This window comes from Brevundimonas sp., from assembly GCF_035627055.1.
Classification (GTDB): Bacteria; Pseudomonadota; Alphaproteobacteria; order Caulobacterales; family Caulobacteraceae; genus Brevundimonas.
On record NZ_DASPMM010000023.1, the window covers coordinates 54,684 to 102,986 of the forward strand.

59 protein-coding genes and 1 tRNA gene (1 of these 60 cut by a window edge) are annotated in these 48,303 nt (G+C 69.5%); 19 read left to right on the forward strand and 41 right to left on the reverse strand.

What is annotated here, in order from left to right; all coding sequences use genetic code 11:
• Positions 1-22 carry the end of a GNAT family N-acetyltransferase gene (locus VEA98_RS12875; RefSeq protein ID WP_324815082.1) on the forward strand. 1,130 nt of this gene lie to the left of the window's left edge, so the window shows 22 of its 1,152 coding nt (coding positions 1,131-1,152); the start codon falls outside the window, past its left edge; it ends in the stop codon at positions 20-22.
• A gap of 1 nt (position 23) precedes the next feature.
• Here the strand turns inward: VEA98_RS12875 and VEA98_RS12880 are convergent, their stop codons facing one another.
• Positions 24-380 (reverse strand): phage holin family protein, encoded by a 357-nt coding sequence (locus tag VEA98_RS12880; RefSeq protein WP_324815084.1) that lies wholly within the window; start codon positions 378-380, stop codon positions 24-26.
• 102 nt (positions 381-482) lie between these two features.
• Here VEA98_RS12880 and VEA98_RS12885 point away from each other — a divergent pair, with 102 nt between their 5' ends.
• The 3 genes from VEA98_RS12885 (at position 483) to VEA98_RS12895 (ending at position 1,547) form a co-directional block, all read left to right on the forward strand.
• Positions 483-920 (forward strand): HIT family protein, encoded by a 438-nt coding sequence (locus VEA98_RS12885; RefSeq protein ID WP_324815087.1) that lies wholly within the window; start codon positions 483-485, stop codon positions 918-920.
• An 82-nt stretch (positions 921-1,002) separates the two neighbouring features.
• A complete protein-coding gene (locus VEA98_RS12890) occupies positions 1,003-1,413 on the forward strand; it encodes a DUF1761 domain-containing protein (RefSeq protein ID WP_324815089.1) in 411 nt (136 codons plus the stop codon).
• A gap of 58 nt (positions 1,414-1,471) precedes the next feature.
• Positions 1,472-1,547 (forward strand) — tRNA-Thr (locus tag VEA98_RS12895).
• Between the two features lie 6 nt (positions 1,548-1,553).
• Here VEA98_RS12895 and VEA98_RS12900 read toward each other — a convergent pair.
• The 4 genes from VEA98_RS12900 to VEA98_RS12915 all read right to left on the reverse strand — a co-directional run bounded on the left by VEA98_RS12900 (position 1,554) and on the right by VEA98_RS12915 (position 4,398).
• On the reverse strand, positions 1,554-1,697 hold the full coding sequence (locus VEA98_RS12900; protein WP_324815092.1) for a hypothetical protein: 144 nt from the start codon (positions 1,695-1,697) through the stop codon (positions 1,554-1,556).
• Entirely contained in the window at positions 1,691-2,188 is a 498-nt protein-coding gene (locus VEA98_RS12905; RefSeq protein ID WP_324815095.1) for a hypothetical protein, read from the reverse strand. Before VEA98_RS12905 ends, VEA98_RS12900 begins: the two co-directional genes overlap by 7 nt.
• 75 nt (positions 2,189-2,263) lie before the next feature.
• Positions 2,264-4,129 (reverse strand): ferrous iron transporter B, encoded by a 1,866-nt coding sequence (gene feoB / locus VEA98_RS12910; protein WP_324815098.1) that lies wholly within the window; start codon positions 4,127-4,129, stop codon positions 2,264-2,266.
• Positions 4,129-4,398, reverse strand: coding sequence for a FeoA family protein (locus VEA98_RS12915; protein WP_324815100.1), 270 nt, complete (start codon positions 4,396-4,398; stop codon positions 4,129-4,131). The genes feoB and VEA98_RS12915 overlap by 1 nt, the downstream gene beginning before the upstream one ends.
• A gap of 141 nt (positions 4,399-4,539) precedes the next feature.
• Between VEA98_RS12915 and VEA98_RS12920 the strand changes: the two genes are divergently transcribed.
• The gene (locus VEA98_RS12920; RefSeq protein WP_324815103.1) at positions 4,540-5,025 is read left to right on the forward strand and encodes a cytochrome c family protein; all 486 of its coding nucleotides are present in this window, start codon (positions 4,540-4,542) and stop codon (positions 5,023-5,025) included.
• A 1-nt stretch (position 5,026) separates the two neighbouring features.
• Here VEA98_RS12920 and VEA98_RS12925 read toward each other — a convergent pair whose 3' ends face one another.
• From VEA98_RS12925 to VEA98_RS12945, 5 genes are all read right to left on the reverse strand, one after another.
• Positions 5,027-8,251 carry an efflux RND transporter permease subunit gene (locus VEA98_RS12925; RefSeq protein WP_324815253.1) on the reverse strand — a complete coding sequence of 1,075 codons (3,225 nt, stop codon included), beginning with the start codon at positions 8,249-8,251 and terminating at the stop codon, positions 5,027-5,029.
• Positions 8,251-9,372: an efflux RND transporter periplasmic adaptor subunit gene (locus VEA98_RS12930; protein ID WP_324815107.1), complete on the reverse strand. Its 1,122-nt coding sequence runs from the start codon at positions 9,370-9,372 to the stop codon at positions 8,251-8,253. The genes VEA98_RS12925 and VEA98_RS12930 overlap by 1 nt, the downstream gene beginning before the upstream one ends.
• 181 nt (positions 9,373-9,553) lie before the next feature.
• Entirely contained in the window at positions 9,554-9,940 is a 387-nt protein-coding gene (locus tag VEA98_RS12935; protein ID WP_324815109.1) for a hypothetical protein, read from the reverse strand.
• 88 nt (positions 9,941-10,028) lie between these two features.
• Positions 10,029-10,805 (reverse strand): hypothetical protein, encoded by a 777-nt coding sequence (locus tag VEA98_RS12940; RefSeq protein WP_324815112.1) that lies wholly within the window; start codon positions 10,803-10,805, stop codon positions 10,029-10,031.
• Positions 10,802-11,566 carry a class II aldolase/adducin family protein gene (locus tag VEA98_RS12945; RefSeq protein WP_324815255.1) on the reverse strand — a complete coding sequence of 255 codons (765 nt, stop codon included), beginning with the start codon at positions 11,564-11,566 and terminating at the stop codon, positions 10,802-10,804. The genes VEA98_RS12940 and VEA98_RS12945 overlap by 4 nt, the downstream gene beginning before the upstream one ends.
• A gap of 143 nt (positions 11,567-11,709) precedes the next feature.
• On the opposite strand from VEA98_RS12945, the gene VEA98_RS12950 reads away from it, so the two are divergent.
• The 3 genes from VEA98_RS12950 (at position 11,710) to VEA98_RS12960 (ending at position 14,179) form a co-directional block, all read left to right on the forward strand.
• On the forward strand, positions 11,710-12,816 hold the full coding sequence (locus VEA98_RS12950; protein ID WP_324815114.1) for a DUF2336 domain-containing protein: 1,107 nt from the start codon (positions 11,710-11,712) through the stop codon (positions 12,814-12,816).
• A 46-nt stretch (positions 12,817-12,862) separates the two neighbouring features.
• The gene (locus tag VEA98_RS12955) at positions 12,863-13,636 is read left to right on the forward strand and encodes an NAD kinase (protein WP_324815117.1); all 774 of its coding nucleotides are present in this window, start codon (positions 12,863-12,865) and stop codon (positions 13,634-13,636) included.
• Between the two features lie 66 nt (positions 13,637-13,702).
• Complete coding sequence (locus VEA98_RS12960; protein ID WP_324815120.1) at positions 13,703-14,179, forward strand: Hpt domain-containing protein; 477 nt, start codon at positions 13,703-13,705, stop codon at positions 14,177-14,179.
• A 49-nt stretch (positions 14,180-14,228) separates the two neighbouring features.
• Here VEA98_RS12960 and VEA98_RS12965 read toward each other — a convergent pair whose 3' ends face one another.
• Together VEA98_RS12965 and VEA98_RS12970 are read right to left on the reverse strand one after the other, a co-directional pair.
• Positions 14,229-15,371, reverse strand: coding sequence for a DUF2336 domain-containing protein (locus VEA98_RS12965; RefSeq protein WP_324815122.1), 1,143 nt, complete (start codon positions 15,369-15,371; stop codon positions 14,229-14,231).
• Positions 15,372-15,453: 82 nt separating this feature from the next.
• Positions 15,454-16,251, reverse strand: coding sequence for a transglycosylase SLT domain-containing protein (locus tag VEA98_RS12970; RefSeq protein ID WP_324815124.1), 798 nt, complete (start codon positions 16,249-16,251; stop codon positions 15,454-15,456).
• A 190-nt stretch (positions 16,252-16,441) separates the two neighbouring features.
• Between VEA98_RS12970 and VEA98_RS12975 the strand changes: the two genes are divergently transcribed.
• Positions 16,442-17,173 carry an energy transducer TonB gene (locus tag VEA98_RS12975; protein WP_324815127.1) on the forward strand — a complete coding sequence of 244 codons (732 nt, stop codon included), beginning with the start codon at positions 16,442-16,444 and terminating at the stop codon, positions 17,171-17,173.
• On the opposite strand, the gene VEA98_RS12980 is transcribed toward VEA98_RS12975, so the two are convergent.
• Together VEA98_RS12980 and VEA98_RS12985 are read right to left on the reverse strand one after the other, a co-directional pair.
• Complete coding sequence (locus tag VEA98_RS12980; protein WP_324815130.1) at positions 17,174-18,184, reverse strand: FAD-dependent oxidoreductase; 1,011 nt, start codon at positions 18,182-18,184, stop codon at positions 17,174-17,176.
• A 78-nt stretch (positions 18,185-18,262) separates the two neighbouring features.
• On the reverse strand, positions 18,263-20,110 hold the full coding sequence (locus VEA98_RS12985; RefSeq protein WP_324815132.1) for a phosphoenolpyruvate carboxykinase (GTP): 1,848 nt from the start codon (positions 20,108-20,110) through the stop codon (positions 18,263-18,265).
• A gap of 212 nt (positions 20,111-20,322) precedes the next feature.
• On the opposite strand from VEA98_RS12985, the gene VEA98_RS12990 reads away from it, so the two are divergent.
• Both VEA98_RS12990 and VEA98_RS12995 read left to right on the forward strand, forming a co-directional pair.
• On the forward strand, positions 20,323-20,949 hold the full coding sequence (locus VEA98_RS12990; RefSeq protein ID WP_324815135.1) for a DUF938 domain-containing protein: 627 nt from the start codon (positions 20,323-20,325) through the stop codon (positions 20,947-20,949).
• Positions 20,946-21,719 (forward strand): pseudouridine synthase, encoded by a 774-nt coding sequence (locus tag VEA98_RS12995; RefSeq protein ID WP_324815139.1) that lies wholly within the window; start codon positions 20,946-20,948, stop codon positions 21,717-21,719. Before VEA98_RS12990 ends, VEA98_RS12995 begins: the two co-directional genes overlap by 4 nt.
• 245 nt (positions 21,720-21,964) lie before the next feature.
• Here the strand turns inward: VEA98_RS12995 and VEA98_RS13000 are convergent, their stop codons facing one another.
• Both VEA98_RS13000 and VEA98_RS13005 read right to left on the reverse strand, forming a co-directional pair.
• Complete coding sequence (locus VEA98_RS13000; protein WP_324815141.1) at positions 21,965-22,414, reverse strand: hypothetical protein; 450 nt, start codon at positions 22,412-22,414, stop codon at positions 21,965-21,967.
• Between the two features lie 76 nt (positions 22,415-22,490).
• Positions 22,491-23,231: a MauE/DoxX family redox-associated membrane protein gene (locus VEA98_RS13005; RefSeq protein ID WP_324815144.1), complete on the reverse strand. Its 741-nt coding sequence runs from the start codon at positions 23,229-23,231 to the stop codon at positions 22,491-22,493.
• A 74-nt stretch (positions 23,232-23,305) separates the two neighbouring features.
• Between VEA98_RS13005 and VEA98_RS13010 the strand changes: the two genes are divergently transcribed.
• Positions 23,306-23,722, forward strand: a complete 417-nt coding sequence (locus VEA98_RS13010; protein WP_324815147.1) for a MerR family DNA-binding protein — start codon at positions 23,306-23,308, stop codon at positions 23,720-23,722.
• A gap of 171 nt (positions 23,723-23,893) precedes the next feature.
• Here the strand turns inward: VEA98_RS13010 and VEA98_RS13015 are convergent, their stop codons facing one another.
• The 10 genes from VEA98_RS13015 to crcB form a co-directional block, all read right to left on the reverse strand.
• A complete protein-coding gene (locus tag VEA98_RS13015; RefSeq protein ID WP_324815150.1) occupies positions 23,894-24,562 on the reverse strand; it encodes a glutathione S-transferase family protein in 669 nt (222 codons plus the stop codon).
• Between the two features lie 5 nt (positions 24,563-24,567).
• Positions 24,568-25,224, reverse strand: coding sequence for a glutathione S-transferase family protein (locus tag VEA98_RS13020; RefSeq protein WP_324815153.1), 657 nt, complete (start codon positions 25,222-25,224; stop codon positions 24,568-24,570).
• 50 nt (positions 25,225-25,274) lie between these two features.
• Positions 25,275-25,679: an OmpA family protein gene (locus tag VEA98_RS13025; RefSeq protein ID WP_324815155.1), complete on the reverse strand. Its 405-nt coding sequence runs from the start codon at positions 25,677-25,679 to the stop codon at positions 25,275-25,277.
• Positions 25,680-26,081: 402 nt separating this feature from the next.
• A complete protein-coding gene (locus VEA98_RS13030) occupies positions 26,082-27,614 on the reverse strand; it encodes an acyl-CoA carboxylase subunit beta (protein ID WP_324815158.1) in 1,533 nt (510 codons plus the stop codon).
• A gap of 149 nt (positions 27,615-27,763) precedes the next feature.
• Positions 27,764-28,090 (reverse strand): transcriptional regulator, encoded by a 327-nt coding sequence (locus tag VEA98_RS13035; protein ID WP_324815161.1) that lies wholly within the window; start codon positions 28,088-28,090, stop codon positions 27,764-27,766.
• Positions 28,087-28,533, reverse strand: a complete 447-nt coding sequence (locus VEA98_RS13040; protein ID WP_324815163.1) for a hypothetical protein — start codon at positions 28,531-28,533, stop codon at positions 28,087-28,089. The genes VEA98_RS13035 and VEA98_RS13040 overlap by 4 nt, the downstream gene beginning before the upstream one ends.
• A 79-nt stretch (positions 28,534-28,612) precedes the next feature.
• The gene (locus VEA98_RS13045; RefSeq protein ID WP_324815165.1) at positions 28,613-29,377 is read right to left on the reverse strand and encodes an ATP12 family chaperone protein; all 765 of its coding nucleotides are present in this window, start codon (positions 29,375-29,377) and stop codon (positions 28,613-28,615) included.
• Positions 29,378-29,385: 8 nt separating this feature from the next.
• Positions 29,386-30,060: an HAD-IA family hydrolase gene (locus VEA98_RS13050; protein ID WP_324815172.1), complete on the reverse strand. Its 675-nt coding sequence runs from the start codon at positions 30,058-30,060 to the stop codon at positions 29,386-29,388.
• Positions 30,057-31,088 carry an RluA family pseudouridine synthase gene (locus VEA98_RS13055; protein WP_324815175.1) on the reverse strand — a complete coding sequence of 344 codons (1,032 nt, stop codon included), beginning with the start codon at positions 31,086-31,088 and terminating at the stop codon, positions 30,057-30,059. The genes VEA98_RS13050 and VEA98_RS13055 overlap by 4 nt, the downstream gene beginning before the upstream one ends.
• A complete protein-coding gene (gene crcB / locus VEA98_RS13060; protein WP_324815178.1) occupies positions 31,085-31,480 on the reverse strand; it encodes a fluoride efflux transporter CrcB in 396 nt (131 codons plus the stop codon). Before crcB ends, VEA98_RS13055 begins: the two co-directional genes overlap by 4 nt.
• A 270-nt stretch (positions 31,481-31,750) precedes the next feature.
• On the opposite strand from crcB, the gene VEA98_RS13065 reads away from it, so the two are divergent.
• Together VEA98_RS13065 and VEA98_RS13070 are read left to right on the forward strand one after the other, a co-directional pair.
• On the forward strand, positions 31,751-32,191 hold the full coding sequence (locus tag VEA98_RS13065; RefSeq protein ID WP_324815181.1) for a DUF2214 family protein: 441 nt from the start codon (positions 31,751-31,753) through the stop codon (positions 32,189-32,191).
• Positions 32,192-32,337: 146 nt separating this feature from the next.
• Positions 32,338-33,558, forward strand: a complete 1,221-nt coding sequence (locus VEA98_RS13070) for a hypothetical protein (RefSeq protein ID WP_324815185.1) — start codon at positions 32,338-32,340, stop codon at positions 33,556-33,558.
• Between the two features lie 116 nt (positions 33,559-33,674).
• Here VEA98_RS13070 and VEA98_RS13075 read toward each other — a convergent pair whose 3' ends face one another.
• The 5 genes from VEA98_RS13075 to VEA98_RS13095 all read right to left on the reverse strand — a co-directional run bounded on the left by VEA98_RS13075 (position 33,675) and on the right by VEA98_RS13095 (position 37,265).
• Positions 33,675-34,184 carry a CC0125/CC1285 family lipoprotein gene (locus VEA98_RS13075; RefSeq protein WP_324815187.1) on the reverse strand — a complete coding sequence of 170 codons (510 nt, stop codon included), beginning with the start codon at positions 34,182-34,184 and terminating at the stop codon, positions 33,675-33,677.
• A 52-nt stretch (positions 34,185-34,236) separates the two neighbouring features.
• Complete coding sequence (locus VEA98_RS13080; protein ID WP_324815189.1) at positions 34,237-34,962, reverse strand: RluA family pseudouridine synthase; 726 nt, start codon at positions 34,960-34,962, stop codon at positions 34,237-34,239.
• A gap of 39 nt (positions 34,963-35,001) precedes the next feature.
• Entirely contained in the window at positions 35,002-35,445 is a 444-nt protein-coding gene (locus tag VEA98_RS13085; RefSeq protein WP_324815192.1) for a hypothetical protein, read from the reverse strand.
• The gene (locus VEA98_RS13090; RefSeq protein ID WP_324815195.1) at positions 35,442-35,882 is read right to left on the reverse strand and encodes a hypothetical protein; all 441 of its coding nucleotides are present in this window, start codon (positions 35,880-35,882) and stop codon (positions 35,442-35,444) included. The genes VEA98_RS13085 and VEA98_RS13090 overlap by 4 nt, the downstream gene beginning before the upstream one ends.
• A 63-nt stretch (positions 35,883-35,945) precedes the next feature.
• Positions 35,946-37,265: a replication-associated recombination protein A gene (locus tag VEA98_RS13095; RefSeq protein WP_324815198.1), complete on the reverse strand. Its 1,320-nt coding sequence runs from the start codon at positions 37,263-37,265 to the stop codon at positions 35,946-35,948.
• 70 nt (positions 37,266-37,335) lie between these two features.
• Here VEA98_RS13095 and VEA98_RS13100 point away from each other — a divergent pair, with 70 nt between their 5' ends.
• Both VEA98_RS13100 and VEA98_RS13105 read left to right on the forward strand, forming a co-directional pair.
• A complete protein-coding gene (locus VEA98_RS13100) occupies positions 37,336-37,758 on the forward strand; it encodes a VOC family protein (protein WP_324815200.1) in 423 nt (140 codons plus the stop codon).
• Positions 37,755-38,174: a VOC family protein gene (locus tag VEA98_RS13105; RefSeq protein WP_324815203.1), complete on the forward strand. Its 420-nt coding sequence runs from the start codon at positions 37,755-37,757 to the stop codon at positions 38,172-38,174. The genes VEA98_RS13100 and VEA98_RS13105 overlap by 4 nt, the downstream gene beginning before the upstream one ends.
• Here the strand turns inward: VEA98_RS13105 and VEA98_RS13110 are convergent.
• From VEA98_RS13110 to VEA98_RS13120, 3 genes are all read right to left on the reverse strand, one after another.
• Positions 38,171-39,547: a trypsin-like peptidase domain-containing protein gene (locus VEA98_RS13110; protein ID WP_414642182.1), complete on the reverse strand. Its 1,377-nt coding sequence runs from the start codon at positions 39,545-39,547 to the stop codon at positions 38,171-38,173. The two genes, VEA98_RS13105 and VEA98_RS13110, sit on opposite strands and share 4 nt — an antisense overlap.
• Positions 39,548-39,623: 76 nt before the next feature.
• Positions 39,624-40,865 carry a TCR/Tet family MFS transporter gene (locus VEA98_RS13115; protein ID WP_324815208.1) on the reverse strand — a complete coding sequence of 414 codons (1,242 nt, stop codon included), beginning with the start codon at positions 40,863-40,865 and terminating at the stop codon, positions 39,624-39,626.
• Between the two features lie 46 nt (positions 40,866-40,911).
• On the reverse strand, positions 40,912-41,823 hold the full coding sequence (locus tag VEA98_RS13120; RefSeq protein WP_324815210.1) for a CPBP family intramembrane glutamic endopeptidase: 912 nt from the start codon (positions 41,821-41,823) through the stop codon (positions 40,912-40,914).
• A 134-nt stretch (positions 41,824-41,957) separates the two neighbouring features.
• On the opposite strand from VEA98_RS13120, the gene VEA98_RS13125 reads away from it, so the two are divergent.
• From VEA98_RS13125 to VEA98_RS13135, 3 genes are read left to right on the forward strand one after another with little or no spacing between them, the layout of a single operon-like run.
• Positions 41,958-42,884 carry an ABC transporter ATP-binding protein gene (locus tag VEA98_RS13125; protein ID WP_324815213.1) on the forward strand — a complete coding sequence of 309 codons (927 nt, stop codon included), beginning with the start codon at positions 41,958-41,960 and terminating at the stop codon, positions 42,882-42,884.
• Positions 42,874-43,749 carry a hypothetical protein gene (locus tag VEA98_RS13130; RefSeq protein ID WP_324815216.1) on the forward strand — a complete coding sequence of 292 codons (876 nt, stop codon included), beginning with the start codon at positions 42,874-42,876 and terminating at the stop codon, positions 43,747-43,749. Before VEA98_RS13125 ends, VEA98_RS13130 begins: the two co-directional genes overlap by 11 nt.
• Positions 43,750-43,752: 3 nt before the next feature.
• Complete coding sequence (locus VEA98_RS13135; protein WP_324815218.1) at positions 43,753-44,679, forward strand: hypothetical protein; 927 nt, start codon at positions 43,753-43,755, stop codon at positions 44,677-44,679.
• A gap of 68 nt (positions 44,680-44,747) precedes the next feature.
• On the opposite strand, the gene rplQ is transcribed toward VEA98_RS13135, so the two are convergent.
• The 7 genes from rplQ to VEA98_RS13170 form a co-directional block, all read right to left on the reverse strand.
• Complete coding sequence (gene rplQ, locus VEA98_RS13140) at positions 44,748-45,167, reverse strand: 50S ribosomal protein L17 (RefSeq protein WP_324815221.1); 420 nt, start codon at positions 45,165-45,167, stop codon at positions 44,748-44,750.
• A 100-nt stretch (positions 45,168-45,267) separates the two neighbouring features.
• The gene (locus VEA98_RS13145; protein WP_324815224.1) at positions 45,268-46,287 is read right to left on the reverse strand and encodes a DNA-directed RNA polymerase subunit alpha; all 1,020 of its coding nucleotides are present in this window, start codon (positions 46,285-46,287) and stop codon (positions 45,268-45,270) included.
• Between the two features lie 86 nt (positions 46,288-46,373).
• A complete protein-coding gene (rpsK, locus tag VEA98_RS13150) occupies positions 46,374-46,763 on the reverse strand; it encodes a 30S ribosomal protein S11 (protein ID WP_122468702.1) in 390 nt (129 codons plus the stop codon).
• Between the two features lie 9 nt (positions 46,764-46,772).
• Positions 46,773-47,138 (reverse strand): 30S ribosomal protein S13, encoded by a 366-nt coding sequence (gene rpsM, locus VEA98_RS13155; RefSeq protein WP_324815228.1) that lies wholly within the window; start codon positions 47,136-47,138, stop codon positions 46,773-46,775.
• A 16-nt stretch (positions 47,139-47,154) separates the two neighbouring features.
• Entirely contained in the window at positions 47,155-47,268 is a 114-nt protein-coding gene (gene rpmJ / locus VEA98_RS13160; RefSeq protein WP_005663407.1) for a 50S ribosomal protein L36, read from the reverse strand.
• Positions 47,269-47,303: 35 nt separating this feature from the next.
• On the reverse strand, positions 47,304-47,522 hold the full coding sequence (gene infA, locus VEA98_RS13165) for a translation initiation factor IF-1 (RefSeq protein WP_005663428.1): 219 nt from the start codon (positions 47,520-47,522) through the stop codon (positions 47,304-47,306).
• Positions 47,523-47,540: 18 nt separating this feature from the next.
• Positions 47,541-48,303, reverse strand: a 763-nt coding sequence (locus tag VEA98_RS13170) for a preprotein translocase subunit SecY (RefSeq protein ID WP_324815244.1), incomplete at its 5' end; no start/stop codon positions are given.

Below are 48,303 nucleotides of genomic sequence, written 5' to 3' on the forward strand. Positions count from 1 at the left end.
CTTCCGCAAGGACCTGTCGTGACTCAGTCCGCCCGCCGCTCGCCCCCGATAAACCAGCCCGCGACCCAGCTGACCACGCCGGTGACGATGGCCGCGCCGACGCCCGCCCACAGGCCGTCGACCATGAAGCCGCCCAGCAGCGCCGCCACCAGACCGATCACCGCCGCGTTCACCACCAGCAGGAACAGGCCGAAGGTCAGGATGGTCAGCGGGAAGGTCAGAAAGGTCAGCACAGGCCGCACGACGGCGTTGGCGATCCCGAGCAGCACCGCCGCCAGCAGCAGGCTCGGCGTGTCGCTGAACGCCACCCCCGGCACGATCTGGGCCGCCAGCCACAGGGCCAGGCAGGTGACGAGAAACTGGACGATGAACCGCAGCATGGTCGACTCCTTCTTGACCTTGACCCTAACACCCCAGCGCCGCCGGGGCTCCCCTCCCCGCGCCGCCGTTGCTAGCCTCGCCCGCCAGATCCGGAACGCGCCATGACCCTTCACGCCCCCTACGATCCCGACAACATCTTCGCCAGGATCCTCCGCGACGAAATCCCTTCGGTGAAGGTCTGGGAGGACGACCACGTCCTCGCCTTCATGGACGTCTTCCCCCAGTCCGAGGGCCACGTCCTCGTCGTCTCGAAGACCTCCACCGCCCGCACCCTGCTCGACATCGAGCCGGACGTCCTGGCGCGTCTGATCGCCGCCGCCCAGCGCACCGCGCGGGCCGTTGTCAGGGCGCTGGACCCGGAGGGCTTCCAGATCATGCAGTTCAACGGCGAGGCGGGCGGGCAGACCGTCTTCCACCTCCATTTCCACATCGTCCCCCGCTGGTCCGACCGGCCCATGAAGGGCCACGGCCACGCCCCCATGGCCGAGCCCGAGGCCCTGCGCGCCCTCGCCGACCGCATCGCCGCCGCGCTCGACTGAACGCCGTTCATTGACGCCCGCGCCCACTAGCTTAGCTATTGTCCGGCAGCGGACTCACCGCGCGCCTTGGGAGGGGCGATTCATGAACGCGAAACTGAACTGGCTGGGCATCATCGTGGCCACCGTGGCCGCCTTCTTCATCGGCTTCCTCTGGTACGGCCTGATCTTCGAGGCGACCTGGCTGCAGCTCACCGGCATGACCAAGAGCGAGGACATGTCGATGCTGCCGATGGCCTGGGGCCTGGTGCAGACCTTCGTGACCATGGTGGGCCTCGGCTGGTTCATCGCCCGGGACGGCGACGCGGGCTGGATGGCCGGGCTCAAGATCGGCCTCGTCGCCGCTGTCTGTTTCGCCCTGATGACCTCGGCCTACGGCTTCATCTACGAGACCTCGCCCATGGGCCTGCTGCCCATCGACTGGAGCCATCTGCTGGTCGTCTACGCCGTTGGCGGGGCCATCATCGGCGGTCTGCGGATGAAGCCGAAAGCCTGACGGGAGTCGCTTGCGTCAACCGCTGCTCGCCAGCATAAGGGCCGCCGTCACGACGGACGCCGGTTTAGCTCAGCTGGTAGAGCAGCGGTTTTGTAAACCGAAGGTCGCGGGTTCGATTCCTGCAACCGGCACCAGTCGCGTCAGGCCCGTCGGGCCCCGCACGCCCGGCACACGAAGGTGCCCTTGCGGCTGCGGCTCATGTCCCACTGGTGACGGCAGAACAGCCCCCGCAGCATGGCGATCAGGGGACGACCCCGGCCGGGGATGGCTCCGGCGCTCAGCATCGGGGCGCCGATCGGGCGTCATGCAGGCGGGCGAAATGCCCGGCCGCATCGGGGCCGAACAGCACCGGATTGGCCGAGTGGGCGTCCTCGATGACCGCCAGCACGACGTCGAGGGTCTCCTCGCGCGTCGGCCGGTCTCCCTCGGCCAGCCGATCGAGCAGATCCAGCAGGCCGGCCCGCCGCTCCTGCGCCTGCGCCTTCAGAACCTTGGCGCTCGGCCGGATCGTCTCCGGCGTACGCACGGCCAGCCGCGCCCGGGGTTCCTCGAAATCGATAATGCTCCCGCTTGTCGGCCGCAGTTCCGACGAGGCCCCCAACGAGAGCGGCGCGGAGCCCAGTCCGCCGGCCGCCAAGCCGAGACCCGAATGCGCAGCGGCGAGCACAGGCTCCGCCGTCTGGCGCTTGCCGCAACGGCGGCACCGATCCGAGCCATGACGCTCGGACCAGTAGAAATCATGCTTGCAGAGCAGAGGTTTTAGCGGCGACAGCACGTTTGTTCTCCCCGGACCCGCAACGAATCGCCGGATCGGAAAGGTTTTGTCAACCATTGTTCGCTCGGCGGCGTATCAACCCGCGCCGAGTGTGACCGCCACGCGATAGGTGACCAGCGCCGCCAGATAGGCGAGCGCGAACATGTAGGCGACCATCACCCACATCCATTTCCAGGAGTTCGTCTCGCGCTTGACCACGCCCAGCGTCGCCACGCACTGCGGCGCGAAGATGTACCAGGCCAGGAACGCCAGCCCTGTCGCCAGCGACCATTGCCCGGCCAGGGTCGTGGCCAGCACAGCCGTGGCGGTCTCGGGATCGGCCACGGCATAGACAGTCCCGAGCGCGGCCACCGCCACCTCCCGCGCCGCCATGCCCGGGATGAGCGCGATGACCATCTGCCAGTTGAAGCCGATCGGTGCGAAGATCGGCTCCAGCGCCTTCCCGAGCATGCCGGCGAAGCTGTAGTCGATGGCCGGCTGGGTCGCCCCCTCCGGGGGATAGGGGAAGGTCGACAGCACCCAGATCAGCACCATCAGCGGCAGGATGATCCGCCCCGCCCGCTCGAGGAAGATTCGGGCCCGGAGCCACAGGTTGAAGGCCACGCTGCGAGGATCGGGCGCCTTGTAGGCCGGCAGCTCCATCATGAACGGCTCGACGGCGCTCCTCCAGAACAGCTTTCGGATCACGAAGGCGACGGTCAGAGCGCTCACCACGCCCGCCAGATACAGGCCGAACATCACCAGGCCCTGCAGGTTGGCGAAGCCCCACACCGTCCGGTTCGGAATGAAGGCTGCGATGATGAGGGTGTAGACGGGGATGCGCGCCGAACAGGTCATCAGCGGCGCCACCAGGATGGTGGTCAGCCGATCCCGCTTGTTGTCGATGACTCGCGTGGCCATCACGCCCGGAATGGCGCAGGCGACGCTGGACAGCAGCGGAATGAAGGCCCGCCCGTGCAGTCCCGCCACGCCCATGATCCGGTCGAGCAAGAAGGCCGCGCGGGCCATGTAGCCGAAATCCTCGAGCAGGATGATGAACAGGAACAGGATCAGGATCTGCGGCAGGAAGACCAGTACGCTGCCGACGCCGGCGATGAGGCCGTCGACGATCAGGCTCTGGAAGATTCCGTCGGGAACGACGCCGGCGACCATGGCCCCGAGTCCCGTCAGCAGGCTCTCGATGCCGTCGGCCGCGGGCGTCGCCCAGGCGAAGACGGCCTGGAACATGACGAACATGATGGCGCTGAGGATCAGCAGGCCGGCGACGGGATGCAGCAGCAGGCCGTCGATCCGGCCGGTCAGGGTGTCGGGCCGCTCGGGCGGGCGCACACAGGCCTTCATGATGCGCTCTGCCTCGGCGGCCTTGCCGCGCAGCCCTTCAGCGTCGGGCGCGTACCATGTGGCTTCACCCGCCGCAGGGGCGGCGGCCGCCGTCTCGATCGCGGCGACCAGCTCTTCGATCCCGCGCCGCCGTGTCGCGACCGTGGTGACGATCGGCACGCCCAAAGCAGCCTGGAGGCGCTCCAGGTCGATGCGCAGCCCGGTCCGCTGGGCGATGTCATACATGTTCAGCGCCAGCACCATCGGCCGGCCCACGGACTTCAGCTCGAGGATCAGGCGCAGCACCAGGCGCAGGTTGGTGGCGTCGGCGACTGCGACGATAACGTCCGGCGGGGTCTCGCCGGCAAGCCGTCCCAGCACGGCGTCCCGCGTGACTTCCTCGTCCGGACTGCGCGCCCGCAGCGAATAGGTGCCGGGCAGGTCCAGCACGGACAGGGTCCGGCCGCCGCTGCGGATGAAGCCTTCCTTCCGCTCGACCGTGACGCCGGCGTAGTTTGCGACCTTCTGATGGGCGCCCGTGAGCGCATTGAACAGGGCCGTCTTGCCGCTGTTCGGATTGCCGACCAGCGCCACCCGGGCGCTGCGAACCTGCATGTCCATCAGACGGCGGCCTCGGGGCGGATCGAGATGCTGGCGGCCTCGTGCCGGCGCAGGGCGACGCGCATGTCGTCGACCTTCAGCGCAATGGGATTACGGCCGAACAGCCCTTCGTGGATCAGCTCCACGCGGGCGCCTTCGACAAAGCCCAGTTCCAGCAGGCGACGCTCCAGTTCGGCTGTGTGCTCGTCCTCCCGCTGGTGGCCGCCAACGCGAACGATGATGCCCGCCGCGCCCTTGCGGGCCTCGCTGAGTCTGAAGGTGTCGGACATGACGCTCACGCAACGGCGCGACCCGCGCCTTTCTGACAGTGATTATCAGGTGCGATAGCGGTCCGTCCACCCTGCCGAAGCGTCGCAGGCCGTTGTCGTCGGCCCGGGTTGAGCTATCACTGGGCCCTTACGGAGGCTTCGATGAACCGTTCAGTCCTGATCGCCCTCGCCGGCTTCAGCGTCGTGTCCTGCAGCCAGGGCGACGGCGCTCCGGCCCCATCCGCACCGACCCGGCCGGCTCCGACCGCCGCCGAGAAGGCCGCGCTGCTGGCCACCCTGCCCGCCCCCTACGATCAGGCCGATCTCGACAACGGCCGCCGGGTCTTCGCTCGCTGCCGCTCCTGCCACACCCTCACTGAGGGCGGGCCGAACATGACCGGGCCCAACCTGTACGGGGTCTTCGGCCGGACGGCCGGCGGCAAGCCGGACTACAACTACTCGGCGGCGGTCCGGCAGGCCGGCTTCGCCTGGGACGCAGAGCATCTTGACCACTGGCTTGAGAACCCGCGCACCTTCCTCAAGGGCACCAAGATGAGCTTCGCGGGCATCCCCGATGCGGAGGACCGCCGCGATGTCATCGCCTTCCTCAAGGTCGAGACGGGCTACACCCCGGCGGCGCAGCCCTGATCTATTCCGCCGCGGCGGGAATGGTGTCGTTGGCGGTGGCCTCCTGGGCTTCCCACTCCTCGATCTTGCGGGCGGTGTATTCTGGCGACCTGGTGAAGCGCGCCAGCACGCCATAGATCACCGGCACCACGAACAGCGTCAGCAGGGTCGCGAACATCGCCCCCGCGAAGATCACCACGCCGATGGTCTGGCGGCTGCCTGCTCCGGCGCCCTGCCACAAGACCAGCGGCAGGGCGCCGAAGGCCGTGGCGATCGAGGTCATGATGATCGGGCGCAGGCGCAGGGTCGACGCCTCGACGATGGCTTCGTGGATCGACCGGCCCTGATCGCGCAGCTGGTTGGCGAATTCGACGATCAGGATGCCGTTCTTGGCCGCCACGCCGATCAGGATGATCAGGCCGATCTGGCTGTAGATGTTGAGGCTCGAGCCGGCCATGACCAGGCCGAACAGGCCGCCGGCGGCGGCCAGCGGCACCGTCAGCATGATCACTGCCGGGGTGATCCAGCTCTCGAACTGCGCCGCCAGCACCAGGAAGACCAGCAGCAGGGCCAGGCCGAACGCGGCCGCGACGGCGCCGCCCGCCTCCTTCTGATCCCGCGCCGCCCCGCCCCACTGGGTCGTGACCACGCCCTGCGGCTGTTCACTGGCCACCTGGGTCAGGAAGTCGGTCGCATCAACGAGGGTGGTGCCGGGATTGAGGTCCGCGCTCAGGGTGATCGCCCGCTGGCGGTCGAGTCGCCGGCGATCGGGCGTGTCGCCCGAGGTCTGGGTCGTGACAACCGCCGAGAGAGGCACCAGCCGACCCGCACCCGTCTCGACGTACAGGGACTCCAGATCCCCGACGCTGCGGCGGTTGGCCCGTTCGGTCTGCAGGATGACGTCATATTCCTGACCGCCGCGCAGATAGGTCGTGGCGCGCCGCGACCCGAACATGGTCTCGAGCGTCCGCCCGATCGCCTGTGACGATACGCCGAGGGCCGCCGCCTTCTCGGGATCGACATCGACCAGCAGACGCGGCGCGTTCGGTTCATAGTTGAGCCGGGGCCGCGAGAAGCCGGGGTTCTGCAAGGCCGCCGCCAACACCGGTTGCAGCCAGGTGTAGATTTCGTCGTATTCGGCGCCGGTGACGACCATTTCGACCGAGTTGGAGTTGCCGCCGCCGCGCTGGAAAGCGCCGGGCACGGAGGCGTTGACCTGGGCGTCGGTCTGGCCGCGCAGTTTGCCGTTCAGGTCCTGCGCGATCTCGTCGGCCGAGCGTTCCCGCTCAGACCAGTCCTTCAACGTCAGCACCGCATTGCCCGAGTTGAAGCTGCCGCCGCCGAAGCCGGGTGCGGAGATCAGATAGCTGTCGACCTCGCCGGCCTGGGAATACTCCGCGAGGATCGGTTCCAGCCCCAGCATGATCCGGCGCGTGTAGTCGAAACCGGCGCCTTCAGGGCCCTGGACCCGGATCGTGACCCGTCCACGGTCCTCGTCCGGCACCAGTTCGTTGGGCAGGGTGAAGAACATCGCCGCGGCGCCGCCCGCCACCAGCAGGATCAGCGCGCCGACGCCGAAGACCGCGATGCGGCGGCCCAGCAGGGCCTCAAGCGAGTTCCGGTATGAGTTCTTCAGCGCATCCATGGCGCGGTCGACCTTGCGCGCGAGCCAGCCGCTGCCTGCCGCCGGACGCAGGATCTTCGAGGCCAGCATCGGCGACAGGCTGAGCGCCAGGAAGGCCGAGAACGCCACCGCCGCCGCGATGGCCGCAGCCAGCTCGACGAACAGTCGCCCGACATAGCCCGGCAGGAACAGCAGCGGCGCAAACACCGACAGCAGCACGATGGTCGTCGCCACCACGGCGAAAAACACCTGGCGGGCGCCTCGCTCGGCCGCCACCAGCGGCGGCTCGCCGTGGTCCAGGCGGCGCTGGATGTTCTCGGTCACCACGATGGCGTCGTCGACCACCAGCCCAATGGCCAGCACCAGGGCCAGCAGGGTCAGCAGATTCAGCGAGAAGCCGAGCGGGGCCAGCACGATGAACGTCGACAGCAGGCAGATCGGGGCCACGATCGACGGGATGAAGGCCGCCCGCAGCGTGCCCAGGAAGATGAAATTCACCAGCGCCACCAGCGCCAGGGATATGCCGATCGTGATCCACACCTCGTCGATCGCATGCGAGGTGAACACCGAGTTGTCCGAACCCACGACTAGTTCGACGCCCGGCGGCAGGCTGGGGCGGATGCTCTCCAGCATCGCCTCGACGCCGTCGGAAATGGCGAGGTCGTTCGACTGGGCCTGACGCGTGATGGCCAGGCCGATCTGATCCAGTCCGTTGCCGCGGAACAGACGCCGGTCCTCCGCTGGCGCCTCCTCGACCCGGGCGATATCGCCCAGGCGGGTGACATAACTGGCCGAGCCTTGGATGGCGCCCGTGGCGCCGCTCGGCAGCGCTGCCGCACTCGCGGGTTGGCCGCCCTGAGTCGTCGCCGCGGTCGCCGAGCCGCCGGTGCCGATCGGCAGCTGCCGGAAATCCTCTGCGCGGGCGTAGGTGCGGGCGACCCGGACGGTATAGTCCTTCTGCCCCGACTCCAGCGTACCCGCCGGCAGTTCGACGTTCTGGCTGGTGAGGGCGCTCTCGACGTCGTTGACGGTCAGGCCGCGCGCGGCCAGCGCCGCCGGGTCGAGCCAGATGCGCATCGAATAGCGCTGCTCGCCGTAGATCTGCACCTGGGCCACGCCCGGCACGGTCGCCAGCCGGTCTATCAGATACCGGTCGGCGTAGTCGGTCAGCGCCAGGCGATCCATCGTGCTGGAGCGCAGGAACAGGATCATGATCGGCTGGCTGTCGGTGTCCGCCTTGGCCACCGTCGGCGGGTCCGCCTGGTCCGGCAGACGGCCCACGACGCGCGAGACCCGGTCGCGCACGTCGTTGGCGGCGGCGTCGATGTCCCGGTCCAGCGAGAATTCGATCGAGACGTTGGAGCGGCCGTCACGGCTGGTCGAGTTGATCCGCTCGACGCCCTGGATGCCGGCGATCTGTTGTTCGATCGGCTCGGTGATCCGGCTCTCGATGACTTCGGCCGAGGCGCCGGCGTAGGAGGTGCTGATCGAAACGATCGGCGGGTCGACGTCCGGCAATTCCCGCACGGGCAGGAAGAAGAAGGCCGCCGCGCCGATCACGCACAGCACGATCGCCGCCACCGCCGCAAAGACGGGACGCCGGACGGCGACGTCCGAGAGCATCATGGCCGCGCGCCCTTCGTCGGAGCCGCGGTCCGGGCGCCGGCCACGCGCACAGGAGCGCCGGGCTGGATGCGGTTCAGGCCGGAGCCGACCACGCGGTCGCCGGCGTCCAGCCCCGACAGGATTTCAACGAAGCCGCCTTCGACGGCGCCGGTCTCGACCTCGACCCGCTGGGCCGTCGTGCCGCGCTCGCCCCGCGCAATGCGGTACACGAAGGCGCCGTCGCCTTCGTACTGCACCGCCGCCTCCGGCACCGCCGGCGACGTGCGCACACCCTGCTGCACGGCGACCCGCACCAGCATGCCAGGCCGGATACGCCCGCCGGGGTTCGGAATCTCGGCGCGGGCCGTGGCCGAGCGGGTCTGCTCGTTGACCCGGGTGTCGATCAGGGCGATGCGGCCGCCGAAGGTCTGTTCGCCGAAGGCGTCGGCCGTAGCGGTGATCGGCGTCCCCGTGCGCAGGACGCCGAGATACCGTTCCGGAACCGGGAAATCGACCCGGATCACGGCGGTGTCGTCCAGCGTGGTGATGACCGCGCCGGGATTGACCAGCGTTCCCGCGGTCACGGTGCTGAGCCCCAGAACGCCGGCGAACGGCGCCCGGATGACGCGGTCGCCGCGCCGGGCCTGCGCCGCCGTCAGCGAGGCGCGGGCGGTCTGCAGTTCGGACAGATACTGCTCGGCCGTGGCCCGCGGCGCGATGCCACGATCGGCCAGTTCCTTGTAGCGGTCGTACTGGCGCTGGGCCTGCTCCGCACGAGCCCGGGCCTCGATGATGCCGGCGTCCTCCTCGCGCGCCTGAAGTTCGACCAGGGGCGTGCCGGCGGCGACCCGCTGCCCGTCGGTGAACAGCACGTGGGTGATCAGCTCGCTGGTCGAGGAGGTGATGTTGACCGAGCGCCGCCCCCGGGCCACGCCCAGGACCCGAATCTCGTCGCTGAACTGGCGCGGCGTGGCCACGGCCTCCGAGACCGTCTGGCCTCGCCCGCCGCCGGGTCCCCCGCGACCGCCCGGTCCGGCGCCCTTCTCGTCGCTGGCGAAGGCGATGCGCAGGATCACGGCCACGACCATCAGGCCGAGCAGGACGGCGGCGGCGACGAGGAAGAAGTGGCGTTTGATCACGCGGCGCAGGCTCCGGGCGAGGGACGAGCCGACTTAGCGGCTCCCGCCGTCGACGCAACTAAAGTCTGTGCAACGCTTGGCCTTTGGAAATCCGTCGCCCGCAGGTGCGTCAAATCGCACTCTGAAACGACAAGGGCCCCGCCGTTTCCGACGGGGCCCAGCAGGGTCGAGACCCTTTCGGTCAGTGCATGCCGCGGCCGACGGGCGTGAGCAGCGCTTCCGGCACCTGCACCATCAGGTTGGCGTTGGCCGGGCTGTCGCAGTTCTTGTCGTTGTAGATGGTCATCAGGTGTTCGCGGCGGCGTTCCGCGACCTCGATCGCATCCCGGGCCGAAAAGTAGTTGCCGACGGCCGCTGGCCAGAAGAACAGGACCGCGCCCACGTTGGCGGCGTTGACACCTTGGTCGCTCTGGCCGTCGCGGCGAATTTCATCCAGCTTCGCGAACTGGTCCCGCAGCTCCGTGCAGGTCATGGCCCGGTCGCCCGGTTGTGTAACGCTGACGCGCTCGGTCGTGGTGCAGGCGCCAAGCGCCAGTGTCGCGGCAAGCGCGATCGCTACTCTTTTCATAGGAGACTCCCCCGCGCCCCTCCGGCGCAAGGACGAGTTAGCGCCAAGCTCAACCGTAGTCTAGGCCAAGCTGCATTTTCGCGGGAGACTAGAACCTTCGCCACAGGGCCACGGTCAGGCCGCCTGAACGCGGCGTTTCCCGGCCCAGGATCGCCTGCCGCCAGCCGGCCTGGACGCTCCAGTCGCCGAAATGACGAACGACCGACGTCTCCACCGACAGCCAGCGCGGGCCGCCCCCATCCGCCATCCCGCCGAAGGCCTGGTTGAGCAGCAACCAGTCGTCGCCGAGGTGAACGCCATAGGTGAAATCGAGGCGCGTCTCGTCGGGCAGGCCTTGCCGCATCCGCCGGGCCGCCTGCGCTTCAACGAACGATCGCCGGGGAGCCGTGTCCGGTCCGCTGGTGAAGTTGCGGCCCACCGAAAGCCGCACCTCCCAGTCGCTGTCGCCTTCGCCGGGGGCGGCATAGCCGGCGTTACGGCCTTCTCCGCCGTCGGCGTACCCGACGTAGAGGCTGCCGGCCGTCTGATCGTTACGCCAGGCCTGCCACGTGACCCCGAGCTCGATCGGGCCGCGACCCTCATAGTCGACGAAGGCGTCCTCTCCTGACTGCCAGTCGCCCTTGAACTGGAGCGTCACCCGTTCGGTCAGGCCATACTCCGCGAAAACGCCGAGCGCGGTGTCCCGCCGCTCGGCCGGCAGGTCGGCGAGCCCGCCGTCGGGATCGAAGCCCTGATCCGCGGTCATCTGCTCGAATTTGACGATGACGAGGGCCTTGCCCTTGGACCGGGTCCAGGCGCCCGCCGCCGCAGGCGAGGCGAGGGCCGCGACCGCCAGTCCGATCAGCAGTCCGCCCGCGCGGCTCACACGTCGTAGCCCGGTGATCTCCGGTCAAGCATTCGCAGGGCGCCCGGCCAGGCCAGGGCCGCGACGAAGCCGATGCCCCTGCCCTGTTCGCGGGTCTCCGCCTGGGCTGCGTCGGGGGCCAGCAGCACATGCTCCCGACCACCAGACAGCGCCGCGACCTGCTGGGCGCAGGCCCGCTCGAGGAAGAACATGCCGATCCACGCCTGCGCCGCCGTCTGACCGACGGCCAGCGTGCCGTGATTGCGCAGCAGCATCAGCGGCTTGTCGCCCAGATCCGCCACCAGCCGCTCGCGCTCGTCATGGTTCAGCGCCAGCCCTTCATAGCCGTGGTAGGCGACCTGCTCCTGCAGCAAACAGGCGTTCTGGCCGAGCGGCAGCAGGCCCTCCTGCTGCGCCGCCACGCCGACGCCCGCGACGGTGTGCAGGTGGATGACGAAGTGGGCGTCCTCTCGCGCCGCGTGGATCGCGGAATGGATGGTGAAACCAGCGGGATTGATGAAGCTGGTCGTCTCCTGGACGATGTTCCCTTCCAGATCGACCTTGACCAGACAGGACGCCGTCATCTCCTCGAAATAGAAGCCATAGGGGTTGATCAGGAAATGCTTCTCCGGCCCCGGCACGCGGGCCGAGATGTGGGTGAAGATCATGTCGTCCCAACCGTGCAGCGCCACCAGCCGATAGAGGGCGGCCAGCTCGACGCGGGCGTTCCACTCGGCGTCCGAGACCCGCGATTTCAGCGAAGCGGTGGTTCCGTCGGCCATGGTCTGCGTCCTCATGGTTGTGTGCGGCGGCGCACGCTCGCGCCGGGACGGGCCGCCGTCAAGATTCAGCTTCCGTTAACCCTGCCTTAGCGGGCTGCCGCTACGCTTCACGGAGCCGAATCGTCGGCGCGCCGGAGACGCCCTTGACCGTCGCTCAACTCCGCTCCCCTCCCCTGGCCTCGCCGCCGGCCTATCCGGACCTGCTGGCGCTGGCGCGCAACCCCAGCCCTGGCTCGCGCGAGCGGTTGCTGCTGGGCGTGGTGGCGCTGTGCGACGCGCGCCCTCCGACCGGCGAACTGTCCCCCGTCCTGAGCGAAATCTTCCTGACGCTGGCCCGGCAGGCGGAGCGCGACGTGCGCAAGCTGCTGTCCGGACGCCTGGCCCAGGCCGACTGGGCCCCGCCCGCCCTGATCAACGTCCTCGCCCTGGACGAAATCGAGATCGCCCGTCCGATCCTCGCCGCCAGTCCGATCCTCCAGGACGACGACCTGCTGCGCGTGCTGGTCGAGGCCACCCTCGAACACCAGATCGAGATCGCCCGCCGGCCGCACCTCGGCGGCCGGGTCGCCGACGCCATCATCGATCGGGGTGAACCCGCCACCCTCACCGCCCTCGCCTTCAACCGCACGGCAGAGATCAGCGCGGACGGCATCCGCCGGCTGGTGGAGCAGTCCCGCCGGGTGGCCGCCCTGCGCGGGCCCCTGACCCGCCATCCGCGCCTGACGGCGCAACTGGCCGAGCAGATGTACGAATGGGTCGGCGTCGCCCTGCGTCAGTCGATCTGCGCCCGATTCCAGGTCGACGAGCGGAAGCTGGCGCCGGTTATTGAGCAGGCGGTCTATGACGCCCGGACCCAGACGATGGCGCCCGCCCCGGCCAACGACCCCGACCGGGACGAGATGGAGCGGCGGCTCGTTGCCAAACTCCAGGCGGCCGGACAACTGCGGGCGGGTTATCTGATCCGGGCGGTGCGCGAACGGCGCCTGGGCCTGTTCGTCCACGCCCTCGCCACCCTGGGCGGATTCACCGTGGCGGAGGTTCGTCAGGCCCTCGAAGCCAGGACGCCCGAGGCGCTCTTCTACGCCTGCGCCTCCGTGGGCGTGGATCGGGCGGTCTATCCGGCCCTGCTCGCCGAGATCCGCCTGCTCAATGACGGATTCCCGGGCGACGCCGGCGAGCGGGTCTGGCTGCGAGGGGCCTTGTCGCCGACCTCGGCGGCGCGATCTTTCCGGGCGCTGATCAAGGGCTGATCCACGGCCGTTTGACTTCGCCTGCCCGCTCGGCTTGCGTAGGCGCGTGACCCGACCGGATATTCGCATCGCCTTCGCCGCCTCTGACCGTCCCGAGGCCCTGGCGGCGCGCGACCGGCTGATCGACCTGTACGGGTCGGCGGATCCGGCGTCGGCCGACGTGATCGTCGCCCTCGGCGGCGACGGCTTCATGCTCGAGACGCTGCACGCCAATCTGCAGCGGCGCACCCCGGTGTTCGGCATGAACCGCGGATCCGTCGGATTCCTGATGAACGACTACAACGAGGACGATCTTCCAGAGCGCCTCGCCACCGCCGGGCGCGCCGTCATCCACCCGCTGCAGATGGACGCCTGGACCGGCGAGGGCGCCGTGCGGACCGGCCTGGCCATCAACGAAGTCTCGCTGCTGCGCCAGACGCGGCAGAGCGCCAAGCTGCGCATCACCGTCGACGACCGGGTGCGGCTGGAAGAGCTGTCGTGCGACGGCTGCCTGGTGGCCACCGCGGCCGGATCGACGGCCTACAACCTGTCCGCCCACGGTCCGATCATCCCGCTGGACGCGCGGGTCCTGGCCCTCACCCCGATCAGCGCCTTCCGGCCCCGGCGCTGGCGCGGCGCCCTGCTCCCGCACACGGCCCGGGTCTGTTTCGAGGTGCTGGAATCCGACAAGCGCCCGGTCAGCGCCACCGCCGACAGTTTCGAAGTGCGCGAGGTCACGCGGGTCGAGGTGCGCGAGCGCCGAGACATCGCCCTGACCATGTTGTTCGACGCCGGACGTTCGTTCGAGGAGCGTGTGCTGGCGGAGCAATTCGCCTCCTGATGATGTGCACCGGTTCTTAAACCTGTCCCCTCACTATTAAGGCGGTTCGTCTTCAGGAGCTCGCCCGTGAGCAATTCCGCCCAGGTCATCCGCCCGCCCAACACGCTGCGCCTCAAGGTCGGCGGCGCCTTCGGCGGCATTGACGCGAACGCCATCGCCAAGGCCGAAGAGGCCCTGAAGGCGATGTCCTCGCAGTTTGGCCAGTGGCTCCAGGACGAGATCGTCAAGCTGGACAGCGCCCAGGCCGACATCCGAGGCCAGGGCTATAACGCCGCGACCGCCGAGACCCTGTATTTCCGCGCCCACGACCTGAAGGGTCTTGGGGCCACCTACCAGTATCCGCTGGTGACCCGCCTGGCCGCCTCGCTGTGCAAGATGATGGACGATCCGGCCAAGCGCATGGCTGCGCCCCGGGCCCTCATCGACGCCCACGTCGACGCCATCAAGGCCGTGGTTCGCGACCAGATTCAGACCGACGACCACCCGATCGGGCGCGCGCTGGCCGAAAGTCTCGAAGCGGGCGTGGCCGACCACCTCGGCTGACCCCTCCAACCGTATGATGAAGCGCCCGCCGCCGGCGGGCGTTTTCAATTCAGGCGGCGGCGCCGATCGACGCGCGGGCCGGCGTCGGCTCCTGGTCCAGCCGCTCCATCAGATAGGCCAGGTCCTCGCGCGGCGCGTTCGGTCGCTGGGTCAGGAAACGTTGCAGCATCTGCTGACGGAATTCGTCACCGGCGGTGTCCACGCCCTCGGCCTGCAGCGCTCGCCAGGTGTCGACGCCGGCGCGGAACGCCTGGAACAGCCGGGGCGGCAGGCCGGCGCGGTCATAGATCGCCTTCAGCCCGAGCGGTCCGGCGTCGTGGATCATCAGCCAGGCCCGCGGGTGGGGCGTCCCGGCCAACTCCGCCAGGCCATATTCGAACAGCGCCATCTGCCCCCGCGCGAGCGCCCTCAGCAACAGGGAGCCGGTCAGCGCCCGCCGGGCGTTCAGCCCCGCGGCGAAGGCGGCCAGGTCGGCGTGGTTCGACGCCTGATCGACCAGATCGACAGTGGCCCGCTCGCGGGCGAAGACGGCGAGGCGAATGGCGGTCTCGGGGGCGACGGCGTGGCGCGTGACCAGATGTTCCCGCACTGCGTCGGAGGCGAGTTCGACCAGCCGCTCGGACACCGACAGCGGCAGCACCTGGCGGTAGGCGATGGCGGCGACGATCTCCGGCGAGGCGCCGAATCGGTCGACGCAGCGGCCCAGCGCCGCCTCGGCGATGTCGGCGTGGTCGTTCGCGGCCAGCGTCCTGACGGCCTGTTCGCAGCCCAGTTCGGCCACCGCCGTGGCCACGTCGCGTCCGACCGCCGGCCGCGCCGCGACGGCGACCTGGCGCAGGGCCGACCCGGCCTGGACGATCTCGATCAGGTCCTCGTCGGTGAAGGCCGGGCAGAAATTGATCAGCGGGAGCGCCACGCTGTCCACGTCGGCGGTCAGCCGGCGCGCAACATCGCGGGGAATCAGATCGGACGATTTCAGCGTCACCGCCATGGCGCGGCGCACCAGCTCCGCCGCATCGTGCGCCAGCATGCGCAGGATCTTTTGCGCCGCCTCGCGCTCCTCGCCGGTCAGTTCAGCCTTGTCCATGTTGCGGCACAGCTTGTGGGCGGCCGCGGCGCGCTCGTCGTCGTCCGTGGCCTTGATCAGCCGGCGGATGTCGGTTTCGGTCAGGCGGGCGCGGTAGGCGGTCATGTCGGGCGCTCTGGCTCAGGCTTTGCCGCCCAGCATTGAACGGCCATCCCTAACGGGCCGTTTACCATCGCGGGATTCGCGGTCAGACGCTCGAGTTGCCTTCAGGCGCGAAGGCCCCGCCGAAGCCGCCGCCCTTGCCGCCGCCGTCCTGCCCCAGCAGCAAGGCAAGCAGGCTCTGGTCCTGCTTCAGGCGATCCAGGCGGGCGGCGAGCATCTGGTCCCGCTCCGACAGTGCGGGCGCCGCCGGGGCCGAGCCGGCCGAGGCCGCGGGAGCGCCCTCCCCGGCCGTACGCTGCAGGTTGGCGTGAACCTCCGCGACCGTCGCCGCGCGGCCGTCGCGGAAGAAGATCGAACGGTTGGCCGAGGCCGCTTCGGGAAAGATCGAGGCCGCGCTCATTCCCGGCCGTCGCTCGAGGGCCTCCATCAGCTGGGCCGCCCCGGCGGGACCGAGGAAATGCGCCGCATAAAGATCGCCTGCGCCCGGCTCCCGGCCGGTCCGGCCCCGAAGGTAGGCGGCGTTCGAGGCGGTCAGTTCCGCCGCCATCGTGGAGGCGGCCTGGGGATCGAAACGCAGGTCCAGCACGACGTTCCGGGCCGACCCGTCGACTCGCCACCGCCCATCCGAGCCCCGGTGGATCAGGTCGGCGTACTGGCCGTAGCCGTGCTTGGCGCCATGAGCCTTCACCGTGCCGAGCCAGGTCTGTTCAATGAACTGGAACAGCCCGGCAGCCGAGGAGGTGCGGGCACGCGCCGAGGGATTCATGGCGCTTTCTCGCCGCGCCGTCTTCATCAGAAAATCGGCGTCCACGCCGGTCGCGCTCGAGGCGCGCCGGATCGCCGCCTCGACCCCGCCAGAGGATGGAATCGCTCCGATGTTCATGCCTATGACGCTGCGGCTTCGTGGTTAATCAAATCCTAACATCGAAACCGTCGTCCACAGACCCTTAACCTTTGGCGCAGGTCCGGCCGTGTCCGTTTCATGGCGAAGCTCGCCCAAAAGCTGCCCCAACGGAAGCGCTCAACTTGGCCGTGGAACGCTGCGGGGGCGGCGAACGACAGGGATGACGGCCATGATGATCAGAACCGCGGACGGCCCCGGACTGGTGAGCCCCTTCGACTACAACGAACGCAGGACGCCGCGCTTCACCCGAACGACCTGGATCGCCGTGGCGGTCGTCGCCGCCGGCCACATCGGTCTGGGCGTGGCCCTGTACTACCAACGGTTCGAACTCGCGCCGCCGGTTTTGGACGAGGGCCCCATCACGGTCGTCGATCTGGTCAGGCCGATCCCGAAGCCGCCGGAGCCGGTTCCGGCCGAGGACAGACCGACGCCGCCCACCACCCGCTTCAACGAACTGCCGGCGCCCCCGCAGACCGATGAGGTATTGGCCACAGTCCAGGGCGACGACCCGGCCGAAGGCTCGACCCTGACCTTCGACCACAAGGCGCCGGAACCGGTGGTGGACGTCGCGCCGACGGTCGTCAGGCCGCAGCCGCCGGCGGTGATCACCAGCCCGCGTTGGGTTCGCCAACCTTCGGCGGAGCAGCTGATGCGGGCCTATCCGGACCGCGCCCTGAGGGCCGGGGTCGGCGGTCTGGTCACGCTGAACTGCCTGGTCCAGCCGAACGGTCGCGTCGCCGATTGCAACGTGGCCGGAGAGACGCCCGGGAACTACGGCTTCGGCCGGGCGGCGGAAGGTCTGACGCGGTATTTCCAGATCGCCCCACGAACGGTGAACGGGGCCGCCGAGGGGTCGCGGGTCAACATCGCCATCCGCTTCAACCCGCCGCCGGCCGACTGATCAGCCGAATCTGAGCGGATCGAGGGCGGCGGCGTCCGGCACGGGCGCCGCGCCCTCGATCCCATCGGCCACAACGGCGGCGACGAGCGGGCCGAGCAGCCAGCCGTTGCGGCGGGGAGCGAGCGCGAGGTGCAGGCCGGGCTCTCCCGAAGGCCCCGCCAGGGGCAGGCCGTCCGGCGACGCGCCGCGCACGCCAACCCGGGTCAGGCCCGGCTCGGCCGACGCTTGCAGCAGCGCCAGCCCGGCCTCGACTCGCGACCGCGCCTCCTCGAGATCGGGCTCAAGATCGCGGCGGCCCGGCTCCATTGTCGCCCCGACAACCGCGCCGCCGGCCATCGGCGCAATATAGAGGCCCGGCGCCCGCACGGTTCGGGCGGGCGGGTCCATGGCCACATGGGTCAGCTGGCCCCGGATCGGCTCGATCGCATCCACGAGGGCCGCGACCCGCCCAGGAAGGCCCGCGATCGCGGCGGCCGCGCCGGTGGCCAGCACAACCGTCGGCGCGAACCAGCTGCGGCCGTCGCCGGTCTCGACCCGCCAGCGACGCGCGTCGCCGCTCAGGCGCGCCACGCGGCCCTTGGCTACGGCTACACCGGGCGTTCGGCCCAGCCCGGCCAGGGCCGTCGCAGGCTCGATCCGCCAGTCGTCCGGCGTAATCAGCGCGTCCTTCCCGGCCTTGGCCTCGAAGCCGAGCGCTTTCAGGCGGGCGACAGCGGCCGGGGCATCGGGGCCGCGCCATTCGGCGCCTTCGCGGTGCAGCGTCAGGCCGTGGCTTTCAGCGAAGGCAGGCCACAGGTCGCGGGCCCGCTTCAGCAGAGCCGCGCGTTCGGGGTCGACGTCGTCGAGAAGGGCCTCCAGCGCCGGCGCCAGCATGCCGGCGGCTATGGAAGAGGCATTGGCTCCGCCGGGGTCGACCACAGTCACGGCATGGCCCCGGCCGGCCAGCTCGGCGGCGGTGCTCAGGCCGAGCACGCCGGCGCCGATGACGATCACATCCGGGGAAGAGGTCACGGGCGATCAGATCGACCGCCCGGACCAGTTTTGCAAGGCGCTATCGCTCGCCGCGCGGTGCTCGCGGCTTGAGCGCCCCTACTCCGCGGCGATGGCGGCGGCGCGGGTTTCCTCGATGCGGGCCGTCAGGGCGGCGTGCTGGTCCCACAGGGCCGCCGGCAGCCGCTCCCCGAACCGCTCGTAGAAGGCGGGGATCAGCGCGGCCTCCTCGGCCCAGACATCGGCGTCGACGTCGAGCAGGGTCGACAGATCGGCCTCGGACAGGTTGAGACCCGACAAGTCCAGCGATCCCGGCGTCGGAACACGGCCCACCGGCGTGTCGGCCGCCTCGGCCTCGCCGTCGAGGCGCTCGGCGATCCACTTGAGGACGCGGGCGTTGTCGCCGAAGCCGGGCCAGACGAATTTGCCGTCCTCGTTCTTGCGGAACCAGTTGACGAAGTAGAGGCGCGGCAGCTTCGCGGCGTCGGTGCGGTCCTTCATCGACAGCCAGTGGGCGAAGTAGTCGCCCATGTTGTAGCCGCAGAACGGCAGCATGGCGAAGGGATCGCGGCGCAGCTCGCCGACCTTGTTCTCGGCCGCGGCGGTGCCTTCCGAGGCCACCGACGAGCCCATGAAGACGCCATGGTCCCAGTCGAAGGCCTCCGTGACCAGCGGCACGGCCGAGGCGCGGCGGCCGCCGAACAGGATGGCGTCGATGGGCACGCCCTTCGGGTCCTCCCATTCCGCGGCGATGGCCGGGCATTGGCCGGCAGGCGCGGCGAAGCGGGCGTTCGGATGGGCGGCGGGCTCGCCCGACGACGGGTCGTGCGGCCGGCCCTTCCAGTTGGTCAGACCCTCCGGCGCTTCCTTGGTCAGGCCTTCCCACCAGACGTCGCCGTCGGCGGTCAGGGCCGTGTTCGTGAAGACGGTGTTGGTCGCCAGGGTGGCCAGGGCGTTGCCGTTGGTGTTGCGGCTGGTGCCGGGGGCGACGCCGAAGAAGCCGGCCTCAGGGTTGACGGCGTAGAGGCGGCCGTCGTCGCCGATGCGCATCCAGGCGATGTCGTCGCCGATGGTCTCGGCCTTCCAGCCCGGCAGGCTCGGCTGGAGCATGGCCAGGTTGGTCTTGCCGCAGGCCGAGGGGAAGGCGGCGGCGACGTATTTGGCGCGGCCCTTCGGATCGGTCAGCTTGAGGATCAGCATGTGCTCGGCCAGCCAGCCCTCGTCGCGGGCCATGACCGAGGCGATGCGCAGGGCGTAGCATTTCTTGCCCAGCAGGGCGTTGCCGCCGTAGCCCGAGCCGTAGGACCAGATCTCGCGGGTCTCGGGGAAGTGGACGATCCACTTCTCCTCGTTGCAAGGCCACGGCACGTCGGCCTGGCCTTCGGCGAGGGGCGCGCCCAAGGTGTGCACGGCGGGGACGAAGACGCCGTCGGAGCCGAGCACGTCCAGCGCCGGCTTGCCCATCCGCGTCATAATGCCCATCGACACGGCGACGTAGCCGCTGTCGGTGATCTCGACGCCGAGGGCGCTGATCTTCGAACCCAGCGGGCCCATGGAGAAGGGCACGACGTACATGGTGCGGCCGGCCATGCAGCCGTCGAACAGGCTGTTCAGGCGGGTGCGCATCTCGGCGGGGTCGGCCCAGTTGTTGGTCGGGCCGGCGTCGATCTCATTGGCCGGGCAGATGAAGGTGCGGCTCTCGACGCGGGCGACATCCTTCGGGTCCGAGGCGGCGTAGTAGCAGCCCGGACGCTTGGTCTGGTCCAGTTCCTTGAGCGTGCCCTTGGCGATCAGGTCGGCGACGATGGCCGTCTTCTCGGCCTGCGAGCCGTCGCACCAGTGAACGCGGGCCGGTTTGGTCAGGGCGGCGATCTGCTCGACCCAGGCGACGAGGCCGGCGTGGTCGGTCGGGGCCGGATGAAGGCCGGGGATGGCGGATGCGGTCACTCGAACTCTCCTGAACGTGGCCCGGCGATCTGACGCCGCCGTGGCGCTCCCATGCGCAGATCACGCAATGTTTCAGCCGGAATGACATTGAAGCGGACGCAAGGTCAACCGCTGCAACTTTCAACCTCTTGCGAGGCGCGGCCGCCCCCTCGCCTGCATAATTCCGGTCGCGGCGGGCGGCGGCGCGGGGTATCGGAGCCGCCATGCAGACCATGGATCCAGTCAGAGCGACTCCCCGGGGAGCCCTCTCCTCGCCCGCCGTCCAGCGGAACACCGGGCCGATTCTGGAGGTGCTGAAGTCCCACCTGCCGGCGCGGGGCGAGGTGCTGGAGATCGCCGCCGGGTCGGGCGAGCACGCCGCCGCCTTCTCCGGCGCCCTGCCCGGGCTGGAGTGGCAGCCGAGCGACCCGTCGGCCGAGGCGCGGGCCAGCATCGCGGCCTGGGCGGAGGCGGCGGACCTGCCCAATCTGCGGGCCCCGCTGGCGCTGGACGTGCTGGACGAGGCGACCTGGCCGGAGGGGCCGTTCGGGGCGGTGGTCTGCATCAACATGATCCACATCAGCCCGTGGGCGGCGACGGAGGGGCTGATGCGGCTGGCGCGGCGGGTGTTGCCGGTCGGGGGGCTGCTGGCGACCTATGGGCCGTATCGGGAGGCGGAGGTTCCGCTGGCGCCGTCCAACGCCGCCTTCGACGAGAGCCTGAAGAGCCGGGACCCGGCGTGGGGCCTGCGCGACCGCGAGGCCGTGGCGTCGGCAGCCAAGGCGGAAGGGCTGGCTCTGACGCGGCGGGTGGAGATGCCGGCCGAGAATCTGACGCTGCTGTTCCGGCGGGTGCGATGAGCCTTTCCAGGACCTACCAGGGGGACGAGCCCGTCCGGCTGAACAAGTTCATGGGCCAGTCGGGCATCTGTTCGCGGCGCGAGGCGGATGCGCTGATCGCCGAGGGACTGGTGTCCGTCGACGGCGAGGTGGTCACCGACGCGGGCCGTAAGCTGCAGCCGGGGCAGACGCTGACGCTGAACGCGCGGGCGACGGCGGCGCTGGCCGAGGGCGTCACCCTCATGATCCACAAGCCGATGGGCTACGTCTCCGGTCAGCCGGAGCCGAACAAGCTCCCGGCGGTCCGGCTGGTCACCGACAATAACCGCGTCGGCGAGGGCCCGACGCCCGCGGACGAGGTCTCCCTGCCCCCGATCGGACGGCTGGACGAGGATTCGCGCGGGCTGTTGCTGCTGTCGTCAGACGGGGTGGTGGCCAAGGCGGTGATCGGGCCGGAGTCCGATCTGGACAAGGAATATCTGGTCCGGGTGACCGGCGACATCACCGAGAAGAAGCTGAAGATCCTGCGTCACGGCCTGATGCTGGACGGGCGCCAGCTGCGCCCGGCCTACGTCAGCCGGATGGAGTCGCACCGGCTGAAATTCGTCCTGCGCGAGGGGCGCAACCGGCAGATCCGGCGGATGTGCGAGATGGTCGATCTGGAGGTCGTGGACCTGATCCGGGTCAGGATCGGGCCGCTGAAGCTGGACAACCTGCCGGAGGGCAAGTGGCGGATGCTGACGGCGGAGGAGCGGGCGGCGCTGGTCGGAGGGCCGATTTCACCCGGGTAATAAGCCGAAATTCGCGTCCATAGAGTGCATAGAGTCCACAGAGTGCACTGCGTCCGAAGCGTCCGCTTCGGCGGCGGGGCGGGTTCGGTTGCCAAAGACCGGGCGACACGAAGGACCAGTGTACGGCACCCCGCCCCTGCGGCGGGTTCATGACGCTGGGTTTTTCGCAAGTCGCTGGAACGGCAGACTTTTGTTCCCGAAAGTATGAAGACAGGCGTCGGATTGTCAGCACGAACCTGGGCTCGTCACCGCCGCGGCGCCTCCAGGTCACGGATATCGGCGTCGGCGCGGCCGCCGAAGCGGGGGTCGAGGCGGCGAGCCCAGGTCAGCGGCCAGGCGTCGGTCACCGGCCCGTCGCCGCGCGCGTCCCACTCCAGATAGACCGCCCACGCCTCGCCCTCGACCGGCAGGGGCAGGACGCGCGGGCATTCGGTGCGCTCCTCGTGCCGCATCCGCAGCCGTCCGCCCTGCGGATGGCCCTCGACCACCCGGTCGATGCGGAACTCGGCGGTGAAGGCGCGATTGGGCCGCTCCGGCGCCTGCGACTCCACGGCGACGACGGTGGCGACGGCGACCGTGGCCCAGCGTCCCTCGGCGATCCGTTCGCCGGGACCATCGATCGGGCGCGGACAGGCCTCGCCGCCGACCGGCAGGGCGAGCGACAGGGCGAGGGCGAGCAGCAAGGCGCGGATCATGACGAGGTCTCCCGGGCGCAAGAGACCACGGCCGCGCCGCCGGCGCAGCCCCGGCCGCGCCGATCGTCAGGGGACGTCAGTGCATGGCCAGCATCCACACGGCCATGGCGATCATCATCAGGTTCTCGGTCAGGGAGACGAAGCCGAGGGGGACGTTGCTGGAGCCGCCGACGCAGGCGCATTTCAGTTCGCGCTTGTCGACGTAGACGGCCTTGAACACCGAGACCGCGCCGACGCCGCCAATGAACAGGGCGACGGGGGCCGACAGCCAGGTCAGGACGCCGGCCAGCATCAGCACGCCCGCGCCGAGCTCGGCGAAGGGGTAGATGTAGCCGTAGGGGACCCAGCGGCGCGCCAGCAGGTCGTAGTTGAGGAACATGGTCGAGAATTTCTCGACGTCCTGCAGCTTCAGCATGGCCAGCAGACACATGGCCACGGCGATGAAGGTCGGCGGAAAGCTGGCCACCACCCATCCGTCGCGCCACCAGACCACCACCGCGGCGATCAGGGCCGCGACGGCGAACACCACCAGCACCGGCGTGTAGCTGGTCGCGCCGGGCCCGGGGACCTTTTCGCCGAAGAAGCGGCGCAGATCGTCGTGGCCGCCGATGCGAACCCCGTCGATGAAGGTCTGGGGCGTGGTCTTGACCCCGTGCACGGCCTTGAAGGCGTCGGTCTCCTCGCGGGTCTTCAGGTGATGGTCCTGCACGGCGTAGCCCTTGCGGCGCAGCAGCCAGAGCGACTTCTGGCCGTAGGGGCAGATGTGGTCGGGCATGACCATGCGATGGAGGACGGCGGTCTTTCGGGCGACGGACATGGGGTGGCTTTCTCCTGTTGCCGATAACGGTCCGCGCCCCATGTAGGGTCCGTAGCATGGTACGGAGTCAAGGCATGCCCGGAACAGGGGTTGAGATGACCATCGCGCGGCTGGCGGCCGCGGGCGGCGTCGGCGTGGAGACGGTGCGGTACTACCAGCGGCGCGGCCTGCTGGAGACGCCGCCGCGGCCGGAGGGCGGCGGGTCGGGCGGCGGGGTCCGGCGCTATGGGGCCCAGGACGTGCGGCGGCTGCGGTTTGTGCGATCGGCGCAGGCGGCGGGCTTCACCCTTGAGCAGATCGGCGAGCTGCTGGCGCTGGACGCGGGCGAGGACCGGTCGGGGGCGCTGGCGCTGGCGCAGGGGCGGCTGACGGAGCTGGACGCGCGGATCGCGGACCTGGAGGCGGCGCGGGCGGCGCTGCATCGGCTGGCGGGGGCGTGCGCGGACGGCGGACGGGGGCCGTGCCCGATCCTGGAGGCGTTTGAGGGGTGAGTTCCTTCTCCCCTTGCGGGAGAAGGTGGCAGCCGAAGGCTGACGGATGAGGGGTCGCCAGAGCGGCGAGAGGTCATCGACCGGTGGGGCCGCCAATCACCAGCCGTTGGCGCGACCCCTCATCCGACCCGCTTCGCGGGCCACCTTCTCCCGCAAGGGGAGAAGGGCGGGTTAGGCGATGGCCTCCACCGCTACCCCCATCCGTTCGGCGGTCAGTTCGCGGGCCCGGCGGCGCGCCGGACGGGCGAAGGCGCGGTGGTAGAAGGCCTGCACCTTCGGGTAGCCGTCCATCAGGTCGGTCTCGCGGATCTCGCGCAGGACGTCGGCCAAGGTGATGTCGGCGATTGTGAAGGCGTCGCCGGTGATCCAGTCGTGGCCCTGCAGCTGGCGCTCCAGCCCGGCCAGCCAGCGGTGGGCGAGGCCGACGAGGAAGTCCCGTGTCGCGGGGTCCCGGCCCATGAAGCCGGCGTCGGTCATGGCGATCATCGACAGGACGGGCGCGACGGTGCCGGCGGCGGCGAAACACCACTGGATGACCTTGAGGCGACCGGCCTCGTCGGCGGGCATGAGGCGGCCGGACTTTTCCGCCAGATGGATCAGGATGGCGCAGGACTCGGCGATGATGAGACGCCCGTCGGGGCCGTCATCCTCCAGCACCGGGATCTGGTTGAACGGGCTGATCGCCGCGAACGCGGGGCTGTCGGCCTCGCCGCCCAGATAGTCGAGGCCGCGGACCTCGTACGGCAGGCCCATCTCCTCGAGCGCCCACTGGATGCGGATGTCCTTGGTCTCGCCGACGCCGCCGGGGAACATGTTGGCGAAGGCGTGGAGGACGATCATCGCGCCTATCCGATCTTCGCCCGGTCGGCGCCCAGCCGTTCGGCGTAGAGGTCGAGGGTGCGCTGCCAAGCCGGACGGGCCATGGCGCGCTCGTAGAAGGCCTTCACCTCGGGATAGCCGTCCATCAGGTCGGTGTGGCGCAGCTGGCGCAGCACCGAGGCCAGCAGCAGGTCGGCGATGGTGAAGTCGTCGGTCCCGATCCAGTCCCGGCCCTCGAGGCGGCGATTCAGATTGCCGAGCAGACGGTGCGTCCAGCCGGTCAGGGCGCCGCGCACCTCGCCGGGCTCGCCGAGCGCCCCGAGGTCGATCAGCTTGAGCGGCTGGATCGGGCCCTCGACGGTGGACAGGGCGACGAGGCACCACTGGATCACCCGCGCGCGGCCGCGGGCGTCGGCGGGGATCAGGCGGCCGGATGTCTCGGCGAGGTGGATCAGGATGGCGCCGGTCTCGGACAGGACCAGGCCGTCGTCCTCGAGCAGCGGGAGCTGGTTGAACGGGCTGATGGCCGAGAACTCGGGGCCCGTGGTCTCGCCGGCCGTATGGTCCCAGCCGCGCACGGTGTAGGGCAGCCCCATCTCCTCCAGCGCCCACTGGACGCGCAGGTCGCGGGTCTCGCCGTGGACGGCGGGATGGACGTTTCCGAAGGCGTGGAGGGTGAGCATGGGGGGGAACCCTGTTCAGCGAGGCGCCTGCCGGCCACGGGCGGAACCGCTCACCAACCGCTGCCGCGGCCGATGGTGATTTCGACGCGCCGGTTATCCGCGGGGCCGGTCGCACCCGGGGCCGGATCGGACGCGCCCCGGGCCATGGTGGTGATGAGACTGGCCGGAACGCCGCGGGCGACCAGCGCGTCCCGGACGACGCCGGCGCGGCGATCGGACAGGGCGTCGGTTTCCTTGGCTTCCCCTTCCGACGGGTCGGCGTGCCCGATGACGGTGAGCGACCAGGATCCGCTGATCTGGCGGAGCGGGGCGATCGAGTGATCCAGTCCGGCGAGCGTCTGCGGATTGAGGGCGGCCTGGCCGGCGTCGAAAGGGACGCTGGCGAGCGCCGACTGCTGCGCCGTCGCGGCCGTGGCGATCGCGGCCGCGGCCAGAAGGGTCAGGGTGAAGCGCATGCGGGTCTCTCCTCGATGTGGCCGCAGATTGCGTCGCCCGGCGCGGTCACGCAACCGGGCGATCCTGTCGGAAGCTGACCGGGAGGGTCGTTGACGGCCCGTGAAGCGGAGGTACGGCCCCGCCTTTTGCTTTCCTTTGGTCATCCTCCGGCGAGGCGAAGCCGAGACCGGGGGACCCAGCGGCGCCGAAGGCGATCTGTTCAGGCTGGCTGTTTTCGACAGCGACGCTCCCGACAGGGTCGCGCTCGCGCGCGCCGCTGGGTCCCCCGGTCGGCGCCGCTACGCGGCTTGCCGGAGGATGACGAAAGGAAGGGTGGAAGCCAGGGCGGCGGGGGCGGTCTCGGCGCCGGCGCGTGAGGCGAAGACCTGCCTGGCCGTCGGGGAGCGGAGGCTCAGGTGAACCTACAGCGGAATATTATCGTGCTTCTTCCACGGGTTCTCCTGCTGCTTGTTCTTCAGCGTCCGTAGCGCCCGGATCAGCCGGCGCCGCGTCCCGTGCGGCATGATCACGTCGTCGATGTAGCCCAGCGACGCCGCCACGAACGGGTTGGCGAAGCGGGCCTTGTACTCGGCCTCGCGGGCGGCCAGCGCTTCCGGGTCGCCGGCTTCCTTGCGGAAGATGATCTCGACCGCCCCCTTGGCGCCCATGACGGCGATCTCGGCCGAGGGCCAGGCGTAGTTGACGTCGCCGCGCAGGTGTTTGGAGCTCATCACGTCATAGGCGCCGCCGTAGGCCTTGCGGGTGATGACGGTCAGCTTGGGCACCGTCGCCTCGGCGTAGGCGAACAGCAGCTTGGCGCCGTGCTTGATCAGGCCGCCGTACTCCTGGCGGGTGCCGGGCATGAAGCCGGGCACGTCGACGAAGGTGACCAAAGGGATGTCGAAGGCGTCGCAGAAGCGCACGAAGCGGGCGGCCTTGCGGCTGGAGTCGATGTCGAGGACGCCGGCCAGGACCTGGGGCTGGTTGGCGACGACGCCGACCGTCTGGCCGTCGAGGCGGCCGAAGCCGGTGACGATATTCTTCGCGAAATCGGGGCCGATCTCGAAGAATTCGGCTTCGTCGACCGTCTTCAGGATCAACTCCTTGATGTCATACGGCTGGTTCGGATTGGCCGGGACCAGGGTGTCGAGGCTGGGCTCGTCGCGCTCGGGGTCGTCATAGCTGTCGCGGACCGGGGGCTTCTCGCGGTTCGACAGGGGCAGGAAGCCGATCAGGCGGCGGACCTCGCTGAGGGCCTCGAGGTCGTTCTCGAAGGCGCCGTCGGCGACCCCGGACTTGCCGGCGTGGACCCGGGCGCCGCCGAGGTCCTCGTGGGAGACCACCTCGTTGGTGACGGTCTTCACCACGTCGGGGCCGGTGACGTACATGTAGCTCGTGTCCTTCACCATGAAGATGAAGTCGGTGATGGCGGGGGAATAGACGTCGCCGCCGGCGCAGGGGCCCATGATGACGCTGATCTGGGGGATGACGCCCGAGGCCAGGGTGTTCTGGAGGAAGATGTCGGCATAGCCGGCGAGGCTCTCGACGCCCTCCTGGATGCGGGCGCCGCCGGCGTCGAACAGGCCGATGATCGGGGCGCCGTTGGTCAGGGCCATCTTCTGGATCTTGACGATCTTGGCCGCGTGGGCGCCCGAGAGCGAGCCGCCGAAGACGGTGAAATCCTTGGAGAAGACGTAGACCAGCCGCCCGCCGATCGTGCCCCGGCCGGTGACCACGCCGTCGCCGGGGATGCGCTGCTTGTCCATGCCGAAGTCGTGCGAGCGATGCTCGACGAACATGTCGGTTTCCTCGAACGAGCCCTCGTCCAGCAGCACCTCGATGCGCTCGCGGGCGGTCAGCTTGCCCTTGGCGTGCTGGCTGGCGATGCGCTTCTCGCCGCCGCCGAGGCGGGCCGCCAGGCGGCGCTGTTCGAGCTGGTCGAGGATGTCTTGCATGGGGCGTCTCCTTGAGCGCTGGCTTAAGGAGGGCCAGGGGCGGAGGCAAGCGGGGACAGCTGAGTGCTAGTGTCAGTGAGCGAAGGGGTGAGCAAGGAGGGGCGGGCGGCGCCGCATGTTTCTTCTGCTCACTAGCACTGTCACTTCCTTCAGCCCGAGAACCCCTGCCCCATCGGCTGCGGCGCCGTCATCGCGGCCAGGCGCTGGAGTTCGGAGACGTGGGCGGCGAAGGCTTTTCGGCCGGCCGGGGTCAGGTTGATCCAGGTGCGCTGGCGGCCGTCGAACGGCGCCTTGGCCAGGGCGACGTAGCCCGCCTCCTCCAGCTGTTTGAGATGTTTGGACAGGACCGAGTCCGAGACGCCGATGCGGTCGCGGATCATGGCGAACTCGGCGTCGTCCACGCCCGAGAGGATGGCGCAGATCTGCAGCCGACCGGGGGCGTGGATCACGGGGTCGAAGACCGGGACCGGGCTCACTTCAGGCCCTCCGCCAACTCCTTGCGCCACACGCGCAGCCACAGGCGGCTGGCGGCGATGGAGGCGACGAAGGCGATGCCGCCGGACACGAGGTAGAGCCACGACGGGCCGACGACGCGGCCGTAGAGGCTGAGCCCGACCAGGCCGAGGAACACGCCGACCAGACCGAAGGCCACCCAGCGGGCGCGCTTGGGGGAATAGCCGCTGACCCACCAGCCGTAGGTCTTGCGCCACCACATGACGAGGGCAGCCAGACCGCCGAGTGCGATGGGCAGGACGATCACCGACCACGGCGTCGGCAGACCCTGCCCGGCGACCAGCAGGGCGCACACGGCGCCGTAGGCCAGGTCGTAGGCCAGCGGATAGTCGGCAGGGGGCGCGAGACCGGTGCGGGCCTCGCGGATCGAAGCCAGGGCCTCGTGGGGGTTGGGGTCTTGCGTCATGGCGAACTCTCACTTTCCGATATGGAAAGAGTAGCGTCACTTTCCGTATTGGCAAGTGATTATTTTCCGCCTTGGAAAGTCAGGCTTCGAGCGCCCGGAACCACCGCTCCAGCAGGGCCGCCTCGGCGCGGCGGGCGGCGGTCCGTTCGGCGGCCTCGGCGTCGACGCCCCACTGGCGCTCCTGGAAGGCCTCGTCGAGGCGGGACAGCTCGAAGGCGGCTTGGCCGCCGAGCACGCCGCGCTGGACCGCGAGGGCGAGCACCGCCGAGCCGAGCAGGGGCGTGGCCATGGCCACGCCGGCGAGGCCGAAGTCGTCAAGCCGCAGAGCCAGTTCGCGCATCCGGGCGATGGCGCCGGGGTCCTGGGCGCGGTGGATGATCCCCTCGGCCGGTTCGAGGTGGACGCCGAGCTCCAGCGCCGCCCAGTCGCGCCACGGCGTCCACTCGCGGGCCTGCTCCAGCGCCAGGGCGGTCGGGTGGTCGGCGAGGTAGCAGAGCAGGTCGGAGCCGGCGAAGGCGGCGATCTCGTCGGCGACGGGGTCGCGGGCCTGACTGACGCGGTCAATGGCGGTGGAGGCGAGACGCGTCGCCGGCATGGTCGCGGGGTCGAGGAACTCGCCCTGGACGGCCCATTCGTCGGCGACCAGGCGGGCGGCGGCGCCGGTCGGCAGGGTCAGTTTCGCCCCGGCGGGAGTCTTCGGCGTGCGGCCGTCGAGCGTCACGCTCCAGCCGCCCTCCCCTTGCGCCACATCGACGGCGGTCCAGAAGCGCTTCAGGCGTTCCTCGGACTCGCGGAAGCCCTTGCGGGCGGCGACGTTGGGATCGAGGGGCGGGATGTGGCTCATCGGAGGTCTCAGGCGGCGCGGGTCATGTCGGCGAAACCGTCGAGGACCACGGTCAGTTCGGAGAAGCTGCTGGCGACGTGGCGGGCCCCGGCGGCGCGCTGTTCCTCGATGGTGTGGAAGCCCCAGGCGACGCCCAGCGGCAGCACGCCGGCGTTGATGGCCATCTGGATGTCGTGGGCGGTGTCGCCGATCATGACGGTGCGCGACGGATCGCTGTCGCAGGCGGCCATGGCGGCGTGCAGCATGGCGGGATCGGGCTTGCCCGGGCCGTCCTCGGCGCAGTGGGACGACAGGAACAGGTCGGCCCAGCCCTCGCGGGCGAGGTTGCGGGCCACGCCGCGGCGGTTTTGGCCCGTGGCCAGCGCCAGCCGCCAGCCGTCGCGGTGCAGGCGGCGCAGCGCGCTCATGGCCTCGGGATAGAGCGGCTCCTCGTGGCCCTCGGCGTACATGCGGTTGAAGCTGGCGCGGAAGCCGGCGACGAAGCGGGCGAGGGTCGCCGGGTCGAGACCGGGCTCAAGGGTCGCCATGGCGTGCTCCAACGACAGGCCGACGATCTGGCGGACACGGTCGTAGTCGGGCTCGGGCAGGCCGATGTCGCGCGCGGCCTCGCAGGCGGCGCGATGGATCGAGGCGCGGCTGTCGACGAGGGTGCCGTCGATGTCGAAGACTGCGAGGGGTCTCATCTCTGCCGCCTCACCCCTTCGAACGGGTCGCTCTCGTTGCCTTCCGCTTCCTCGAAGCCGAAGTGGGCGAAGCCGGCCTTCATCTCGGGCGACAGGGGAGCCACGACCTTCAGCATGCCGCCGCGGGGATGCTCAAGCTCGATGCTGCGGGCGTGGAGTTGCAGTTTCAGGATGCCGGACAGCTCGCGCGATTTGTCGTCGCCGTATTTCGGATCGCCGAGGATCGGGTGGCCGATCCCGGCCATGTGCGCCCGCAGCTGGTGAGTGCGGCCGGTGAAGGGGCGCAGGGCCATCCAGGCGGCGCGGTGGGCGGCGCGGCTGATGGTGGCGAAGGCGGTCTCGGCGGGCTCGGCGCGCGGGTCCTTGCGGTCGGCGGGGCGCATCATCTCGAAGTCGTTGATGCCGGTCTTCTTCAGCGGCATGTCGATCTGGCCGGCGGCGGGCTTGGGATTGCCGATGACGATGGCCCAGTAGGTCTTCTTCGCCTGACGCCGGGCGAAGGCGCCGGCCAGCCGCTTGGCCGCCTCGGGGCCCTTGCCGAGCAGCAGGACGCCGGAGGTGTCGCGGTCGAGCCGGTGGACCAGACGCGGGCGCTCCATCCCCTCCCCCCAGGCCGACAGCAGCCGGTCGACGTGGCGGCTGGTCTTGGTCCCGCCCTGCACGGCGAGGCCATGCGGCTTGTTGATGGCGATGACCATGTCGTCCTCGTAGAGCACGAGGGACTTGGCGAATTTGATATCCTGCGGGCTCAGGGTGTGGGCGTCGCCGGCCTGACGCGAGGTGTCGTCCGGGATCGGCGGCACGCGCACGGCGGCGCCGGCGGTCAGGCGGCCCTCGGGCTTGATGCGGGCCCCGTCGACGCGGATCTGGCCGCTGCGGGCCATCTTCTGCACCTGGATGTTGGACAGGTGCGGCCAGCGCCGGCGGAACCAGCGGTCCAGACGAATGCCGTCCTCGGCCTCGGCGACGTAGATGGTCTGGACCTCGCGCTTCGGGGCGTCGGGCTTTTCGGCGGTCTCGTCGGTCAAAGGGCGGCTCCGAAGGCGCGGCGGGCGACCATCAGGCCGACAAACAGGGCGGCGATCGACAGGACCACCGAAACGGCGACATAGCCCCCGGCCATGGCGAATTGGCGGCGCTCGATCATCAGGGCCGTCTCCAGCGAGAAGGCCGAAAAGGTGGTGAAGCCGCCGAGCAGGCCGACCGCGGCGAACAGGCGGATCGACTCGCTGTGCAGGCCGCCCCGGAAGGCCAGCCAGCCGGTCAGCAGGCCCATCAGCAGGCCGCCGAAGACGTTCACGGCGAGCGTGCCCCATGGCCACTGCGCCGCCGGGAGCAGGCGCGCGCACCATGCGCCGACGCCGTAGCGCGCGACGGCCCCGAGCGCGCCCCCTGCTGCAACGATGAGAAAACGTGTCATGGTGCGGGGCTTATACACATCGTGGCCGCACGTGTGAGGCCACGTTGCTTCGAGCCAGTTCCACCGCCGGGGGCCGCCCGCACATGTTCTCGTTCTGGCATTTTGCCGCCGCAGCTGGAGTGGGCGCATTTTGGGGGCTTGTTTTCGCATTTGTCCTTCGATGGGCGCGAAAGCAGCGGGAGCTCCCGACCTGGCCGATCGTCACCGGCCTTCTGCTCGGCCTGCTGGCGGCGGTCCTGACCTGGAGCTGAACCGTAAGTGGAGGTTTCCATGACCGACCTCATCCTCGCCGTCCTGCACCACATCGCGGTGTTCGGCCTCGTCGCCACCCTGGCGATGGAGGGCGTGATGTTGCGGGCGTCCGCTTTCGACCCGGCCCGGCTGGTGAAGCTGGACGCCCGCTTCGGGATGACCGCCGTGCTGGTGATTGTCATCGGCGTCAGCCGGGTGGTCTGGGGCGGCAAGGGCTGGGCCTTCTATCAGGATAATCCCTTCTTCTGGGCCAAGATCGCCCTGTTCGTCGCCATCGGCCTGCTGTCGATCGGTCCGACGCTGCTGTTCTTCAAATGGCGCAAGGCGGCGGCGGGCGACGCGGCCTTCACGCCGCCGGCCGACGAGCTGCGGCGGGCCCGCTGGTGGGTCGGGCTGGAGGCGCTGCTGCTGATCCCGCTGCTGGCCTGCGCGGCGGCCATGGCGCGGTATCCGTTCTGACCGAAACTTCACTTGCCCGGGGGCTCGGTTAACAGCGATACCGGAGGCCAACGGCGCAGCTTCGCGTCGTGAGAGAACGGCATCGGTGCGGCGGAGCGATCTGCTAGGCTGAGCCGACCGAGATCAGAAGGACCGCCGGAAGCGTCATGTCGCACGACGACCACAGCCACGCCCATAACCCGCATGGAGCGCCCCTGGACGGGGGCCACGGCGGGCAAGGCTATGACGCCCGGGTCGGCGATCCGTTGCGCTCGGCGGCCAATCCGCCGCCGCCCGGAGCGGCCGACCACGCCGACCGCGCCATCCCCGCCTCGGGTCCGCCGCGCGGGCTGGGCCCTTCGCGCTCCAACGAGGGCATCACCCGGCCGATCGGCGACAGCGACTATTTCTCGACCGACCCGGCGGTGGTGGCCAACATCTCGGCCCACATCGACGAGTATTTCAACCAGCCGCTCGACATCTTCCCCTTCTGGGAGACCGAGGGGAAACCCGACCGCTTCCACGTGCTGTTCGCGCGCCAGATCGAGGAGCGGTTCCCGGCCGAGCAGGACATCCGCAGCCGCATCCACGCCTATGGACGCAGCGTGTTCAAGGCGCTGTGCGTGCACGTGGCCGTCAAGCGGCTGAACCAGACGCTGGCGCTGATCGGGCTGATGCTGCTGGCCACCTTCGGCCCGACCCTGTTCGCGCAATGGACCGGCACCGAGCCGATGGGGCTGGCCCTGGCCGGCGGCGGCATGTTGCTGGTGCTGGCGGGCTTCTGGGCCCTGAACGCCATCCTCTTCATCCAGTACCGGTTCCGGCTGGAGAACGACTCGTACGAGCTGTCGCGCGAGATCGTGCAGCGGACGCGCGAGATCCAGAACCTGTTCACCAACGCCCGGGCCCTGTCCGACCAGGCCGAGACCCAGTTCCAGCAGGACGGCAAGGGCTGGGGCCAGCGCGCCATGTTCCTGACCCGGCTGACCATGTGGCTGGGCGCGCGCATGGAGTATCTTGAGAAGCACGTCCAGATGGAGCTGTGGCGCGTGCGCCGCGAGCGCTACTGGATGCGCTGGTTCTCCCGGCTGGTGACGCCGCTGGTTCTGCTGATCTGGCTGGCCGTGTTCGCGCTCGAGCCGGCGCCGGAAGGGCGCGAGACGGCGTTCCGGGGCCTGCAGGGGCTGGCGGTGCTGGTCGGCGTGCTGGTGACCTGGCTGTCGTATTTCCGCTGGCAGACGCCGGTGACCGCGATCCAGGACAAGCTCGGCGTCGAGGGCTGGGTGCGCTACGCCTCTCTCGACGTCGACAACGCCGTCGGCGAGCAGGTGCGGCGCGACAAGGAGCGGCTGGTCGAGTACCGGGCGCTGACGCGGGGCGGCAGATAGGGATTAGGGGCTAGGGGCTAGGGGCTAGGGGCTAGAGCGCGTCCCACCGGAGGCTCTGCCGAGCCCCACGATCCCCGAACTCCAATCCTGTTTACCTAGCCCCTAGACCCTAGACCCTAGCCCCTTCTCCAGCCGAGGCTGTCGCGAACGCTGCTGGCGTCATAGGCGTTCGGGCGGTCGGGCGTTTCTCCGTTGCCCATCACCACCTCCAGCGTCGTCGAGGTCGGCGACGGGCCGGTGAAGTTGAGGCCGACGCCGACACCGACGCCGGAACTGCGATAGCTTCCGTAGCGGCCGCCATAGCGGCTGGAGCCCGCCCCGATGGAGACGGTGGGGCGCATGCCCCCGGCGCTGTCGAGGCGGCCGTCGGTCCAGCGCTGGGTGACCTCGAACCAGTCGTAGCCCTGGGCCAGGGTCAGTTCGGCGGCGCGCAGCAGGGCGTAGTCGGCGACCGGGCCGGGGGCGCCGACGCCGTTGTAGGTGACGCGGAAGCGGTTGGATTCGATCCGCTGCTCGGCATAGCCCTGCCCGTTCGGGCCCATCTGCGGGCCGTAGGGGGCGAGGCTGGCGCAGGCCGACAGGGCGAGGCCGGCGGCGGCGATCAGGGGCAGGCTCAGGCGGTTCATGGCGGAGCTCCGGGCGTTTCCCTGAAATAGCGCCGGGCGGCGGCGAATGTTCCTACAGTTCCGCAGCTTGTCTGAGCGCCTCGAAATCCGCCGGCAGCGGGGCCTCGACCGTGCGGTCGCCGCCCTCGGGGTGGGGGAAGGTGAGCTTCGCGGCGTGCAGCATCAGGCGCGGCGCGGCGCGGCCGGCGAAGGTCAGGGCGCCGCCATAGCGGGGGTCGCCGACGAGCGGGCGGCCGATGTGGGCCATGTGCACGCGCAGCTGGTGCATCCGCCCGGTCAGCGGCTCCAGTTCGACCAGGGCGCCGTCCTCGGAGGCGGACAGGGTGCGGTAGCGGCTCTGCGAGCCCTGCGCGCCCGGGGCGTCGAAGGCGCAGACGCGCATATAGCTCTCGCGGCCGATCTCCTGGCGCACCAGCGGGGCGTCGATCGTGCCGGTGCGCGGCTCGGGGGCTGCGGAGACGAGGGCGAGATAGGTCTTGCGGAAGCGGCGCATCTGCAGCGCCTTGCCGAGGAAGCCGGCGGCCGGCTTGGTCTTGGCGGCGAGGATGACGCCGGAGGTGTCGCGGTCCAGCCGGTGGACCAGTTCCGGCCGCTTGCCGTTGGAGCGCATGAAGGCCCACAGCAGGTCGTCGAGGGTGTGCGCCTTGATCCGCCCGCCCTGGCTGGACAGGCCCGCGGGCTTGTTGAGGACGAGCAGGTGCGGGTCCTCGTGCAGCACCCACGAGCGGACGGCGGCGATCTCGTCGTCGGACAGGGAAACGGGGGCGCGGTCGGTCACCGCGCGTGCATACGCGAACCGCCCTCCCCCGTCAGCCCGTCAGCGCAGAACGCCCCGCTGGCTCATCGCCATGGCGTACCAGACGAACAGGGCGCCGATGACGAGGTGGACGATCTGGATCGGCCAGTAGGCGCCCATGACCTCCATGCCGTTCGACAACGCCAGGGCGTAGACCGCCGTCGCCGTCCAGCCGAGCAGCGACAGGACGAAGACCGGCGTGGCCCATCTGCGGCGGGCGAGCAGCAGGACGCCGCCCAGCAGCCCGCCCCAGACGGCGATGGCCCAGGCCGCGTCGTACCAGGCGGGCAGGCCGTGGAACCAGTCGAGCAGGGTCTGCGTCGGCTCCATATTGGCCAGCCAGGCGTCGCCCTGGACCTGGGTCATGACGTAGTCGAGGCAGCCGCCGGCGTTCCACAGGATGGCGACGATCCCGGCCGCCCAGAGATGCCAGGGCGCGCGCGCCCCGGCGCCCCCGGCTCTCAACGCAGGACGCCCTTCTTCGACATGGTCCAGGCGTACCAGATGAAGAAGACGCAGGCGCCGCCGATGACGATCTGCATCGGCCACATCGGGCCCATGGCCTCCATGCCGTCGGACATGCCGAAGGCGTAGACGGCTCCGGCCAGCCAGCCGAGGAACGAGAGCACGAACACCGGCGTCGCCAGCTTCCTGCGCAGCAGCAGCAGGATGGCGCCGAGCAGGCCGCCCCAGACTCCGATGGCCCAGGCCGCGTGGGTCCAGGCCGGCATGGCGTTGAAATAGGCCAGCTGATCGGGGGTCATGCCCATCTGGGCGAACCATTCGTCGCGCCGCGTCTGGGTCATGACGTAGTCCATGCAGCCGAAGCCGTTCCACAGCGCGGCCACGAGGCCCACCACCCACAGGTGCCACGGCGTACGGGTCGTCATCGAGTCGATCATCGTCCCCTCCCAAGGATTGTCGATGCCCGGGAGGATGGTCCGAAATCGGGGTTACGGCAACGGTTACCCTGTCGGTTCGTCGCCGGCCTGCATCCTCGCCCGCAGCGCCGCCCAGCGCTCCAGCCGTTCCTTCACCTTGGCCTCATGCCCCTCGCCCTTCGGCGCGTAGAAGGTGCGGCGCTCCATTTCGTCGGGGAAGAAGTTCGCGCCGGAGAAGCCCTCGGGGGTGTCGGGGTCGTACTGGTAGCCCTTGCCGTAACCGAGCGACTTCATCAGCTTGGTCGGGGCGTTGCGGATGTGGGCGGGGGGCATCAGGGAGCCGGTCTCGGCGGCAGCCCGCTTCGCCGCCTTGAAGGCCTCGTAGACGCCGACCGACTTGGGCGCGGTGGCGAGGTGGACGACCGCCTGGGCCAGGGCCAGCTCGCCCTCGGGGGAGCCGAGGAAGTCGTAGGCATCCTTGGCGGCGTTGGCGACGAGCAGCGACAGCGGGTCGGCCTCGCCGATGTCCTCGACCGCCATGCGCACGATGCGGCGGGCCAGATAGAGCGGATCCTCGCCGCCGTTCAGCATGCGGGCGAGCCAGTAGAGGGCGGCGTCCGGGTCGGAGCCGCGAACCGATTTATGCAGCGCGGATATGAGGTTGTAGTGCTCTTCTCGACTTTTGTCATAAGCGGGCGCGCGCTTCTGCAGGATGCCGGCGAGGGCCTGGACATCGAGAGGCTCGGTCGTCGTCAGGTCGAACAGCACCTCGGACATGGTCAGCAGGTAACGGCCGTCGCCGTCGGCGAGGGCGAGCATCGCCTGGCGCGCCTCGGGCGTCAGGGGCAGGCTCTTGCCCTCCTGCGCCTCGGCGCGAATCAACAGTTGATCGAGGGCGGCGTCGTCCAGCCGTTTCAGCACATAGACCTGCGTCCGCGACAGCAGGGCGCCGTTCAACTCGAACGACGGGTTCTCGGTCGTGGCCCCGACGAGGGTGACGATCCCCTCCTCCACGAACGGCAAGAAGCCGTCCTGCTGGGCGCGGTTGAAGCGGTGGATTTCATCGACGAACAGCAGGGTCGACTGGCCGGCGGCGCGGCGCATGCGGGCCGCCTCGAACGCCTTCTTCAGGTCGGCGACCCCGGAGAAGACGGCGCTGATCTGCTGGAACTGGTAGCCGGCGGCCTGGGCCAACAGGCGGGCGATGGTGGTCTTGCCGGTGCCGGGCGGCCCCCACAGAATCATCGAGCCGAGCCGCCCGGCCTCGACCATGCGCCGGATCGGTCCGCCCTCGCCGAGCAGATGATCCTGGCCCACCACCTCGTCGAGGGTGCGGGGGCGCAGGCGGTCGGCCAGGGGCGCGTCGGGGGGATGGATGCCGGAGGCTTCGAACAGGTCGGTCATGCGCGCCCAGAGATAGGCGTTACCGGCGGTGTTTTCACGCGTTAGTATGGCGCACGAGGAGATCGCGACGATGGAACAGGTGGATGCGCCGAAGCCGCTGACCGGGGTGACGCCCTATCTCACCATTCCCTCGCGGGGGGGGCAGGCGGCGGCCGAGTTCTACGCCCGGGCCTTCGGGGCGGTGGAGGTGCGGCGCCAGCTGGCGGACGACGGCGAGCGCCTGATCCACGCCCATCTGCACATCAACGGCGGCAGCGTCATGCTCTCGGACGAGTTTCCAGAATGGGGCGGCGAGGCCGACATCGCGCCCAAGGGCGTGACCATCCACCTGCAGGTCGACGACGCCGAGGAATGGTGGACCCGGGCCCTTCTGGCCGGCGCCGTGCCGGTGTTCCCTCTGGCCGACCAGTTCTGGGGCGACCGCTATGGCCAGCTGCGTGATCCGTTCGGCCACAGCTGGTCGATCGGCAGCCCGATTAAGGGGGATGGATGACCGCCTACACGCCGCCGGACCCGCCGGTCGTCCCCTATCTGATGGTGCGCAATGGGGCGCGCGCGCTGGACTGGTATGTACGGGCCTTCGCCGGCCGCCAGGTCGAGCGCCACGACATGGAGGACGGGCGGCTGGGCCACGCCATGGTCGAGCTGGGCAACGGCGGCGCGATCTACCTGTCAGACGAATTTCCTGAGTTGATCGAGCGGGTCGGGACGCTCGCTCCCGATACGCTGGGCGGCACGACGGCGACGGTGGCGCTCGCGGTCGACGACGTCGACGCCTGGCTGGAGCGGGCTGAAGCGGAAGGGGCGGTCACGATCCGCCCGGCCGCCGACCAATTCTACGGTCGCAACGCCAAGCTCCGCGACCCCTTCGGCCACGTCTGGTCGCTGACGGGGCCGAAGCGCGGCTAGCGGACCAGCAGGATGCCTCGCTGGCCGCGGCGCTCGACCGTCAGTTGGGTCCCGCGCGGCAGGTCGACGAGTTGCTGGGTGGAGGTCACCGCCCGGCCGTTCACGGCGAGGATGACATCGCCCGCCTGCAGGCCCACGCCCCGCCGGGCATAGCCGCGGCTGTCGACGCGGCTGACGATCACGCCCGAGGCGAAGGGGTCGCCGCCGAGGCTGTCGGCCAGGGCCGGGTTGAGGGTCAGGACCTGCGCGCCCGAAAGGCCGCCTTCGCGGATCAGCGTCGCCTCGTCGATATCCGCGTCGCCGGGCAGGCGCTGGACGCGGGCCTCAAGCGTCTCGGGCCGGCCGTCGCGGAGCACGGCGATCTGCACGGACTCGTTCGGCTCGCGCGTGCCGACGCGGAAATTGAGACCGCCCTGGTCGTTGACCTCGGCGCCGTCGATGGCGGTGATGACGTCGCCCTGGCGCAGGCCGGCCCGGGCGGCCGGACCGCTCGGCCAGACGTCGGTGACAACCAGCCCCTGCGGGCGATCGAGGCCGAGGCTGCGGGCGATGTCGGCGCTGACGCTCTCGCCCTTCACGCCGAGCCACGGGCGGACCACCGCCTTGGCCCCGCCGACGGCGGAGTCCACCACCCGCCGGACCATGGTGGCGGGCACCGCGAACCCGACCCCGGACGAGGAGCCCGAGCGCGAGAAGATCGCCGTGTTGATGCCGATCAGGTCGCCGTCCATGTCGACCAGCGCCCCGCCGGAGTTGCCCGGGTTGATCGCCGCATCGGTCTGGATGAAGGAGCCGCTGTCGGAAATGCCGGTCTCGGTGCGGTTCAGGGCCGATATGATGCCGTTGGTCACCGTCTGGCCGACCCCGAACGGGTTGCCGATGGCCAGCACCAGGTCGCCGACCTGCTGTTCCTCGCGGTCGTCGATGTTCAGCGTCGGCAGGCGTTCGTTGACGCCCTCCAGCTGCAGCACGGCGATGTCCGAGCGCGCGTCGGCCAGCACCACCCGGGCCGAGAATTCGCGCCGGTCGTTGAGGGTGACGCGGATCTGCTGCATGCCCTCGATGACGTGGTTGTTGGTGACCACCACCCCGTCGGGCCGCACGATGACGCCGGAGCCGACCGAGCCGGTCTGGCGCTGACCGGGAATGCCCCAGAACGGATCGCGGACCTGCTGCACGCCGATGGCCGCGATATTGACCACGGCCGGGGCGGTCTCGCGCACCACAGGGGCGAAGCTGGCCTTCATCGACTGGGCGTCGGCGGGCAGGACGCGGTTGTCGGCGAAGACGCCGTCCTGGGCCCGGCTGTCGTTGGACTGGCCGCAGGCGGCGAGGGTCAGGGCGAGAGCGAAGGCGAGCGTGCTGGTCTTCATCATGGTCCGGCTTGAATGAAGGGCCTGTCCGGGCGATTTCGCCCCGACTTTTCGACAGGATCAAGGCGACGGAGGCTCAAACGGCTCCGCTTTCCTCCCGTTCCGCCCGCCGTCCGACGCCCCAGCCGATCAGGGCCGCCAGCAGCAGGACCGCGGCGGCGAGGAAGAAGGCCAGGCCCGGATGCGGCAGGGGCGCCCCCTCCCCGGCCGACATCGAATAGATCCAGCCGAAGAACAGCGGCGAGGCGACGCCCGCGATGGAGGCCACGCTCATGTTGGCCCCCTGCAGCTGGCCCTGCTCGTCCTCCCCGACCCGGCGGGTCATCAGCGACTGCAGCGTCGGCATGGCCAGTCCCCACACGGCGTTGGGCAGCATGGCCAGGATGAACCACAGGCCGTTCGGCGCCCAACCCATCGCGGCGATGCCCACGGCGCCGCCGAACAGGCCGAGGACCATGGTGGCCCGATCGCCGAAACGCCTGACCACGGGCCCGACGACGACGCCCTGCATCAGCATGTCCAGCACCCCGACGAGCGCGAGCAGCAGGCCGACCTCGCCCGGACCCCAGCCGTAGCGCAGGGCGGCGTAGAGGACGAACACGGCCGAGAAGACATGGTGGGCGAAGTAGAGCAGGAAATTCACCACGGCCAGTCCGCTGAGCTCCGTATGGCGACGCAGCAGGATCAGGGCTCCGACGGGGTTGGCCCGGGCCCAGCTGAACGCCATGCGCCGGTCGGTCGGCAGGCTCTCGGGCAGGACGAACATCCCGTAGAGGAAGGCCACGCCGGACAGGCCGGCGGCGAACCAGAACGGAACCCGCGGCCCGAACTCGCCGAGGAAGCCGCCCAGCACCGGTCCGAGGACGAAGCCGCCGGAGAAGGCCGCGCCGATCAGGCCATAGGCCCGCGCCCGCTTCTCGGGCTCGGTGATGTCGGCCATGTAGGCGTAGATGGTCGTGAAGCTGGACGAGGTGACGCCGGCGATGATCCGTCCCAGGGCCAGCCACCACAGGTTCGGCGCCAGGGCCATCAGGACGTAGTCGGCGGCGAGGCCCGCGCAGCTGATCAGGATGACCGGACGGCGGCCGTACTGGTCCGACAGGGAGCCGATGATCGGCGAGCAGACGAACTGCATCCCCGCCCACAGGGCCACGAACAGGCCGTTGATCACCCCGGCCCGGGCGTTGGAGCCGACGAAGTCCTCGATCAGCCCGGGGAGCACCGGGATGATGATGCCCATGGCCACGATGTCGAGCACCGCCGTGACGAAGATGAAGCCGAGCGCGGCGCGTCCGTGACGGGAGGGAAGGAGGCTCATGCCCGGCGTCTAGCGCGGGAAGACGTCGCGCACCACGGGCGGGGCGTCAGCCGGACGCCGCGTCCGTGGCCGCCGGCCGCCGGTCGAAGCGGCCCGCCTTCCAGGCCATGACCAGCACCCCCACGCCGACCAGGGTTCCGACGATCAGCGCCGGCAGGGACGCCTCGGGGCCGAACGGGCCGCCGGTCAGGTAGTCGGCGAAACCGGGCCGCGCCGTGCTGACCGCGACGGCCGGGCCGAAATCCGTGCCCGAGACCGCGGCCCCGAACAGGTAGCCCTGGGTGAAATTCCATGCCGCATGGACGCCGATCGAGACCCACAGCCGTCCGGTCAGGGCGTAGAAGGCGCCCAGCATGATCCCGGCCTCGACGGCGATGCAGAGGGCGGCGAAGACGCTGGCGTTGGGATTGCCCAGGTGGCCCGCGCCGAACAGGACCGCGGAGATGGCGAAGGCGGCCCAGGGGCCGAAGGCGCGCCACAGGAGCCGGAGCACGACGCCGCGGATCAGCACCTCCTCCATCACGCCCGACTGGATGGAGGCGCCCGCGGCCTCCCAGGCCGAGGCCGGGCCCTTCCAGGCGATATCGTACAGGCCGAAGACGCTCATCAGCCCCATGACGGCGGCGAACATCAGCAGGCCGATCAGCAGGCCGGCGACCAGGTCGACCGGCAAGGCGCGCCATCCGAGCTCGTCGGGGCGACGCGCCTCGCCGCCCCAGACCAGCAGGCCGTAGAGCAGCAGGCAGAGCAGCGCCCCGACGCTGTTGGAGATCACATAGGACGGACCGCCTTCGGGCAGCAGGGAGTCGAGGCCGGTGATGGCGAGTCCGGCGGGAATGGTGATCGCGAACAGCAGGGCGACCATCCAGCCGAGCGCCCTCAGCCAGCGCAGCGGCCCCGGATGCAGCACCCGCGCCTCGCCCAGCGCCGCCGGCACGCCCCAGGTCCTGATCGCCATGAACGCCCCCGCCTCAAGTTCGGGCCGGAGACTGCGCCGGGAAACCCCCGGCGCCAAGCGGCCGCAGGGCAGGTTGCCAAACCTTAATGGCGATACGGCTTGCGTCCGCCGCCGACGCAAGGCCAAGCTGGGTCATGACCGCTGTTATTGAAACGCCCGTTATCCAGGTCGTGGGGCTGACCAAGACCTACGGCGCCGTTCGCGCCCTCGACGGGCTGGACCTGTCCATTCCCCGAGGCGGGGTCTATGGCGTGCTGGGTCCCAACGGCGCCGGCAAGTCGACCCTGTTCCGCATCCTGCTGGGCCTGATCCGGGCGACGGACGGGACCGCCAGCGTGATGGGCGGTGCCGTCACCGAGGTGGCGCACATGCGCCGCATGGGCTCGATGATCGAGACGCCGCGCTTCCCGCCCTACATGACCGCGCGGCAGGTGCTGCGCTGGCTGGCGCTGGAGCACGGCATCGGGGCCGCCACCGACATTCCCCACTGGCTGCAGAAGGTCGGCCTGACCGAGGCGGCGGACCGCAAGGTGCGCGGCTTCTCCGTCGGCATGATGCAGCGGCTGGGCGTCGCCGCCTCCCTGATGAGCCGGCCGGAACTGGTCATCCTGGATGAACCGACCAGCGGCATGGATCCCCCCGGGATCCAGGAGATGCGGGCCCTGATCCGCAGCCTGGCCGACGAGGACGGCGTCACCGTCGTGCTCGCCAGCCACCAGCTGCTGGAGGTCCAGCGCGTCTGCGACCGCGTCGCCATCCTCAACAAGGGCAAGCTGGTGCGCGAGGGCGCGGTCAGCGAGCTCACCGCCGTCGGCGAGCGGCTGCGCCTGACCGTCGGCCCCATCGACAAGGCGCTGGCCGTGCTGGGGGCCAAGGGGACCCGGGACGGCGCCGCCGTCATGGCCGACGTGCGGCGCGACGAGGGTCCGGCCCTGATCCGCGCCCTCGTCGAGGCGGGGGTCGACATCGACGAGGCGCGCTGGGTCGGCACCGACCTGGAGGCCATCTTCTTCACCGAGACGGGCGCCGTGCAGACGCCGGAGACGATCCATGCTGGTTGACGCCATCCGCGCGGAAGGCTTCCGCCTGTCGAAGAACCGCACCACCCTGTTCTGGAGCGTGCTGTTCGTCCCCCTGATCACCGTCGCCATCGGCGCGATCACCCAGTTCGTCATCAAGGCCAATGCGGCCGCCCTGCTGGCCGACAAGGACGCGCCTCCCGGCCTGCGGGAGATGATGGTGACCGGCGGCGAACTGGACATGGCCGAGGCGATGGTCCAGGCGGCCGGCAACCTCGCCAATCCCCTGGTGCTGGCCTTTGTGCTGATCGGCGCGGCGACCCTGTACGCCGGCGATTACCGCTGGGAGACGTGGCGGCTGATCAGCGCCCGCAACAGCCGCCCGAACCTGCTGCTGGGCAAGCTGGCCACCGTGACCGGGCTGGCGCTGCTGGCCATGCTGTTCATGCTGGTTTCGGCCGTGATCGAGAACCTCATCCGCGCCGCGATCTTCGACCGCAGCGTCGTGTTCGGCGCGACCGGCGAGGCCTTCGCCCGGTTCGCGGGCCAGTTCGCCCTGTCCTGGCTGCGCATCCTGCAGTTCACGATGATGGGCATGCTGGCCGCGACCGTGACGCGCTCGCTGCTGGCGGCGCTGTTCGTGCCGATGGTGCTCGGCGTGGCCCAGTTCTTCTCGCCCAACATGCTGATGCCGATGGGGATCCTGCCGGACGCCTGGCTTGCTGTCCTGATCAACCCGGGCGCGGCGGTGGATGCGATCAGCGCCGCCATCGCCGGCGGGGAACGCGCGGCCGCCCTGTCCGACGGAATCGTCCTCAAGGCCTGGATCAGCGTGGCGCTGTGGACGCTTCTGCCGCTGGCCGGGGCCCTGGCGTGGTTCCGCAAGCAGGATCTGTCCAAGGAATAGGTCATGCTGTCTCCGCTCCTCCTGTCCCTGGCGCTCGTCTCGCAGCCGATGCAGGAGGCGCGCCCGCAGGAGGCGGAGCCGGTCACCCGGCTGGAGGATGTGGTCGTCGACGCCCGGGCGCTGGAGACCATGGCCCGGGACTTCATCGACGACGTCGCGGCCCCGACCCGTCGCCGGGGCCTGGCGCGCTGGAACAGGCCGCTCTGCGTGGGCGTCGCCAATCTGCACCGCGATGTCGCCCAGGCGGTCGTGGACCGGATCTCGGACGTCGCCGACGCCCTGGGCGTGCAGACCGAGGCTCCGGGTTGCGAGGCCAATGTGCTGATCATCGCCGCGGACGACGGCGCCGCCCTGGCCCGGCTCATGGTGGAGCGGAGCCCGCGCAGGTTCGACGTCGGCAGTCTGCAGATGACCCAGGGCGACCAGGCCCTGGAGGAGTTCCAGGCCGCCGAGCGCCCGGTGCGCTGGTGGCAGATCAGCATGCCGGTCAATGAACTGGGCGAACGCGCCATCCGCCTGGCGGGAGACACGAACCCCCGGGGCGGCGGACCGACCGCGCCGAAGTTCCACGTCTCCTTCGCGTCCCGCATCCGCAGCGACATCCGCGACGACCTGTTCCGGACGATCATCATCGCCGACATCGACGACATCAGCGGCCTGTCGGTGCAGCAGGTGGCCGATTATCTCGCCATGGTGACCCTGGCCCAGATCGACAACGACGCCGACAGCGCGGGCTACGACACGGTGATGAACCTGTTCGAGGCCCCGGACGCGGTGTCAGGCCTGACCGAGTGGGACATGGCCTATCTGCGCGGCCTCTACACCGCCGAGCAGAACCGCCTCAACCCCGACAGCCAGGCCGGCGTGATCGCCCGTCTGCTGGCCCGCGACCGGCGGGCGGCCCAAACCGCCGAGACCGCGGCGGACTGATCGGCGCGCAAGGAAAAGGGGCGGCGAGACCAGCTCGACGCCCCTCTTTTGGCCCCAACGAGCGAAGCTTACGCCTCGTCGTCGCCCTCGATGGCGTAGACCGGACCCGAGTCCTGGCCCTTGGCGTCGACGTCGCGGTCGACGAACTCGATCACGGCCATGGCGGCGTTGTCGCCGTGGCGGTAGCCGGCCTTCATGATGCGGATGTAGCCGCCGTTACGGTCGGCGTAGCGCGGGCCGATCGTTTCGAACAGCTTGCCCACCTGCGGCACGTCACGGACGTGGCTGATGGCCTGACGGCGCGCGTGCAGGTCGCCCTTCTTGGCGAGCGTGACCAGCTTCTCGACAAAGGGACGCAGTTCCTTCGCCTTGGGCAGGGTCGTCGTGATCTGCTCGTGCTTGATCAGCGACGCAGCCATGTTGGCGAACATCGCGGTCCGGTGGCTGGCCGTACGGCCGAGCTTGCGATAGGCGGCGCCGTGGCGCATCGGGGTCTCTCCTACTCACCCTGGTTTCCACGAAAGCGGACCTGGGGTTCTCTCATTCTAACCGCTCCGCGACCCGAAAGCCTTGGGCGGAGGGTTGAAACTAGATCTGGTCGTCGAACTTCTTGGCCAGGTCTTCGATGTTTTCGGGTGGCCAGTTCGGCACGTCCATGCCGAGCGACAGGCCCATCGTCGCGAGAACTTCCTTGATCTCGTTCAGCGACTTCCGGCCGAAGTTCGGGGTGCGAAGCATCTCGCCCTCGGTCTTCTGGATCAGGTCGCCGATGTAGACGATGTTGTCGTTCTTCAGGCAGTTGGCCGAACGGACCGACAGCTCGAGCTCGTCGACCTTCTTGAGCAGGGCCGGGTTGAACGGCAGGTCGGGCTTGCCGTCCGCCTGTTCGACCGCCTTCTTGGGCTCGTCGAAGGTGATGAAGATCTGCAGCTGGTCCTGCAGGATGCGCGAGGCGTAGGCCACCGCGTCAACCGGCGAGACGGCGCCGTTGGTCTCGACCTCGAGGATCAGCTTGTCATAGTCCAGCGACTGACCCTGGCGGGTCGGCTCGACGCGATAGGCGACGCGCTTGACCGGCGAATAGAGGGCGTCGACCGCGATCAGGCCGATCGGGGCGTCTTCCGGACGGTTCAGCTCGGAGGCGACGTAGCCCTTGCCGTTCTGGACCGTCAGCTCCATGCGCACCGAGGCGCCGTCGTCCAGCGTGCAAATGACGTGATCCGGGTTCAGCACCTCGATGTCCGACGGGACGTCGATCTGGCCGGCCGTCACCGCGCCGGGGCCGGTGGCGCGCAGGGTCATGCGCTTGGGGCCTTCAGCGTGCATGCGCAGGGCCAGCTGCTTGATGTTCAGCACGATGTCGACGACGTCTTCCCGCACGCCTTCCAGCGACGAGAATTCGTGGACGACGCCGTCGATCTGGATGGCGGTCACGGCCGCGCCTTGCAGCGACGACAGGAGAACGCGGCGCAGGGCGTTGCCGAGCGTCACGCCGAAGCCGCGTTCCAGGGGCTCGGCGACCAAGCGCGCCTTGCGCAGCGGGTCGGAGCCGGCCTCGATCTGCGGCTTCTCGGGACGGATCAGCTCTTGCCAGTTACGTTCGATCATGGATGTCCCTCGAAAACGGAGTTCGCCGGTCCCTCGCTCCTCGTCAGGGGCGGCAGGACCGGCGGAGAAATAGTCGGTCGTGTCGCTTAGACGCGGCGGCGCTTGGGCGGACGGCAACCGTTGTGCGGCATCGGCGTGACGTCGCGGATGGTGGTGATGGTCATGCCGGCGGCCTGCAGGGCGCGCAGGGCCGACTCACGGCCGGAGCCGGGACCCGAGACGTTGACTTCGAGCGTCTTCACGCCGTGTTCGCCGGCCTTCTTGGCGGCGTCCTCGGCGGCCATCTGGGCGGCGTACGGGGTCGACTTGCGCGACCCCTTGAAGCCCATGTGACCGGCGGACGACCAGGAGATGGCGTTCCCCTGCGCGTCGGTGATGGTCACCATGGTGTTGTTGAAGGACGCATTCACGTGGGCGACGCCCGAGGTGATGTTCTTGCGCTCGCGCTTCTTTACGCGACCCGGTTCCTTGGCCATGTGTCTGTCTTACTTCTTCTTGCCGGCGATCGGCTTGGCGGGGCCCTTGCGGGTGCGGGCGTTGGTGTGCGTGCGCTGGCCGCGGACCGGCAGGCCCTTGCGGTGACGCATGCCACGGTAGCAGCCCAGGTCCATCAGACGCTTGATGTTCATGGACAGCTCACGGCGCAGGTCGCCTTCCACGACAAACTTGGCGATCTCGTCGCGCAGCTTCTCGAGTTCGTTGTCGTCCAGGTCCTTGACCTTCTTGTTGGTCGCCACGCCAGCGGCTGCGCAGATCTTCTGCGAGCGCGGACGGCCGATGCCGTAGATTTCGGTCAGGCCGATGACGGCGTGCTTATGGTTGGGGATGTTAACCCCTGCAATACGTGCCATTCGTTATTCCTCGAAATTAACCTTGACGCTGCTTGTGACGCGGCTCCACGCAGATGACGCGGACCACACCCTTGCGCTTGATGATCTTGCAGTTGCGGCAGATGCGCTTGACTGAAGCGTTAACTTTCATTTTGCACTCTCTTCGGTTCGATTACTTAAATTGTTTTACTTGGTGCGGAACACAATGCGGGCCCGCGACAGGTCATACGGCGTCAACTCCACCGTGACCTTGTCGCCGGGCAAAATGCGGATGTAATTCATGCGCATTTTACCCGAGATATGGCCCAGCACCACGTGGCCGTTTTCCAGCTTCACGCGAAAGGTCGCGTTTGGGAGATTCTCGAGAATCTCCCCCTGCATTTGGATGACGTCGTCTTTTGCCATTCGTTCTCCGTGCCACCCTTAGCGGGTCGGCAGACCGCCCTTGAAGTTCGCCTTGCGCAGCAGCGATTCATATTGCTGCGACATCACGTAGTTCTGCACCTGGGCCATGAAATCCATCGTCACCACCACGATAATGAGCAGCGACGTGCCGCCGAAGTAGAAGGGAACCTTCCACTGGGCTTGCATGAATTCCGGCAGCAGGCACACCGCAGTGATGTACGCCGCGCCAGCCAGGGTCAGGCGCATCAGGATCTTGTCGATGTAGCGTGCAGTCTGCTCGCCCGGACGGATGCCCGGAACAAACGCGCCGCTCTTCTTCAAGTTGTCCGCCGTTTCCTTGCTGTTGAATACCAGCGCCGTGTAGAAGAAGCAGAAGAACACGATCGCCACCGCGTACAGCAAAGCATGGATCGGCTCGCCAGGTCCCATCGACGCCGCCAGGTCCTTCAGGAACCCGATCACCGGGTTCGTCGAGTCCTTGCCGCGCGTGAACCAGTCGACGATCGTCGCCGGGAACAGGATGATCGACGAGGCGAAGATCGGCGGAATCACGCCGGCCATGTTCAGCTTCAGCGGCAGGTGGCTGGTCTGGCCACCGTACACCTTGTTGCCGACCTGGCGCTTGGCGTAGTTCACGAGGATCTTGCGCTGGCCCCGCTCGACGAACACCACCGCGTACGTCACCAGTGCCACGATCAGCACGATGAAGATGGCCGCGATGCTGCTGATCGAACCGTTGCTCACCAGGGAGAACAAGCCACCCAGTGCGCTCGGCAGACCG

Excerpts from the sequence above, each read along its gene's own strand:
- VEA98_RS12880 (WP_324815084.1), bottom strand. The coding sequence starts at position 380 with ATGCTGCGGTTCATCGTCCAGTTTCTCGTCACCTGCCTGGCCCTGTGG.
- VEA98_RS12885 (WP_324815087.1), top strand. The coding sequence starts at position 483 with ATGACCCTTCACGCCCCCTACGATCCCGACAACATCTTCGCCAGGATC.
- VEA98_RS12890 (WP_324815089.1), top strand. The coding sequence starts at position 1,003 with ATGAACGCGAAACTGAACTGGCTGGGCATCATCGTGGCCACCGTGGCC.
- VEA98_RS12900 (WP_324815092.1), bottom strand. The coding sequence starts at position 1,697 with ATGCTGAGCGCCGGAGCCATCCCCGGCCGGGGTCGTCCCCTGATCGCC.
- feoB (WP_324815098.1), bottom strand. The coding sequence starts at position 4,129 with ATGGACATGCAGGTTCGCAGCGCCCGGGTGGCGCTGGTCGGCAATCCG.
- VEA98_RS12915 (WP_324815100.1), bottom strand. The coding sequence starts at position 4,398 with ATGTCCGACACCTTCAGACTCAGCGAGGCCCGCAAGGGCGCGGCGGGC.
- VEA98_RS12920 (WP_324815103.1), top strand. The coding sequence starts at position 4,540 with ATGAACCGTTCAGTCCTGATCGCCCTCGCCGGCTTCAGCGTCGTGTCC.
- VEA98_RS12925 (WP_324815253.1), bottom strand. The coding sequence starts at position 8,251 with ATGCTCTCGGACGTCGCCGTCCGGCGTCCCGTCTTTGCGGCGGTGGCG.
- VEA98_RS12935 (WP_324815109.1), bottom strand. The coding sequence starts at position 9,940 with ATGAAAAGAGTAGCGATCGCGCTTGCCGCGACACTGGCGCTTGGCGCC.
- VEA98_RS12945 (WP_324815255.1), bottom strand. The coding sequence starts at position 11,566 with ATGGCCGACGGAACCACCGCTTCGCTGAAATCGCGGGTCTCGGACGCC.
- VEA98_RS12965 (WP_324815122.1), bottom strand. The coding sequence starts at position 15,371 with ATGACCGCCTACCGCGCCCGCCTGACCGAAACCGACATCCGCCGGCTG.
- VEA98_RS12970 (WP_324815124.1), bottom strand. The coding sequence starts at position 16,251 with ATGAACATCGGAGCGATTCCATCCTCTGGCGGGGTCGAGGCGGCGATC.
- VEA98_RS12975 (WP_324815127.1), top strand. The coding sequence starts at position 16,442 with ATGATGATCAGAACCGCGGACGGCCCCGGACTGGTGAGCCCCTTCGAC.
- VEA98_RS12990 (WP_324815135.1), top strand. The coding sequence starts at position 20,323 with ATGGATCCAGTCAGAGCGACTCCCCGGGGAGCCCTCTCCTCGCCCGCC.
- VEA98_RS12995 (WP_324815139.1), top strand. The coding sequence starts at position 20,946 with ATGAGCCTTTCCAGGACCTACCAGGGGGACGAGCCCGTCCGGCTGAAC.
- VEA98_RS13000 (WP_324815141.1), bottom strand. The coding sequence starts at position 22,414 with ATGATCCGCGCCTTGCTGCTCGCCCTCGCCCTGTCGCTCGCCCTGCCG.
- VEA98_RS13005 (WP_324815144.1), bottom strand. The coding sequence starts at position 23,231 with ATGTCCGTCGCCCGAAAGACCGCCGTCCTCCATCGCATGGTCATGCCC.
- VEA98_RS13010 (WP_324815147.1), top strand. The coding sequence starts at position 23,306 with ATGCCCGGAACAGGGGTTGAGATGACCATCGCGCGGCTGGCGGCCGCG.
- VEA98_RS13015 (WP_324815150.1), bottom strand. The coding sequence starts at position 24,562 with ATGATCGTCCTCCACGCCTTCGCCAACATGTTCCCCGGCGGCGTCGGC.
- VEA98_RS13020 (WP_324815153.1), bottom strand. The coding sequence starts at position 25,224 with ATGCTCACCCTCCACGCCTTCGGAAACGTCCATCCCGCCGTCCACGGC.
- VEA98_RS13025 (WP_324815155.1), bottom strand. The coding sequence starts at position 25,679 with ATGCGCTTCACCCTGACCCTTCTGGCCGCGGCCGCGATCGCCACGGCC.
- VEA98_RS13030 (WP_324815158.1), bottom strand. The coding sequence starts at position 27,614 with ATGCAAGACATCCTCGACCAGCTCGAACAGCGCCGCCTGGCGGCCCGC.
- VEA98_RS13040 (WP_324815163.1), bottom strand. The coding sequence starts at position 28,533 with ATGACGCAAGACCCCAACCCCCACGAGGCCCTGGCTTCGATCCGCGAG.
- VEA98_RS13045 (WP_324815165.1), bottom strand. The coding sequence starts at position 29,377 with ATGAGCCACATCCCGCCCCTCGATCCCAACGTCGCCGCCCGCAAGGGC.
- VEA98_RS13050 (WP_324815172.1), bottom strand. The coding sequence starts at position 30,060 with ATGAGACCCCTCGCAGTCTTCGACATCGACGGCACCCTCGTCGACAGC.
- crcB (WP_324815178.1), bottom strand. The coding sequence starts at position 31,480 with ATGACACGTTTTCTCATCGTTGCAGCAGGGGGCGCGCTCGGGGCCGTC.
- VEA98_RS13065 (WP_324815181.1), top strand. The coding sequence starts at position 31,751 with ATGACCGACCTCATCCTCGCCGTCCTGCACCACATCGCGGTGTTCGGC.
- VEA98_RS13070 (WP_324815185.1), top strand. The coding sequence starts at position 32,338 with ATGTCGCACGACGACCACAGCCACGCCCATAACCCGCATGGAGCGCCC.
- VEA98_RS13075 (WP_324815187.1), bottom strand. The coding sequence starts at position 34,184 with ATGAACCGCCTGAGCCTGCCCCTGATCGCCGCCGCCGGCCTCGCCCTG.
- VEA98_RS13090 (WP_324815195.1), bottom strand. The coding sequence starts at position 35,882 with ATGATCGACTCGATGACGACCCGTACGCCGTGGCACCTGTGGGTGGTG.
- VEA98_RS13095 (WP_324815198.1), bottom strand. The coding sequence starts at position 37,265 with ATGACCGACCTGTTCGAAGCCTCCGGCATCCATCCCCCCGACGCGCCC.
- VEA98_RS13100 (WP_324815200.1), top strand. The coding sequence starts at position 37,336 with ATGGAACAGGTGGATGCGCCGAAGCCGCTGACCGGGGTGACGCCCTAT.
- VEA98_RS13105 (WP_324815203.1), top strand. The coding sequence starts at position 37,755 with ATGACCGCCTACACGCCGCCGGACCCGCCGGTCGTCCCCTATCTGATG.
- VEA98_RS13110 (WP_414642182.1), bottom strand. The coding sequence starts at position 39,547 with ATGAAGACCAGCACGCTCGCCTTCGCTCTCGCCCTGACCCTCGCCGCC.
- VEA98_RS13115 (WP_324815208.1), bottom strand. The coding sequence starts at position 40,865 with ATGAGCCTCCTTCCCTCCCGTCACGGACGCGCCGCGCTCGGCTTCATC.
- VEA98_RS13120 (WP_324815210.1), bottom strand. The coding sequence starts at position 41,823 with ATGGCGATCAGGACCTGGGGCGTGCCGGCGGCGCTGGGCGAGGCGCGG.
- VEA98_RS13125 (WP_324815213.1), top strand. The coding sequence starts at position 41,958 with ATGACCGCTGTTATTGAAACGCCCGTTATCCAGGTCGTGGGGCTGACC.
- VEA98_RS13130 (WP_324815216.1), top strand. The coding sequence starts at position 42,874 with ATGCTGGTTGACGCCATCCGCGCGGAAGGCTTCCGCCTGTCGAAGAAC.
- VEA98_RS13135 (WP_324815218.1), top strand. The coding sequence starts at position 43,753 with ATGCTGTCTCCGCTCCTCCTGTCCCTGGCGCTCGTCTCGCAGCCGATG.
- rplQ (WP_324815221.1), bottom strand. The coding sequence starts at position 45,167 with ATGCGCCACGGCGCCGCCTATCGCAAGCTCGGCCGTACGGCCAGCCAC.
- VEA98_RS13145 (WP_324815224.1), bottom strand. The coding sequence starts at position 46,287 with ATGATCGAACGTAACTGGCAAGAGCTGATCCGTCCCGAGAAGCCGCAG.
- rpsK (WP_122468702.1), bottom strand. The coding sequence starts at position 46,763 with ATGGCCAAGGAACCGGGTCGCGTAAAGAAGCGCGAGCGCAAGAACATC.
- rpsM (WP_324815228.1), bottom strand. The coding sequence starts at position 47,138 with ATGGCACGTATTGCAGGGGTTAACATCCCCAACCATAAGCACGCCGTC.
- rpmJ (WP_005663407.1), bottom strand. The coding sequence starts at position 47,268 with ATGAAAGTTAACGCTTCAGTCAAGCGCATCTGCCGCAACTGCAAGATC.
- infA (WP_005663428.1), bottom strand. The coding sequence starts at position 47,522 with ATGGCAAAAGACGACGTCATCCAAATGCAGGGGGAGATTCTCGAGAAT.